Raw genomic sequence first — 57,671 nt, 5'->3', positions numbered from 1 at the left:
CAACATAAGTTACCGGCAGCAAACCTTGCGCATCCTTCAGATCGCTTACTATCAAAGCGTAAACCTGGGCTGGTGTAGAGCGCGGCAGGTAAGCGCTCGCCAGTGGATCGCCGCTGGTTATCGGCACTCCGCCGTAATAATTAACCAGGTAAAAATTCACAAAGGCTCTGAAAAATTTGGCCTCGCCCAACAATTGCGACTTAACTGAAGGTGTTAACGTTGTTGAAGCCGTTATACCATCTATAGCTGCATTGGCTTCCAATAACTCCGAATAAGCGTAAGCCCATAGGTTACCATTCTGCACACTCGCTATTGATATGGCATTATTCTCAATTTCGGTAAGTTCAGGAGTGGCCGTTGGTGTATAATGTAATTCGTCGGAACTGATTCCGCCAAAAACATTAATACTCACCAACATGGCATTAAGCGAGTTAAATATGCCGTAGTTATATAAAGCAATAACCGATGCTGTTGCAGTACCATCGGTACTGTATGCGGCTGATGCCTCAATCTTATTTAAAGGAGCATCAAGCTCAACAAACTTATTACAGGACGATGATAGGATAAGCGTTGGGATACCGAAACAGGTCAATATCAATTTAGATAAGCTATATTTTATTTTCATGTTGCTCTTATTTATTAAAATGTGCAATTAAAACCTAAAACCATTGTACGCAATTGTGGCAAAGCGATAAACTGCCCGGTACCTAAACCTGGCGCAGCACCCGAAACTGCCGTTTCCGGATCATAGGTATATTTTTGCTTGGCCCAGGTATATAGGTTTTCGCCCCGCGCAAATACCGATACATTGTTAAAACCAACCCTTTGTACCCAGATTTTTGGCAACATGTAGTTAAGGTTTACGGTTTTTAATTTAATAAATGAAGCATCGCCCCAGTTAGCATCACTTGAGTTGTAGTTAGAATATGAGGCAGCGCTCACAGTTGTTGCGCCCGGATACAAGGCATTATCGCCTGGGGCCATCCATCGTTCCAATGCACTTGTATTTTGGTTAGTTAAACCGGTACCATAAGGATATGATGATGAGTTGTTGATATATCCCATGCGATGATTGAACAGGAATGATACATCCAGCGTTAAACCCTTATAAGTAAAACTATTGGTTATGCCACCGTAGTATGGGTTTCCTAACGGTGCCGGAATCCTGTCGGCAGCAAAGGTGATGCTTCCATCTCCATTCAGATCCTGATATGTTGGCACACCGGTTACCGGGTTAATACCGGTAAAGTGGTAAAGCAGGATACCGTTTACAGGCTGACCAATAATATAGGTATTAAATAGCTGCGATGGGTTTTCGATACTTGTAATACTGTTCCGCTGAATGGTAAGGTTTACATTTGTTGCCCACTTAAAACTTTTAGATTGAATATTGGTAGTGCTTAATTCAAATTCGAAACCTTGGTTTTTAACAACTGCCGGGAAGTTGGCAGTATAACTACTTATACCCGCTTGCGTTGGTACTATAAGACTTAACAATTGATCGGACGAGCGATTAAGGAAGTAATCCGCCTTTAAATAGATCCTGTCTTTCAGGAAACCCAGTTCAATTGCTGCATCAAGTTTTTTATTGGTTTCCCAATGAAGATCGGGATTAGGAACATTGCTTGGATAGATTACGGATTGCCCCTGGTAGCTGGATGCTGAACCAACGGCATTGTAATATGGATAATACTGGTAGTTGGCTATTTGGTCGTTACCGGTTAAGCCATAACTTGCGCGCAACTTTCCGAAACTTAACCATGAAATATTCTTCATCAAAGCTTCCTGAGTAAATACCCAGGCAGCTCCAACAGCCCAAAAGTTACCAAAACGATGTGACGGACCAAAGCGCGATGAACCATCGCGGCGGAAGGTACCGTTTAACAAATACTTATCTTCCCAGATATAATTAACCCTGCCAAATAAGGCATTGTACTTATAATCAGAATTATTGCTTCCGAAATTAATGATGGATGCCGCATTGTTTATCGAATTTATTAGCGCGTCACTGCTAAAGCCGGTACCTTGCAAATTTATCCCATCTAACACAGTTTCTTGGAAAGTTCCTCCTATTAAAACATTTAAATCTCCCTTTAATACTTTTCGTCGATATTCGGCCTGTGGCTCAACAATATAGTTTGAGTACGTATTGTTGGCATAGCGAAGCGTATTACTCGGCGCGGCTAAATTTACACTTGCCGGGTTTAATGAGGTTAAAGGTGTCGCTAGTGTTTGTTTAAGCCCAGTTAATGTATAACCCAAATTAGCTTTCACAGTTAACCCCTTGGCTACTTGATAATACACATCCATTTTACTAAGCAAATTGGTAGTGGTGTTATTGTTTGGCCTTAAAATATACACCAATGGATTTGTAGAGGTACTTGAATACCAATTAAGAGTACCATCGGCATTGTACAAAGGCATATTAGGCGCCAGGTTGTACAGTGTTGAAAGATCAGTACTTGGCAGGTTATTTTGCATATAACCATAATTCACATTCAAATCTATTCCAAATCGATTATTCTCACTTTTATGGCCGGTATTTAAACGGTTAGAGAAGGTATTGGCACCAAAGTTACCGGGATAAACGGTTCCCTCGTGGCGATAATTTGATGTGAAAAGAAAAGTATTTTGGGGGCTTCCGCCAGATATAGAAAAATCGACGTTCGTGGTATTTGCGGTACCGCCGATAAATTGCTTTTGCCAGTTGGTGTTCGCGTTCTGATCCCAAACCAACAGATCGGGAGCGTTAATGCTTGTAGGAATTACGCCCGAAGCAGCAAAAGCGGTCCTACGTAAGGCCAGGTAATCGGGTGTACTCAGTTCATCGATAAAATGCGCTACTTTGCCAACACCCTGATAAAAGTTTATGGTATACTTGGTTTTACCACCGGTAGCTTTTTTAGTGGTAATAAGCACAACGCCATTAGAGCCTTTGGAGCCATAAATGGCGGTTGCGTCAGCATCTTTAAGCACATCTATACGTTCAATATCATCTGGGTTTATCATCCCGAGCGGGCTTGTCTCGCCACCATTGGCCCCACTTACTCCGTAAGCATTCAAACCATCGGTAGCAGGCGTTGAACCATTGAATAACGTAAATGGAACACCATCAATAATATACAATGGCAAAGTACCGCTACCTATAGAACCAACACCTCTAATCTGCACCCGATAACCCGCACCCGGCAATCCATTGTTTTGTGTTATCTGCACGCCAGGTAACCTGCCCTGCATAGCCGCCAGTGGGTTTGAAACAGGCTGGCTGCCAATATCCTTAGCGGTGATAGAACTTACCGAACCAGTGTTTAACGCACGCGTTGTGGTACCATAACCGATCACCTGCACTTCATCTAAACTACCAACAGCAGATTTCATGGTAACACGCAAGCCTGCTGTAATATTTTTGACAGGGAATTGTTGAAGTTGGTAACCAATAAAACTAATGATCAGGATATCGTTTTCGTTAGGGGACTCTATCCCAAAATGGCCATTAACATCCGTAGCTGTGCTTATGCGCTTCTCGTTTTGAAACCTAATGGTTACCCCTGGCAAAGGGTTATCGTTCTCGTCAACCACCATACCGGTGATCCTTTTTGACTGGACGGCCTCGGTTGCTTTAGTAACAACGATAATATTGTCGCCGAGTAGTTTGTAGGTAAATCCTGAATTTTGTAAAACTTTATCCAGTATCTCTGCCACGGATTGATTGCTTGCAGAAACATCAACCTTACTATTGGCCGGGAAAATATTGTTATTGTAAATAAACTTGTAGGGGCTCTGTTTTTCGATAATATTGATCAGTTTGCTGATAGCTACACCTTTTAGATCGACAGACATTTTCACATCCTGCGAAAGCGCGGTTTTTGCAGATACAGATAGGCAGCTTACAATGATCAGAGTGAAAACTAATTTCATAACGAGAAGGGTTTTATCAATAGGGCATAGGGAAAAAAGTGCACCATTTTTTGTGCTTTTTTGCATAATTTTACATGATTTAAAGTTTAAGATCTGAAGCAGGTTGCAACGCCAATTGATATGCCTGTTTCTTTGCTATTTTAACTCGCCTGGGGAATACGTAGTGTATTCCCCTTTTTTGTGGATAATGATTTAGTAAATACTGATCACAGTATCCTCCTTTCTGTAATTAAAGTTCCCTGATAATTTTAATGCTTCCAATACATGCGTGATCTCGCCGTGGTCAAAAGTTCCGGTAAAGCGCATAGCTTTCAACGTTGGGTTGGTAATTATCACCTTAACACCATACCAACGCTCCATTTGTAGGGCAACATCGGATAAAGGCTCGTCAAAAAATGTTAGTTTGTTCTGCGTCCAATCCGTTTCAACTACCGAATTGGTTTCCACATTCTTCGTGATCTGCCCTATTGAAAAAACGGCCGCGTTCTTTTTTTCATTGATCAGATGTTCCATGGCATAGTTATCTAAGATGAACTTTTTATCAGGTGATAATATGATGGCTTTGCCGGCCTTATTACTTTGAACGCTCTTGTTCAGAGTTATCTCAACAAGGCCTTTTATTAATGATGCTTCGGTTACCCTATCGGCTGGATAAGCCTTTATGTTAAATTCGGTACCAATATCTTTAACGTTAATTTTTTCGGTATGCACCATAAAGGGCTTGGCCTGGTTGTGGGCAATAATAAAGTAGCCCTCTCCGGATAAATAAACCTCGCGCGTTTTAATGTTAAAGCCCTTTAATACCTTTAAGGTACTCCCTCCGTTTAGCGATACCGTTGAACCATCTGATAGTTTGATAGTGCGCCTATGGCCTAAGGGAATATTATAGGCTACGGTTTGAGCCGTAGTTGCAGTTTTTAACCGGTTGGTTTTGAAAAAGAAAAAACCGGTAGCTACCAAAATTGTAGCCGCTATACCGCTAATGATTGTACCAATACGTTGATAGCTTTTTTGATCGAATACAGGTGTTAATACCTCAACACGGTCTACTGCTTTTTTAACAGATAAATCTGCACTTTCAACAACCTGCCTGAATATTTGATGGTCTTGTTTGAAATTTTCCGCCGTAATGTTACCGTTAAGGGTGTAGTATAAAGCACGGGCACTGTTTGCAGCGGGTAGTTTTTCGGGATGCCTTGCCAGCCAATCAGTCCAAAACGTTACCGATGCTTCGTTGGTACCTAAACAATATTCCAGAAAGGAATTATCGCATAAAAAGTCTTCAACACTATGTTTTTGATAGTTCATTTTGCATCATTTTACCTATTGATGCTCGAGTGTTGGATATTTACTATGAAAAAAAGTAAATAGTTAACAATTTATTAACTTTTGCCCAACTTTTATAAAAAATTACTTTAAATATGCGCCAATTGTACTCAAAGAGATTAAAATTAACCCCATTAAATACATAAGATCATTGGCTCCCTCTTTAGAAAGGTCAGATCGCAATTTCTGGAGGGCATCATAAACAATATTGTAGGCTGTACGCTTTGAGATGCCGGCTTTAATTGAGATCTCGTCGTAATCCATATTCTCAAAAAAACGGTACTGCAATAATTCTTTCTGCCGGTCGGTTAGTTTATTTAGACTTTGCTGTAACTTGGCTTTTATTATTGCATCACTTTGCAGACGGGTAATATACTCCTCATAAGGTAACTCTTCCCGGGCTGTAAGCGAAGAAGCGTAATTCTCTTTCGCCTCCCTCAACTTATCCGCCCTTATTTTTTGAAAGATGAGAGTGCGGAGGCAAGTCATCAAATAACTTCGCACATTATCTACCGAAGGTAATCGGTCGCGTTTTCCCCAAAGCGAGAGCAACATTTCAACAATACAATCATTGGCATAATGGCGGTCGGCGGTTAGTTTAACACCGTAGTTGATAAGGCCCAGGTAGTGTTGCGCATACAATTCGTCTAAAGCATCATGGCTGCCCCCTATAAATTCCTGCCATGTTTCTTTAAATCGCTCCGACATACTTCAAATATACCAATTTGGGGAAATATTGGGCATTCCGGAGCAATTGGCCACCTGATTCAGGGATCACTAACAGGCATTTCCGCAACACTTGACCATGCTAATTTCTTGATTGTCAAATTTGATCATGCTAATACCCATCAAAACTCTTTGCTCTAAAGCGCATAACATCGGCAAAATAGCCCGGCGTATTGAATACTGCGTCGCTTTTAATCCTGTTTTTATTCCAAACGATCATAGGCTGAAGAACAAATGGGAAATTAAGTCGATTACTCTTACTATTTCCCACCACGGAGGTAAAATAAGACCGGATGGATGTTAAGAGTTATCTGGTCATAAAGTTTATTTGGAAAGGGTAATACCCAATCGAGGTGTCATGATTTTTTAATTTACTACAGAGATGATAGGAGTCACCGTAATACCGATAGATTAAGTTGGGATATAGTATATAAAATTTCTTCCCGTCATTAAGCTGGCATGTAAATATCAAATCTCTGTCCTCATTTATAATATAGGAAGCCTTGGGACGAAGAAAGTCGGCTATAGCATGTCGAGTTGAATCCGATAAAAGCCCATCCGCAGTACCGCGGCATACATTGATAGAATCCTGAACGGCATTAAGACTTGAGTGAGTAAAGGAAAGCCCATCTTCGGTATAGTAATACCTTTTTTTAAATTTTAAAAGTTAAATACATTCCGATAATTACTATTATAAAGAAGATTATTAACGTATAAAAATTATGGTTCACGCCAAGACATGGTGCGATATAATGTATAATACTTTAGTCGTCATCATTGTTTTTGTTCGGGTTTAACCCTTGTCCAAACCTCGCTGCCAAGGGTTATTATTCCCATGTATGCGCTTATTTTCAAGGTGGAATCGCTTATCGCTATTCTACAGTTGAAGGTCATAGCTCGTTTAGGGTTGTATGAGGTGCCGTTAACGTAAGTTTCGGGAGTTTTGCATACAAAATTTTTAAGTACTTCCAAACCTAATATTTGTCTTGAGCAGAGCGCCGTGGCCGGATTCTTTTTATCGGTTTGGGGTTTGCCCTGGCTGTCAGTAGGGTTTTTGAGCCATACTATTTTACCAAAATATTGGTCGCCGTTTTTGTATATCTCAACCTGTCCGTCCTTATCCTGATTGAGCCATCGACCTAAAATTGCACTTCCTTTTTGCGCGAATGTGGTGTATGATGATGCAATTAGCAATAAAGTTATGATAGATGTTTTCATGCTGTATTTGATATGCCCGTAAGGGAGTTAAGAAGCTTGTGAAACTACGTTCTGTTTAATTTTAGCATTGAGGCGGTTCTGTTGAATACGGTCGAACTCTTTAACATAATCGGGATGCTCAGTGCCCATCACCCTGTCCCAAAAGCGCAGGTATAAGCCGTAGTTGCCTTTAAATTTGCTATGGTGAAGGTTGTGGTGTACCGATGTATTGAATATCTCAAAGAATATGGTTTTGCGCAGCCATAGCGGAGCTACCTCATACCCTAAATGCCCGTAAACATTAATAATGAATGAGCTTAGTATAAATAAACCAATAGCGATGGGATGCATAGGTAATATGGTAACTACAACTAATAAAGCAGCGCCCTCTGTCCAGGCTTCAAAAAAGTGGAACGAGTAAGATGCCCACGGCGATGGGTTGGTTGACTTATGGTGCAGTAAATGAGTATAGTTAAATATTTTAGGGTGGTGCAGCAGACGGTGCATCCAATAAAAATAAGTGTCGTGAATTACTAAAGCCAATGCCACGCTCACTAACAGCCAAATAATGGAATAATCGCTTAATGATGTGTAAACCCGGGTAATATTCTTAACAGGTGTGTACAGTACAGTGAAGCCAATAACGGTTAAAATAGCCGTGGTTTGTACCGAGTACAGTATCTCGCGAATAAAATCTTTTTTAGCGGCTTCGCGGTCTTGTATTTTTGATTGGCTTAGCCAGTTATTTAATAATTTATAACAAACAATGAATGGGATACCTGCCACAACAAAGTAGCGCATGGCTGATAAGCTGAAAAGCTCTATGAATGCTTTGAGTGCCTGTTGCATGATGTTTCACTTAATGGTTTAACAATACAAAAGTAAAATGCATGCGGTGCGAAAAAATTAACAAAGGTTAATTAATGTTTGGGGTGTAATGTTATTCTTTTGCGTATGCGACTTAAGGATACAGGCGTGATGCCCAGCATGGTAGCCAGGTATTTATCGGGCACACGGTTATTGATGTCGGGTTTTTCATTCAGGAGTTTGATGTAGCGCTCTTCGGCTGATAGCAGCACGAAAGTTTCAATACGTTCAATGGCCTGCCCGAGCATATTGAGTAGGAAAGTATGGCGAGATGATGATAGTTTTGTGCTTTTATCAATAATGGCCTGGGCTTTCTGGTAATCTACTTCTATAACTGTGGTATCCTCTAAGGCTTGGTAAATAAAACGCGAAGGTTGTTTGAAAATTACGCTATCCGCGGAAGCTATGAATTGGTTTTCCCAGCGAAGCATCAGGGTTATTTCGTCGCCGTTCTCTTTAAGGTAGTAGGTGCGGATAAGGCCGCTTTTAATATAGGCCAGCTTTTGTGATTCGGAACCCTGGTTGATATAAATTTCGCCCGCTTTGATCGTCCGGTTTTTAGACACATTGAATAACCCAATAATATCGGTAAGGCTAAGTTCCTTAAAAACGGTGAGATAAAAATTGATGTCGTCCTGGTTAAGCATAGCGGTATTGATTCTGCAAATATTGGTAATTAAATGCCGGATAGGTGCGCGTTTGACAGTTCCGGTATTGCGGTTATTACAGTAGTTTAAAATTGATGTTAATTTATTCTATATTAGTACTTACTTTAACTATATGCCCCTGTATAGTACGCTGACGGATAACGAGCTTATCGTCCTATTAAATGAGGGCGATCAATTGGCCTACACTGAGATATACAACAGGTATTGGGCGGTGCTCTACAGCCACTCTCGCCGTATGCTGCGTGACGATGATGAGGCTATGGATATTGTTCAGGATGTTTTTACAATGTTATGGAAAAAGGCATCGGAGTTGAATTTTACCACATCGGTGCAAGCCTATCTTTACTCATCGGTACGAAACCAAACCCTTAATTACATCAACAGGAGCAAACTTAAGAACAATTATCTGGAATCATTAGCCGATTTTTTAGAGCAGGGCGAAAATGTGACCGACGACCAGGTGATATACCGTGAATTTGTTGCGCGTATTGATAAGGAAATATCAAATCTGCCGCCAAAAATGCGCGAGATATTCGAAATGAGCCGAAATATTGGCCTTTCTCATAAAGATATTGCCGAAAAGTTGAATATTACAGATCATACGGTAAAGAAAACCATAAATCGGGCTTTGAAATTACTTCGAAATCAATTTCCTGTATTCTTTACGCTATTTTGATTCTGAAATTTTAATGTTTTGATATTTTTATTGAAACTATTTCCATAAATCAATAAAATGTTAAATTTATTTTAATTTAAATGTCTACCTAAGGCGTTTGAGTTTGTCTTATCATTAAACAAGCATTAATAATTGCTGTATAATGGATAAAAACAAAGCTCAGGCCCTGCTAAATAAATACCTTGAAGGTAAATGCACCGCCCAGGAGAAAAATTTAGTTGAAAGCTGGTACAACAAAGCGGTAGATGAACAGCCCGATCTGGACAGACCCGCCGACTTTGAACAGGCCCGCATAAGAATTCTAAATAACCTTCCGCCAAACATCAGGCAGCAACCTAAACGCCTGTGGTTGCCCTACGCCGCGGCAGCCATGTTACTGGTTACCATTGGTACCGGATTGTTTTTTTATTTATACCAGAATAAAAAAACGCAATCGTACTACGCCAATGACATTAAACCCGGCAGTAACAAAGCCATACTCACCCTGGCTAACGGCAAGCAAATTATATTATCGGATGCCAAAGCCGGTGAACTGGCCGAAGAGGGTAGTACCACTATCAATAAAACTACCGATGGTAAGCTGTTGTATGATGGCTCAAAAGCATCATCTGCTACAGCGAGATCAGAAACCGCTATGAATACCATTACCACGCCACGGGGCGGCCAATACGCGGTTACGCTGGCCGATGGAAGTAAGGTGCTGCTCAATGCGGCATCGTCATTAAAATATCCAGCGGTATTTACAGGTAACACCCGCCAGGTGCAGTTAACCGGCGAAGCTTACTTTGAAGTAGCGCACAACAAAACCAAACCATTTATTGTAAAAACTACCAATGAGCAGGTACAGGTATTGGGTACCCACTTTGATGTGAATGCCTACCCGGATGAAGTAGCGGCGAACACTACCCTGCTTGAGGGTAGTGTGAAAGTTAGCACGGGCGGTTCAACGGCGCTGCTTGTGCCGGGTCAACAGTGTGTGTCGGCTTATGGCGATAATAAGCTACAGGTGCAGGTTGCCGATATTGAGGCCATTATGGCCTGGAAGAACGGCGATTTTGTATTTAAGGAAGAAAGCCTGGTAAGTATTATGCGCAAAGTTTCGCGCTGGTATGATGTGGATGTGGTTTATGATAATACCACTGTGCAGGATGTCAATTTTGGAGGTTGGGTATCAAGGTCAAAAAATATATCGTCGGTACTTAAAATAATGGAATTAACCGGAAAAGTTCACTTTAAAGTAGAGGGAAGGAGGATAACCGTGATGTAAACACCTTTACGCTGAAAATTTACGGGTATCAAAAAAAAGAAGAAGCCGGGCGTAGTGCAAATACATCCCGGCAAAGTCTGGATCACCCATTGAATCATAATTGTTCTATCAACTAATACAACAAACCCAAACTATTCAAATGTATGAAATTTTCAATTGAGCCGCCAGGCTACGTCATAAATTTTCTGCGAGTTATGAAGCTAATTCTTATTTTAATGATAACGGCCATAATGCAGGTGAGCGCAACTACTTACGCTCAAAAAATAACTATTGATCAAAAAAACACCACGCTCGACCAGGTATTCAAACAGATAAGACAACAAAGCGGATACGACTTTTTATTTGACTCGCAACTCATTAAAAAAGCTAAACCGGTGAGCATCAGACTTACCAATGTAAGTGTTGAAGATGCCGTTAAAAAAAGTTTAGAAGGGCAATTTTTAACCTATACCATTAGCGAGCATACCGTTGTTATCAAAGAGAAAGGCTTTATTGAGACCATTAAAGACAAGCTCTTTGCCGACCCTGAGTTTATCACCGTTAGCGGCCGTGTAACAAGCGCCAATAGCGATATATTAAGCGGTGCTGTTGTACTTATCAAGCGTACTAAACAAGGTACCACCACTGATGCTAATGGCTTTTTCATGATCAAAATGGCGAAGCCAACAGATACCATAACCTGCAGCTTTATTGGTTATAAAACACAAATTGTTCCGGTAAATAAAAAGTATTTTTTGGATGTTAAATTAGCCGAGACCACCAACGCGCTCGATGAGGTAGTTGTACAAGCTTACGGGCAAACAACGCAGCGCCTCACTACGGGTAGTATTGGCCGATTAACAGCTAAGGATATTGCAATACAGCCTATTATGGATCCGTTACTTGCCCTTGAAGGCAAGGTTCCCGGTTTGGTAATTACTCCGCAAACCGGATACGAGGGCGGACCGGTAAAGGTTGAAGTACGTGGGCGTAACTCTACGAACACCAATTACACGTCGGACCCGCTGTATATTATTGATGGTGTGCCTTTAATTGTTATGGAGATATCGAAAAGGACCGGCCCTACGGCTTACGGTAACAGCGCGGTATCACATGGTCTGGATCAAACTGATATGTCATTCTCGGGCGGGCAGAACCCATTGTTCAGTATGAACCCGGGTGATATAGAATCAATGGAGGTGTTGAAGGATGCCGATGCTACTGCTATTTATGGTAGCCGGGGTGCAAACGGTGTGATATTGATCACCACTAAAAAAGGTAAAATAGGAGCTACCAAGCTGGATGCTTCAATATCACAAGGTTTACGTTTTGTAACCGGGTACTGGGATATGCTGAATACTCCACAATACCTGAATATGCGCCGTGAAGCCTTTCGTAATGACGGTGTTATCCCTACAGTATCTAACGCGCCAGACCTTACCGTTTGGGATCAGAATGCTAATACCAACTGGCAAAAATATGCCTACGGCGGAATGGGGCACTGGACCAACGCGCAGTCAAGCCTTTCTGGTGGTACCGATCAGTATACTTACCGCTTAGGTGCCGCTTTTAACCGCACTACTGATATTACTACCGTAAGTGGTATCAACCAACGTGCTTCGGTATCGTTCGCGTTCAACAACCATAGCCAAAATAAGCGTTTTAACCTGGGCCTTACTACCAATTATTCGTTCAGCGAAATGAACCAGATAGCCATATCATCTGTCTCTACATTAGCGCCCAATGCTCCTGGCGCGTTTGATAGTAATGGTAACCTCAATTATGCGGGTTGGGGAGCGCAAAGAGGTTTTTTCCCTTTTTCGGCTTTGTTAAAACCATATACCTCTAAGGTAAATTACCTTTCTGCCAATTTAATGTTGAGCTATGCCCTTACAAAAGGGCTTATTATAAAAACGAGTTTAGGATATAATAATTCGTTGAACGATCAAACCTATTTTAGTCCTTACACATCATTAGATCCCACTCCTTTGTCGCCATCGGTGCCAGCAAAGGCATCGGCAACGTTTGGCAATAATAAAACAGGTAACTGGATAATTGAGCCGCAACTTGAATATAGTAAGCTGATAGGTAAAGGTAGCCTGAATGCTTTATTAGGTGGTACGCTGCAAACAACAACATCATCGGGTTTGCTCATACAGGGTACTAATTATTCTACCGATGCTCTTCTTAATACTATTACTGCCGCCGGTAATGTAGCATCAAGCGATTTGTTTGCCCAATATAAATATACCGGTGTGTTTGCACGTTTAGGCTATAACTGGCAAAATAAATATATCATAAACCTGAATGGCCGACGCGACGGTAGCAGTCGCTTTGGGGCAGAGAACCAGTTTGGTAACTTTGGATCGGTAGGTGCAGCCTGGATAGCCAGCGATGAAGATTTTATTAAGAAGGTATTACCTAAAGTAATAAGCTTTGTAAAACTTCGCGGAAGCTACGGTTTAACAGGAAGTGATGCCGTTGGCGAATATTCTTACCTGTCGCGTTATGGTAATCCAACGTATGTTACCTCTGGTACAACGATCATACCAACTACACCTACCTACAACGGTGTTGCATCAATAATACCACTGATATTGCCAAACGACCAGTTTCACTGGCAGGTGAACAAAAAGCTGGAAGGTGCCCTTGATATAAGCTTATTTAATGACAAGGTTAATTTTGAAGCCGCTTACTACCGTAACCGATGCGATAATCAGCTTATTAGCTTTCCTGTTCCGGAAATTACCGGCTTTACATCTGTAGTTGCCAACTCACCGGCCAATGTGCAAAATAGCGGTTATGAGTTTACCGTGAGCGCAAATGTTATTGACAAGAAGGATTTTACGTGGAACTTTGGCTTTAACATCGGCTTTAATAAAAACGTATTGCTATCTTATCCTAACCTAAGCCAATCTCCATTCTTTAAATTATATGTTGTAGGCCAGTCGTTAGATAACCGTTATGTATTGAACTACACCGGTGTTGACCCATTGACCGGGCAATATACTTACGAAGATCATAATCATGATGGTAAAGTGATCACCGACGAATTTGTAGCCTTTGGTACAAAAGATGATGATCGTTACGTAGCTATCAATACAGCGCCTAAATATTCTGGTGGCTTTAATAACCAGTTTACTTATAAAGGCATAACCTTGAATACGGTATTCACTTTCCGTAAACAAATGGGAAATAACGCGTTGACCACTATAGGCGGTACCAATAACGCGTCGGTTTACCAGTACGAGAACCGCTGGCAGTATCCGGGGCAAACGGCATTAATGGCAAGGGTTACCAATACGCCAACAAATTCTGATTATTTGTTAAGCAGTTCTAACGCTATTTGGACCGATGCGAGCTTTATCCGTTTACAAACGGTGGCGCTATCTTATAATTTGCCGGTTAAGTTGATCAGCAGAATAGGGCTCAAAAACCTGAGCATTAGCTTAAATGCCCAGAATATTTTCGTGCTTACCAAATTTAAAGGCATTGATCCCGAATATCAAAGTTTTGGTTCTATGCCACCCGTACGCACTATTGTTTCGGGTTTATCCTGTTCATTTTAATACTTAGATCATATCAATATGAAATTTAATTATAAAAATAGAAGTATGCAACTTGTTGCAGCCCTATGCGCTATAAGCGCGACGTTTAGCAGCGGCTGTAAAAAAATGATAGAAATTGAAGCACCGCATAACAGCATTACTTCAAGTGTGGTGTATGCAACTGATGCATCGGCCGCCTCTGCTATAGCAGGTTTGTATGCCACATTCAATATCTCATCAACTACATCATCGCCAGTTACACCGTCGTTGTATGGCGGTATGTCGTCTGATGAACTGGTAGGGAATATGGGTATTGGTTCGCCATTTGATTACCAGTTTGCTACTAATAAGTTAGTTAAAGAAAACCCTAACGTAGATGCCAACTTATGGGTGCCGCAATATAAAACTATAAACTATGCCAATTCAATAATAGAGGGTGTTGCCGCGTCAACATCAACCTTATTGACCGATAGCGCACGTAAGCAGCTGGTAGGCGAGGCCAAGTTTATGAGGGCTTATTCGCATTTAACATTGACCGGTTTTTTTGGTGACGTACCTATAGTACTAACAACAGATTTTAACCAAACGGCCTTGCTGCCAAGGTCGGCCCAGTCAAAAGTGTATCAACAAGTAGTAACAGACCTGTTAGATGCTCAAACCTTATTGCGTGGCGATTATAATTTGACCAAGAACGAACGTGTGCGTGCCAACAAATGGGCGGCTACGGCATTGCTGGCCCGTACGTACCTGTACCAGCAAAACTGGAAAGATGCCGAAGCACAGGCAACCAGTATTATAAACAATACCAGTCTGTATAGTTCGGTAATACCATTGTCGGATGTTTTTTTAAAGAATAGTAAAGAAGCTATATTTCAACTGATACCCAGCACAGTGCTCTCGCCTTACGGCATACCTGACGAAGCTTCGTTTACGCCTACACTGGCATGGTCGACTCTCTCAACTGCTGATCAGGCCACGTTCCTGATTCCGAGTTTGTACTCGATTTATAGTGCCATTTTTACACCGGCTTACGTTTGCAGGCCTGAATTAGCGGCCGCGTTTGAAACCGGTGACCAGCGTAAAACCGTGTGGACAGCTAATATACCAAGCCCTGCCTCGCCGCCATATAATGGTGTGGTTACATACTATCCTCACAAATACACCCAGCCGTTAACACCTAATTTAGCCCAGTCTGCTATGACCCAATATCAAATGATACTGAGATTGGGAGAGCAATACCTCATCCGCGCCGAAGCCCGCGCCCGGCAAAATAATTTAACCGGTGCCGCTGCCGATATTAACGTTATCAGGGCAAGGGCTGGTTTACTTGCAACCACAGCAACATCACAAACCGATATGTTAGCTGCTGTGGCGCAAGAGCGCCGGGTTGAATTGTTCTCGGAGTGCGGCCATCGTTGGTTTGACCTCAAGCGTACCGGTAAAGCTACCGAAGTATTAAGCGCCATAACCATTAAGCAGCCGTTTGATCCTAACCAGTTATTGTACCCTATCCCGGCAAGAGAAACAACTACCGATCCTAACCTTGGGCAAAACCCGGGTTATTAATTGCGGATTAATCACAAATGTTAAATTACTAAAAATGAAATCATACAATAATGCACACGCGGTTAAAGCGATAGCTATGTTACTGATAGCCGGAACGCTTTTTAGCTGTGGCGGGGGGGCAACAGCGCCCGCCCGTAAAAAAATGCCCGAATTTAATTCCTTTGATGGGATAGAGGGCGGCGCTTACGGCACAACCAGCGGCCGCGAAACACAGGGTAGTTTCGCCTTTGCACCAACTAATGTTGATATGGTGTTTGATGGCAGCCTGAAAGAATTTGTATCAATACCATTGCCTAATGCCGCTAATGATTCGGCAGCTATTAGTTTGGTGAATAGCATTAAACCATTTGCTATGCCAATGATAGCGGCCTGGGCGCGGCAGCAGCGTAACGGTGTAGTGCTTGACCTGAGCAACCACACGAGTGCCAACGTTCATCGTACAGATTATGTAATGCTTAAGCCTAACGAGTATTCAATCCCGGTTATTGTTTTGTGGGACCAGGCATCGGCTTACCGGGTTTCAGCTATCAAAAACATGGTTGAAGATATGCCAGCTTTCCGGTTTAACCGCACATCAGGCGATGATCCCATTAAGGTAAAATAACGGTGTGATCATCGTATCCAAAACTAAAATACAAACAGAAAAAATGCAATTGAAAACTTCATATCTAAAAACGTTTACGCTTGTTCTGTTCTTCGCGCTTTTTTGCGGAACTGCTATGAGCCAAAAAATACCAGCAAAGTTTCCTAAATTACCCATTGTAATTGATACGGCTAAAAAGGATTCCGTAAAAAAAGACTCGGTTAAAAAGATCATTCCCCGCAGTAGCATCAAAGCTTACTCGGCGGTCATTACTAAAGCTTTTAAATCGCAAATGGGGCTATTTGGCGTCCACCAATCGAAAGATATTGTGTACTTTGAGATTCCCGACTCCATCCTTCAGCAGGATATCATGCTTATTAACCGCCTTAACAAAGTAGGCGCGGGCACAGGTATGTACGCCGGCGAGGAATTGGATGAAAAAACCATCCAGTTTGAAAAAGGCAGAGACTCTACCATTCGTATCAAGTATGATCTGGTGGTTAATGAGGCCGATACCGGCAGTAATATTTACAAGGCGGTTATTAGGTCAAGCCAAAACCCAACTGTGCTTAGTTTCCCCATAGTAGCTTTTGGTAAGAACAATAAAAGCTATGTGATAGATGCTACCAAGTACCTCAAAGAAAAGGGAATGGTAAACGCTATTGATCCCGGTACAACGCTTGCTAAAAACGCGAACGTGATCAGCATGAAAGATTTTAATATCGAATCTATCCATGTGTATCCAATCAACGTTGAGGTAAGTATCAGTAAAAACCTGGACCCTAAATCCGGCGGTACCGGTTTAAGCGCTAACCCGTTGAGTATAGAGACACATACATCCTTCATCGCGCTGCCAAAACAACCTTTACAACGCCGTTACTTTGACCCGCGCGTAGGTTATTTTGCCGACTACTATAACGCTTTCGCGGATGATCAGCAAAAGGTAGAGCAACGTAAATTCATCCTCCGCTGGAGACTGGAACCCAAAGATGCCGACATGGAAAAATGGAAGCGCGGCGAACTGGTAGAACCTAAAAAACAAATAGTGATCTACATTGACCCGGCAGCGCCCAAACAATGGCGACCATACCTTATCGCCGGTGTGAACGACTGGCAGAAGGCCTTTGAACAGGCCGGTTTTAAAAACGCTATCATTGGTAAAGAATGGCCGGAGAATGATACTACCATGCACATGGACGATGCACGGTATTCTATGCTTAACTATTTCCCATCAGAAGTGGCTAACGCTTACGGCCCGCAGGTACATGACCCGCGCAGCGGCGAAATCATTCAAACGCATATTGGCTGGTACCACAACGTAATGTCGTTACTGCACGACTGGTATATGATACAGGCATCGGCAACAGACCCCGAAGCGCGCAAGGCTAAATTTGACGATAAGCTGATGGGCGAACTGATACGCTTTGTATCAAGCCATGAAATTGGCCACACGTTGGGCCTGCGCCATAACTTCGGCAGCAGCAGCAAAACACCCGTTGATAGCCTGCGCAGCAAACATTACCTTGATATTCATGGCCATACCGCCAGTATTATGGATTACGCCCGTTTTAACTATGTGGCGCAGCCAGAAGATCATATCCCACAAAACGATTTGTTCCCACGCATTGGAGAATATGACAAATGGGCCATTGAATGGGGATACAAATACTCGGGCGCGGCAAATGCCGATGAGGATAAAAAGATAGTAGGCAAATGGATAGTTGACCGTACCAGCAAGAACCCAAGGTTATGGTTTGGTGATGGCGAAACCAAAAAATTTGACCCTCGCTGCCAGACCGAAGATTTGGGTGACGATGCGGCCAAGGCAAGCACTTACGGTATCAAGAATTTGCAACGTATAATGCCAAACCTGCCTAAATGGACGCATGAAGATGACGGCATAAACGAGAGCCTGGCAAGCATGTATAAAGCTTTGACCAGCCAGTACTTTAGGTATATGGGGCATGTACTTAAATATATAGGCGGCGTTTACGGCGATATTAAGAGTGAAGAACAAGCAGGCCCGGTATACACGCCCGCTACCAAAGCCAAGCAGCAGGAAGCGTTAGCGTTCTTCAACAAGCAATTGTTTGATACCCCTTACTGGTTAATGAACACAGCAGTACTGGATAAGGTTAATGTACCCGGAGAGCCGATCGATCCGCTGTCAAAAGACATCTCCAATTTTATTGAGGATACGCAGGTAAAGGTATTGAATAGCTTGCTTGATGTTAACCGCCTTAACAAACTATTGGAAAGCGAGAAGCAATTTGGTGCAAAAGCTTATCCGGTGAGTGAATACATGATCACGCTGCACAAAGGCATCTGGAAAGAGTTGAAGGCGCCTGGCGTAGTAAAAATTGACAGTTACCGCCGTAACTTGCAAAAATCATATTTCGGCGCGCTGTTGGATATCTTATCATCAAAAGATGCCCAGAACAGCGAGACAGATATATCGTCAATGGTTAAAGCGGATATGTATTTCTTACAGGACGAGGTAAAACAGGCTATCCCGCGTACGCGAGACCCTATGACCTTGTTTCACCTTAAAGATCTGCAGAGCCGCATTAAGAGTGCCATGAACCCTAAAGGGGGAGCTTAACAAATATTTATTGATCTTTTTAAAATTAAGAAAATGAAACAGAAATTGATCTATGCAATTGTGGGCATGCTGCTTATTGGCTGCATCGTTTCCTGCAAAAAAAATGATGATAAGGTTATTCCTTCTTCATCATTAACTATAGTGAACACCGTAGCGGGTGCTACGGCGCTGGTCACAAACTTTGACAGCAACAGTAAACTTACCTTTTATAAAACCGCTCAGCAAATAACAGCATATAATTCAGCCTTGCCATTTACAGAGTTTTCATCGTACATGGGTACCTATCCGTTGGGGATATCATTACTTACCGATACCCTGCATACCATTTATAAAGGAGATATTACCATTGAGCCCGGCAGTATCCACTCTTTGTTTTTAACGGGTACGTTAACCGCTGTGGATACCATTTATACTACCGATAAGATCCCCAACCTTTTACCTGTGGATAGTTTAGCCGATGTAAGGTTTGTGAACGCGTCAAAAGGGAGCTTGCCTATAAGCGTGAATATCAAGAATCAAGCTACACCTTTTATACCCAGTTTACCATACAAAGGGGTTTCGGCATTTGCAGATTACTCATTTAAAAAAGTGGTACCGGCAATAACCAGTTATATTTTTGAGATCCGCGATGTGGCCACCAATAAAGTATTGGTTACCTATACATTGAATGCAAGTACGGTAAGGCTTGGTAAAAGTATAAGCGTGGCGTTACGGGGGCTACCCGGCGGTACTGGGGTAAATGTGCAGGCGGCTAGTATAGTCAATCATTATTAAGCTATAGCTGGATAATAAGATAACGGTACTTGAGCATTTTGAAGCATTTGAAAAAAGCTTTTAAGGCTGCTTAACAAGCATTATGCTGTTTTCTTTTTATACAGGTTAGGCAAGCGATTGGGTTATGACTACAATCTTATTAAAACGGAAGTGGGCTTATGAAGAAAAAGCAGTTGCGGCAAGCGGCTCCATGCTTCCGACACCAACCTCGCTTTCCGGCAAACCGCATTTGCCGTTTGCCGGAAAGCTGAATATTAGCCCTCAATCACCATAGCCGCAAAGATAGCCCACGCCGGGATAAAGCGTCAAGGATATACGAAGCGGGCCGAATTGTTCGCTTTCGGCGGCCGGCCCGCCCTTGACATTTTACCCGGCTAAGCGCTTTGGTTGCTTACATGATGATTAAGGAACAGTGTGTTATTGTCTTAATCGATATGCAAGAGATTAGGCCACCGGCATTGCAATAAAGAAAGTTGTGCCCTTACCTTCGTCGCTTTCAAGCCAGATTCGCCCATGGTTGGCTTTAACAAAATCTTTGGTAAGCAGCAAACCCAAGCCGCTGCCTTTTTCTTGCCGGGTGCCAAAACTAACCTGGAGATTACTCGTCAGGAAAACCGCTTGCTGCGTCTTTGAAATGCCAACACCGCTGTCTTTAACAGCAAAAATGGTTTCGTTATTGCTGAGTGGTAAAGTGGCTTTCACTTCAATACTACCGCCCTCGTAACTAAACTTAATGGCGTTGGATATCAGGTTGCGTATAACAAATTCGAAGTGGTCTGGGTCCGCATGGAGCAACAGGCCATCAGGGATTTCCATGTGTAGGCTAATATTTTTTTGGCTCGCCTGTTGGGACAAGAAACTAATGCAACGTTCGACGACTGGGGCTGGATTAAAATCTGAGGGGTTTACCTGAATACCTTGCAATTGGGATTTCCCCCATTCAAACAGTGATTGTAGCAGTTCAAGCGAAGCTTTGGTCTGTTTGCGAAGTTCGGCGATCATGCCTTTCATTTCGTCAGGTGTAAAACTCTCGGTCTCCATCAGTTCAAAAAGCTGCGCAGCGCTGCCTGCAGGCCCTTTCAGGTCATGGCCTATCACGGAAAATAAAGTATCTTTAACACGGTTGGAATTTATCAGTTCTTCATTAATATTATTTAGTTTATTGTTCAGGCGTTTAACCTTGCTCAGGTAACGCCAAAGCAGCGTCAGTAGCAACAGGATGATCAGCAGGGTTACCAGTCCAAGGTTCAGGCTTATTTTTTCGACCCGGTTGAGCTGCTGCAGACTCCCCACCTTTTCCTGGGATCTTTCCAGTACATAACTGCTGTCCAAAGCGGCCACATCCTTGGCGGTATCAGCCTGAAGCAGGCTGTCGAGCAAGTGATGCTGATCGTCGAGAGCGGTCATAGCCTCCCCGTAGTTTTTTTGCTGCTGGTAAACGCCAGCCAGCGCTTCAAAGATCCGGGCTTCCAGCTTGGGCTCGTGCAGGTTCCTGGCAATATACAATGCCTGTTTCAGGTCCCTAATGCTGGTGCCCGCATCTTGCTTTTTGAGAATGCCGGCAATCTGGATCAGGGCCTCAGCCTGTTCATCCGGCTGGCGGTATTTTTTGGCCTCGGCCAGCGCTTGCTTAAACAGTGCCAGTGCCTTCAGCGGATCGTGATCTTGGGCAAAGATCTTGCCTTCGGCATTGAGCAGGTGAACTTCGGTATCCCTTGCATCCTGAATCTCACTCTTACGGATACCTTCCTGCAGGTAGTGCAACGCGTTTTTGCTGTCACCTTTTTTTTTATAAAGGTTCCCGATATTTTCCAGCAATACAAAATAGGCCTCGGGTCTTTGTTTGCGGTATTCATATTGAGCCAGCGCGCGCAGGTAATTGCTCAGCGCTTTTTCGTATTCGCCTTTTTCTTCAAAGCTGCGGCCTATGTCTTCATAAGTCTCGGCCAAAGCGCTGCTATCGCGGTCGTATTTCAATGCCTGGCTAAAGTTTTGCGGGTTACCGTCCAGCAAGCCAAGCTGGTCATAAGTATGAGCAATGCCTGCAGCATTATGCAGGCGGCGGTACATCCCTAAGGCTTCATTATAAAAGCTCCGGGCGAGTTCGGTATGGTGGTGTAATGCATTGATATGGCCCAATTGTACAAGCAGCGCAGCCAAGCCCTCGCGATCATTCTGCTGCTCAGCCAGTTTTATTCCCTCATTGGCATAATGAACCGCAGAATCGGGCTGGGTTTGTGCATAATACTGGCTAACGGCTATATATTTTTTTACTTTCTCCGTTTCCGGCGCCGTTTTCAGTCCGGCCAATATAGCCGCTGGTTGTTGGGCTAGTGTAGGGAGGGTTAGTAGACAAAATAGAACAAGCAGGTAACGCATATTAAAGGGTTTAAAAAGGTTTTTACGTAAGTAATCCCGATAAGTTTCCGACTTATTATTTAACGGTGACTGAGCGGTGGTTGTTTACGGAAATCTGTGAAAATGGAGTGCCAAGCATTTCCGGGCAACACTGCAAGGCTATTTTCCTGCCGCTCAGTTTCCTTGGCCTTTTCGGATATTTGTTTAAAGGGTTCCTTATGCTAGATTGGCAAGTATTTACATTTGTTTTCCTGTTTACACATCAAAACATTAAACTAAACCGGTTTAGAAATCAAATTCTACACTTTTATCAAATTTCCATCATAAGTTTTTCTTCTTTGAAAAAACATTAGCAATCAAGCCTTCTGATAAACAGATTATCAATAAAACTTTCAATAAAAAATCATTTTATTAATCACACTTCGCTAAATTTGATAGGATGCCTGTTAATAGCTGTTGAAATTACCACTAAATCGGTTTAATATTGTTTACTTATTGACCAAACCCAATGTAAACCAACCATGAAAAAAGTTATTCTTGTTCTTGTATTAAGCTGTTGTATACAGGCGTTATTTGCGCAGCGTAAGTTCGTCCACCCGGGTGTATTGCATACCCAAAAAGATTTTGATCACCTTAAAGAGATCGTACAAAAAAAAACAAGCCCTGCTTACGATTCTTATTTGCTGTTAAAAGGCAACCTGCGGGCATCTGCCGATTACAAAATGTTTGGGCCATTTAAAGTAATATCCCGCGATGGTGAATTTGCCTATACCAAAACCAAAATGGAGACTGATTTTAGCGCGGCCTACCTTAACTCTATTATGTGGATGGTAACTAAAGATGCGGCCCACGCTAAAAAAGCTATACAAATATTGGTTGCTTACGCCGATACTTTAACACTTATACCCGAAACCAATGATGCTCCCCTATTGGCCGGGCTTGAGGGCTTTAAAATTGTTTACGCCGCCGAGGTACTTAAATATACTTATAAAGATATTACCGCCCAGCAAATTGATAAGATCACTAAATTAATAACCGGGTTATTTTTGCCGGTATTAGATAAATTTTATGCCGCCAAGCCATATACCAATGGCAACTGGGGCGGTATTGCTACTAAAACGTACATGGCCGCAGCCATATATCTTAATAACGAAACCATGTACAAAAAGGCTGTTGATTTTTACTACAATGGTAACGATAACGGCAACATTAAAAACTACATTAGTGGCACCACCGGTCAGATACAGGAAAGTGGCCGCGACCAGGGCCATTCGCAGTTAGGTTTGGGTGCTTTGGCTACTGTTTGTGAAGAAGCCTGGAAACAAGGCGACGATCTGTATTCGGCATTGGATAACCGTTTGCTAAAAGGTTACGAGTACGTGGCCCGCTATAATTTGGGCGATGATAACGTACCTTTTAATACCTGGACAGATATATCTGGCAGATATTGCACCTGGACCACCATATCAACCATTGGCCGCGGTAAGTTTATCCCGGTATACCAATTAGTATACCATCACTATGTTAACCGCAAAGGCTTAAAAATGCCTTACGTTGAAAAAGTGATCGAAAAAATATCGCCCGAAAACTTTGATCGTGATCAGCCGGCTTTTGGTACATTTTTGTTTGCAACAGACGCCAGATAACAGATAGCTCAAAATCGTAATTTACTATGACACGCTATCCCCAAAAAGCCGCTATATTTGCGGCTTGTTAATTTGTTATGGCTAAAATTTCTATCAACCTGGCAACAGGCTCCTTACAAAAAGAAGAGATCATAGTAGGTATCGACTTAGGTACTACCAATTCGCTGGTGGCTTTTATTGATCCGGATAAAAACCCGAAGGTGATAAACGATATAGGCAAAGGTGTTTTAGTGCCCTCTATAGTTCACTTTGGCCCTGCCGGGGAAATTACAGTTGGTAACGAAGCCAAAAACTTTTTATTAACCGACCCGCAGAATACCATTTTTTCGGTAAAGCGCCTTTTGGGCCGTTCATACAATGATATTGAGAACCATAAAGATTTTTTTAGCTACAAGGTTATTGACGATAACAGCGAAAGTTTAGTCAAGATCAAAGTTGGCGATAAATTTTATACCCCTATTGAGCTTTCGGGCCTGATATTGAAAGAGTTAAAAGAACGTGCAGAACATGCCTTGAAAACACCTGTTAACCGCGCCGTAGTTACTGTGCCTGCTTATTTTAACGATTCGCAGCGCCAGGCCACACGCGATGCCGGTAAACTGGCCGGACTGGATGTATTGCGCATTGTGAACGAACCAACCGCAGCCAGTTTAGCCTATGGTATCGGGCTCGACCCAACTGAAACTAAAACTATAGCCGTTTATGATTTAGGCGGCGGTACTTTTGACGTATCCATTTTACAAATACAGAACGGCATTTTTGAAGTATTGGCCACCAACGGCGATACTTTTTTAGGTGGTGATGATTTTGACCGCGCCATTTTAGATTACTGGATAACTCAAAACAAACTCGACCGCGCCGCATTGCTTAGCAACCGCGAGCTTTTACAGGAATTGAGATTAAAGGCAGAAGAAGCTAAAATATCATTCAGTCACCAAAATATATTTAATGAGAAGGTTGGCGAGATATGGTGTACCATTGACAAGCAAACCTTCGAATCGCTCATTCTGCCAAAGGTTGAATTGACTATTGCCAGCTGTAAAAATGCATTGAAAGATGCCAACATCAGCATCAACCAAATTGATGAGGTGGTTATGGTAGGTGGCTCAACCCGTACCGGCCTGGTTAAAAAAATGGTATCGGAGTTTTTTGGCCGCAAACTGCACGATGAGGTTAACCCGGACGAAGTAGTTGCCTTAGGCGCCGCCATACAAGCCGATGTGTTGGCCGGTAACCGCAGCGATATTTTATTGCTGGATGTTACTCCCCTATCCTTAGGTATCGAAACGATGGGTGGTTTGATGGATGTGATCATCCCGAGAAACTCAAAGATCCCGACTAAGGCTGGCCGCCAATATACTACATCGATAGATGGCCAGGTAAATATGAAGATAGCCGTTTACCAGGGCGAGCGCGACTTAATAAAAGAGAACCGCAAACTGGCCGAGTTTGATTTAAAAGGTATCCCCGCCATGCCCGCGGGTTTCCCTAAGGTTGATATTAACTTTTTGCTTAACGCTGATGGTATTTTAAAGATACAAGCCATTGAGCTACGCAGTGGTGTTAAACAAGAGGTTGAAGTTAAACCAGCCTATGGCATTACTGATGATTTGGTTGAGCAAATGCTATTAGACAGCATTACCCACGCCAAAGACGATGTTGCCCAACGCATGCTGATAGAAGCCCGTACCGAAGGTGAACAAATGATTTATCAGGTTGAGCGCTTTATTGAAAAGAACGGCACATTTTTAAGTGTAAGCGAAGTTAGTAATACCGCCAAACTGGTTACTCTGCTTAAAGAAAGCCTTACCAAAGGTGATAAAGATACCATACATAAAGCTATTGACGAACTGAACGAATTTACCAGCCCCTTTGCCGAGCGCTTAATGGACCATGCTATTGGTACCGCTATGCGGGGGAAGACTGTGGAGTAAATTACTGGCCAAGCATCTTACAAGCCCTATCTTTTTTCCGCGTAATCTCAGTTGTATCAGTTAAGGGCCTTAAAATGGTATAAGGATAATTATAATCCAATACCTCAATAGTATAAGGCTTGCCGCTGCATTTTAAAGTATCAATACCATAGCCTATATACTTGCCCGGCTCAAACACGCGGCTGTGTAAACTATCAATAACAAGCAGGTTGTTGAGATATTTTTCGGCAAATTTATTAAACATAGTTACTATACCAGATTGCGGTACCCTGATGTGGATATTACGTTCAAAAAAGCTAACCGGCTTTAATTTAGGGCTATTAGCAACACCATAAATCAGCACAATATTACCCCTAAAACCCGCTGGTATATGTAAAATAACCTTACGGCTCATTTTGTAGCTCGAAAAGGAGACGAAAACAATAAGGACGATCTCGCAGATCAGTTGCAGCCAAAACCTCGGCCTGAAAACTATCCTTAAAACAAAGTACACCCCCAGGCACAAAACGCCGCAGCACATCAGCAACAAGCCCGCCAGTGGCCCAAGGTTGGAATCCCATTTATAAAAAATATAAAAAAGTCCGAAGATGATCACGCCGATAGACGAGATAAACAGGGGGGTTATCTTCAGTTTCATAACTAATTGGTTAAAATAAAGTTACAAAACTTTTTAGATTAGCAAACTTGCAGCTATTGTTTAGCGTTTTAAACTGAAAGCAAGCATTTGGTCCACATCATTGTGCAACGTGGTTTGCAATTCATCATCAATAATAAAACCAAATTTGTTTAATAAGGCTATCGATCTTACATTATCTGCCGATGGGAAGGCCGTAATGGCTCGAGCATTCATTTGCTCAAAACCGTATTGAATAACGCAGGTTACAGCTTCGGCCATTAAACCTTTGCCCTGGTAGGCGGGCATTAGTTCGTAGCCAAGTTCAATAGTATCATTTATTTTATCAAAATTCCAAAAACAAATGGTTCCGATGAGCGGGTTATTATCCCCGGCAAGAGTAAGCACCCAATACATAGATTGATGTGCCTCCATAAATGTTTTTATTTTATTGATAAAGGCAACCGCATCGGCAATATCGGTTGACGGATCCCTGTCAAGATAAAGATTAATTTCTGGATCAGAGCGTAACTGATGCAGCTCAATAGCATATTCGGGTACAAGCCGCCTCAGAACAAGGCGCTCAGTATTTAAAACCGGGAAGGTTGAGATTTCCAAATTCAACATAACGTATCGGCTAATATACAATAAAAGGCCCCCTTGCGGGAGCCTTTTCTGATTACTTTAAAGCCTCTATAGCTTCCTGATCTTTTAGTTGTGCAATATTGTTGTTATTTTCATACTCGGTAGTTTGACCTGCAAAGTATTCCAATATGCCGGTAATGGCATCCATATTGTCGGATACGCGTTGATGCATATCTGGGAGATCTTTATCTAAACGCTTATCACCAAGGTCAATATTATCTACTTCAATTTTACCTAACTTTTGTATCAGCGCTTGCTGACTTAGTTTTAAATCGTTCAACTCATGAACTATCTTTTCCATCAGTTCAAATTTTCTTATCTTATCCATAATCGTTTTTTAGTTAAGGGCAGGCTTATCATTAGCCAGATACTTATATAAAGCAACAACAAGGCCAAATGTTTCAAAAAGGAAATAAGGCTAAATTCCCATTGCATAAAAAACACCGTAAGCCTTAGCCCACGGTGTTAAATCCAAATAAAAACTATTAATTTATTCTCTGGTTATTGTGGTTTTAGTAACCGGCTTTTTACCTGTTGCTTTACGTACGGTGGTGGTAGTTGTTGTTTTTTTGGCCGCTGTTGTAACTACAGGTTTGGTTACCACCACAGGAGTTTTTGTTGTAACTGTTGTAGTAGTAGTTACGGGCTTCGGCTCGGCCGGTGGTGGTGTCGGTGTGTTTATAGTTACGTTTGCCGGTGGATTAACTACAACCGGCCTGGTACTATTAGCATTTACACCTGCTGTTGCTGCCGTGCCACTACCTTTAATTTTTGTTTTGGTGGTGGTATAACCCTTAGGGTGGGTTTTAACCTTCTTTTTTATTTCAACATGATTGGTATCTGTTGTTTGGGCTGTAACACTTTGAAAGCTTAAGGCTAAAAATGCCATTCCGAGAACTAAACTGATCTTTTTCATAATTCGTTTTGGTTTAATTTTAATATTAACTGTAACATACTTGCTACGCTTATGTTTTGATTTATCTATCATTCAAAAAACGAACTCTATAAACTATTTAGTTGGTAGATAAATCACACTGATTTGTTTAGCCATTAGTTATTGATCTGACTATTGTATCCCATCTAAAAATCTAATGGCGCAATCCAAATAATTTGTTGTATGTTGATTCGTTGTTTGGTAGTGATCACTATTTGATATGAAACGAGCACCCATTTTAATATTACTTTTTCTTATTTGCCTTAGGGGATACACGCAAAAAGTGGGTGTTGTTTTTAGTGGTGGTGGTGCTAAGGGGGTTGCCCACATTGGTGTTTTAAAGGCGCTGGAAGAAAATCATATCCCGATAGATTACATTGTTGGTACATCAATGGGTGGTGTGGTTGGTGGGATGTATGCTGCCGGCTATTCGCCACAGCAGATAGAACGTATCGCGTTAAGCAGTAGCTTTCAGGACTGGGTGACGGGGAAGTATGATAGCGACTACAGGTACTTTTTTCAGAAAAAATCGGAGAATCCATCATCGTTTACTTTGAAGCTGGAGATAGATACGGGTTTCCAGGCCAAATTCAGATCAACACTTGTTGGTGATGTACCTTTGAATTTCGCGCTCATTGAGCTTTATACCCAAGCATCTGTTAATGCGCATAACGACTTTAACAAGCTGTTTGTGCCTTATAGATGCATGGTTTCGGATGTATTTTCGCAGAAGGCCATTAAGGTTGATCATGGTAGTTTAGCCGAGGCCGTGCGTGGGACTATCACTGTTCCGCTGGTTTACAGGCCAATTAAGGTTGATGGGCGGTATGTTTTTGATGGTGGCTTGTATGATAACTTCCCCATTGATGTGATGCAAAAGGATTTCAAGCCTGATTATATTATTGGTACCAATGTATCGTCAAAAACGTTTACAGATTATCCTAAGGATGATGAGAAACTGATGGGGCGGTCGTTGTATTATATGTTCCTTTCCAAGTCGGATAGTACAAGCATTGGTAAAAATGGCATTTACATTCAGCCGGATGTGCATGAGTATACCAGCACCAATTTTGCGCCGGTGGCACAAATGATCAAAGCTGGATATGATGCTACTATTGCCGATATGCCGAAGATAAAGGCCGCTGTGGAACGCAGGGTTGACCCGGCAGAATTGACAGCCCGCCGGGAGGCTTTTCATCAAACAGAGGGGCCAATCATGTTTAATAACATTGTTGTAAATGGTGTTAATTACCAGCAAAAGAGATACATAGAACGCATTTTTCGTAAGGATGACAATAAGCCTGTTAGCTTAACTGATATTAAGGAAGGCTATTACCGGCTGGTTACCAATGATAATTTTGAAACCATATATCCACACATCATTTATAATCCGGAGAGTGATACCTATGATTTTGGAGTGGATGTAAAATCGAGCAAAAACTTTAGGCTGGATATTGGCGGCATGGTTTCGAGCAGACCGATCAGCACTGCTTATTTGGGTTTGCAGTATGATTATGTTAACCGCAACTCGTATACGGCTGCTTTGAATTTATACTCCGGCAGATTTTATGAATCGGCGCAGGGAACTTTACGGTCTGATTTCCCGACAAGGTTACCTTTTTACGTAGAAGGTGAATTTACTTATAACTACTGGAATTACTTTAACGATAATCAAATATCTGTTGAACGCACCAACCCGGTTTACGTAGCCCAATCGGACCGTAAAATTATGCTAAAAATGGGGATACCTATTCCGAATAATGGCAAACTGGAATTACAAGGTGGTTATGTGAATACGGGTGACGAGTATAGCCCTAATGGCACTTACCAGAGTGGCGATACTTTGGACGTAAGTAAATTCAGGGCTTTTAAGGCATCTATCTCGATAGAGAAAAACTCGCTGAACCGGAAGCAGTATGCAAGCAAGGGAAACCATTATTATTTAGGTTTGCAATATTTTAACGGGCGCGAATATTATGAAGATGGTAATGTACTGCACAATGTTCCGGGTTATCACCCTATCGGTAAATTTAATACGGTTAGGGAATGGTTTACGGCTAAGATCAGTCAGGAGAATTACTTTTATGCTAAGAAGCACCTAAGTTTAGGATATTTGATGGAAGGCGTGCTGAGTAATAAGCCCTTGTTCCGCACTTATGAAGAATCGATATTGAGTTCGCCGGCATTTTATCCCTTGCAGGATTCGCGCACGCTGATATTGACAAACTTTAGGGCACCAAGTTATGCTGCCGGGGGATTAAAAAGTGTGGTAAGCGCCGCTAAAAATTTAGAATGGCGCAGCGAAGCCTATTTATTTGTACCATTGCATGGTATTAAACGCGATAATTTGGAAGATGCCAGTTATACCGATATACTTGGGGTACGTAAACTGGCGGCAAGCACGGGTTTTGTATACCAAACGTTTTTGGGCCCGGTTGGTTTAAGTTTTAATTATTATGACGATGACCAAAAGCGCTATGGTGTGATGTTTCATGCCGGATTTTTAATTTTTAATAAACGAGCTTTAGAATGAGCAGAATTATAAAAGTATTGTTCCCCTTGTTATTATGCATCAGTTGCGCCTTCGCGGATAAGATGACCATTAACAACTTTGTGCTGAAGGATAACCCCTTTGGTACGAATGAGGTTGCCATTGTAGTGGTTGATACCGCGGGCGTTACGCAAGAAAAGATTAATGGTGATTTTTTGTTTACGATAAACGGTTTCCAGGAAACATTAAAATTTGAGAATGGTACAGCTTTTTATCACCACAAACTCACCAAATCGAGCTTTATTTTTGTGAAGCATGAGAATGAACAGGGATCGCACTCTACACTGTTTTACGTTTACAAAAGCGACTCAAAGTTAACGCCTATCCATGTAAGCTGGGTGGTGCTGGTGGCTATACCTGTAATTTTAATACTATTAGGCTACATGTTTAAGCGCTTTATAATTATAGCGGCTGTAATATTTTGTGTGTTTATTTACTTTAATCACAGTAGTGGTTTGGGGATACCTACGTTTTTTGAAACAGTGATTGATGGCCTGAAGCATATGTTTTAAATCCATGTAAGATGGAATAGGTAAGATGGAAGAGGGGCGATGTAAAATGGACGACGTATGTATTCTTTCATAATTAGAAAACACATCTTCCATCTTACCTATTACATCTTACCTCAAAATCACATCTTCCATCTTACCTATTCCATCTTCCATCCTTAGAACGGCAATCCTATACCAAAATTGAGTTGCATAAAGCTGTAGTTATCGCCGTAGGTGTTTCTGTAATTCTCTTTGAAGCTCCCTGCTCTAAATAATTCGTTGGCGTGTTTGGTGAGCACCCATTGTTCGCTGCCTTCAAACTGGGGGTCTTTTAGCTTAAAGGCGGCATCTAAGCGGAATACAAAGAAGCTAAGATCAAACCTTAAACCAGTACCTATCCCTATTGCAGTTGATTGGAATATCTTACTAAAATCAAACGCGCCGTTAATGTTTTGGTTATTGTTGTAGCGCCATATGTTTCCAAAATCGGTAAATACAGCCCCGTTTAGTTTTGAACCAAAAAAGTTACTGATGATGGAATACCTGTATTCAATGTTACCTACAATTTTGATCTCGCCAAACTGATCGAGGTATTTTAAACTGTTGCGTAGTTTATCGGCAGCTTCGCCGGTACCGTAAGTTGACCTGCTAAACAAACCAGGACCCAATGTACGCGGCAACCAAGCGCGAATATCATTAGCTCCGCCAACATAAAAATTCTTTTCAAATATCATCTGGCTGCTGTTCCCGTAAGGTAAACCAATACCGGGATTGATTCTAAAAACTAATATTCGCTCGCCCTCAATATGCTTATACACCCTAAAATCGGTTTCCAATTTTACGTACTGCGCAAACGTTTGTCCGAATATGGTGCGTTGGCCCAGTGAATCGCGCGGGGTATTTAACAACGAACTCAAAAGGTATAAGGTATTACCTCCAACATCAATTGTACCACGGAAATAGTTAAAGTTGCTTAGCGTATATAGTTTATTTGAATTAAACTGGTAAGTGTACTGGCTACCTGATGTAAAAATTTTGCGGCCTATCAAATACACATACGAATACCGGTTACTGGCTTCTAACTGAGCTTTTGCATTAGCATCGATAACCCCCTCGGAATATTCAATGTTAATTGGTGTTAGCGTATGCAGTTTTTGAGTTGTTTCGGCCCAGTCATAGGTTAACGAGTTGATAAAACTTTTGCGCGATACCAATCCTTTTTGAAAGAATAGCTGGAAGGTTGACGAAAAAGTAGTATGCGGCACACCATATTTACCCAGGGTAGGGAAATTAAATGGCGAAATGATACGGGGATAAATGAGGCTTACACCCAACCTTGCATCCTGGTTTTGAATGGCGCTTGTACCTAAGTTACTATCGGAGTTATCAAACAATACGCTCCAGTTTAACTTTACCTGCAAAATTTCGGCTCCCTTAAACAGGTTACGATCGGTAAAGGTATTACCTACGTTAAAGCCGTATCGGCCATCGTTAAAAATAAATTCGCCCTCTATCCTATCTGTCATGTGTTTGAGGGGAACGATCTCTATTTTACTGTTAAGGCGGTTTGTGCTATCGGGAGTTTTGGTGTAGGATGGGTTTGGCACATTCCGGAATACGTTTAACTCGGATAACCGGGATGTGGTTAAATTTTGGCTTTCAACATCGTACATATCACCTTTGTGCTGAAATATGTAGTTGGTAACAGCCAGAGGCTTAAATTTATGCGAGTAGTCAACAAACCTGAACTGAGAGTCAACCTGAATTGTATCGGTAGGGTTGTTTCTGCCGAGCCGGCCACTACTTTTATAAATGGTGATTAACGTATTGTTGATATGGAATTGTGAATGCTCTTTTTTACCGGGCGGATTATCGATGATCATTTTAACATCGGCAATGCTGCTGCTAAAACTGCTGTCGGGTTCAAAAGTAATATACTGGCGAGAAAAGTCGTAATAACCATTATGCCTCATCAATTGGTATATCTGATCGCGATCATAGTTCAAACTATCCTGATCAAATGGCTTTCCTGGTTGTATGTGGCTAAATTTTAAACGGTTGGCCCTGTAAATAGCACGTAGCTTTTCATCCTGAATGCTATCCTGAACTTTGCGGATATGAAACAGAGGGCCTTCGTTAGCGATAAAAATCAATTCGGCTTTTTGTTTCTTAACAACAACCTCATTAGTAACTTTAGCTTTAAGATAGCCCTTAAGCCGCAAAAAGCGCTCGATCTGGAGGCGCGAAAACTCAACCAGACTACTATCTAATATACGCGGCGCCTCGCCAATATCGCGCTTACCATGGTTGCTAAACGTGTAGTAAAATTGTAGATTAAGCCAATTGTTAGGTTGCTGCTCTTTATCTACATAGTTTACGGCCGCTAAAGTATATTGCTTATCAATACCTTTGAGCGTAATTTTACGTACTATGGTTTGGTCTTTTCTAATGCCGCGTGTTACGCCACATCCCGAAGCCAAAAAAAGAATAATAATACTTAAAATTGTAAAGCCGTAATTTATTAACCGGGTATATGCTTTCAAAGTCTCAAATCAGTTTTTTAAAATCTCTGCAACAAAAAAAGATCAGGAAAACGCATGGTGTTTTTTTAGTGGAAGGTAGTAAATCAATAGCAGAGTTTATTAACTCGGACTATATTATTGAAACCCTTTACCACACACCATCATTCGATCCAAAATTGCTGAATTTATCACGGAAAGTAAATTCCGAACAAGCATCAGCAACCGACCTCGCCAAATTTAGTAGTTTAACCACACCGCAGGAAGTAATTGCGCTAATAAAAATTCCGGCTTGGCCCACATTGCTAACACAAAAACTGCAACAAGGTTTTTCAATTGTTTTAGATGGCATACAAGATCCGGGAAATTTAGGGACGATAATTAGAACAGCCGATTGGTTCGGCATCAAAAACATTATTTGCTCGGATGATACGGTTGATGCTTATAACCCCAAAGTGGTACAGGCTACAATGGGTTCGCTGTCGCGGATACATGTGCATTATGTTGACTTACAAAACCTACTTAAAACTACTGATTTACCCATATTTGGCGCTTTATTAGATGGCGACAACATTTATACTACCAACTTTGGAGAACATGGTTTAGTGGTAATGGGTAACGAAGGAAACGGCATACGGCCCGAGATACAAGAGCTGATACAGAGGCCGGTAACCATCCCATTAATAGGTAAAGCGGAATCGTTAAACGTGGCAATTGCAACGGCGGTTTTTTGTTCGGAAATAAGCCGCGTTAAGTATGTGCAAAAATGATTGAAATAAAAATTGTAATGGAGTAAATAATTACTATTTTTGCAGTCCAAATAAGGTCGGGTGGCCGAGTGGCTAGGCAGAGGTCTGCAAAACCTCGTACAGCGGTTCGAATCCGCTCTCGACCTCATTATTGTAAAACATTAAAAAACTAAGACAATGGGTGTTACACGTTTAAAAAGAAAAGATAGAAAAAACAAGACTGTGTCTCGTTTAGAAGTTCAGCATTTAAAAATCGCTACTAACCTTGAGTTGGGTAGCCGTTCTAAAGAATCTCCAAAAAGCCAGATCGTTAAAAACAACGCGATCTTAGATCAGCTTTCAAAATAATCAAGGAGCCTTTTAAGGTTTTACAAAATCCTGTTGGTTTATACCGACAGGATTTTTTTGTTGATACGGCTTATCAAACCCGGGCCTTCATAAATGAAACCGGTATAAAGCTGAACAAGAGATGCACCCGCGTTTAACTTTTCAATAGCCTCATCAGCTGAATGAATACCCCCCACCCCTATTATCGGGAATGATCGGTTTGACTTTTGGGATAAATACCTGATCACTTCTGTTGATCGCTGTGTTAATGGCTTGCCACTTAACCCACCCATTTCAGCTTTATGTTCCGATGTTAAACCTTCGCGGCTAATGGTTGTGTTGGTTGCTATTACTCCGGCAATGCCAGTTTCTTGTACTATCTCAACAATATCATTCAATTGATCATCGGTTAAATCGGGAGCAATTTTTAACAAGATCGGTCTGCTGATATTGTTTTTTGAATTGCGTTGTTGTAAGGTATTCAAAATATGCTTGAGTGGTTCCTTCTCTTGCAGGGCACGCAGGTTTGGTGTGTTAGGCGAGCTTACATTCACCACAAAATAATCAACTACATCAAAAAGCCTGTCAAAGCATTTGATATAATCGCTAACGGCGTCTTCGTTGGGTGTAACTTTGTTTTTACCGATGTTGCCACCAATAATTAAGCCTGCATCGTTATGTTTGGATTCGCGATAAGCTTTAATGCGTTCGGCTACAACATCAACACCCTGATTGTTAAACCCCATGCGATTGATCAAAGCGGCATCTGCCGGCAGGCGAAACATTCGGGGCTTATCATTACCTGGCTGTGGTAATGGTGTTACCGTACCTACTTCAACAAATCCGAAGCCGAGGTTAGCCATTTCGCCTATCATTTCGGCATTTTTGTCAAAGCCCGCCGCAAGGCCAACGGGGTTTTTAAATTTAAGTCCGAAGACTTCCTTTTCCAATTTAGGATCATTAAAGCTCCAGATCGAGCTGCTTAAGGCCGCTCCTCCCGGGAAACGGTTAAAGCGTTTTAAATTGCGAACAACAAAGTAATGAACGTTTTCGGGGTCGAACTGGAACAGCAGGGGCTTAAGGAGCGAATACATAGCGCGAATTTAGTAGTTTTTAGTGAATGAAGTTTTGCCTTTCGGCTAAAGAAAGTATCTTAGTTTCAAAAAATACAATATGCCCGGTTTCCCGTTAAACTCCCGTCGTAAATTTATAACAAACTCTGCAATGGCCGCAGTAGTAGGTTTGGCATTGCCCGATATTGTTTCGGCAGCCACACTTGCCGCCGGACCGAAAAAAATATCTTTAGATAAAAACGATGTGATCCTTTTTCAGGGAGATTCGATCACTGAATGGGGCAGAACAATTGGCGATACAAATATTAATACCTATAACTCATTAGGCAGCAGCTACCCATTTGCTACGGCCAGCAGTTTATTGGCACAGTACCCGGCCAAAAACTTAAAGTTTTATAACCGTGGCATCAGTGGTAATAAAGTACCACAATTAGCCGACAGATGGGATGCGGATTGTTTAGCACTTAAACCAAATGTATTAAGCATACTGGTAGGTGTTAACGACCATTGGCATAAGTTAAATGGGCAATACGCCGGCACAATTGATGATTACCGGAATGGCTATAAAGCGTTATTAGAGCGTACCAAGCAAGCTTTACCAAATGTAAAACTGGTTATTGGCGAACCATTTGCCTTTACAGGGATTAAATATGTTAACCAAAGCTGGTACCCCAAGTTTAACGAGTTTAGGTTGGTTGCCCGCGAAATGGCCGATTCTTTTCACGCTACGTTTATACCTTACCAAAGCATTTTTGATGATGCCTTAAAACTGGCCCCCGCTGTTTACTGGAGTATAGATGGTGTACACCCAACCGTTGCCGGTGCCGGATTAATGGCACGATCATGGCTTGAAATTGTAAAGGGATAATTATTAGTTTTGCAATTCATCAGACCAAATGGAATACAGAAATTTTCAAAATGTTAAAATTGCCGAGGTTGGTTTAGGAACATGGCAATTAGGCAGCGCCGATTGGGGTAATGTTGACGAGGAAGCCGCTTTTAAAATACTGAAAGCCTATACCGAGAACGGTGGCAACTTTATTGACACCGCCGATGTTTACGGCACGGGCGTAAGCGAAAAAACCATAGGCAAGTTTCTGAAAACCGAAAGCGCTGAAATTTATGTAGCGACCAAGCTTGGTCGCCGTGGCGATAATGGCAATGGCTGGCCCCAGAATTTCACTTACGATGCGATGAAAAAGCAGATTGAAGACTCATTGGAGCATCTTCAACTACCCCAGCTATTTTTAGAGCAATTGCACTGCATCCCAACAGAGGAGATGCGTGCCGGTAAAGTGTTCGATAATCTGCGCAAGCTAAAACAGGAAGGACTAATAGCTCATTTTGGCGCAAGTGTGGAAACATCAGAAGAAGCGCTGATGTGTTTGGAGCAGGAAGGTTTGGCTTCGTTACAGATCATCTTTAACCTATTCAGGCAGCATGTGGCTGATGAAGTATTCGTGAAAGCAAAGGAAAAGAACGTGGCCATTATTGCGCGTGTACCTTTAGCAAGCGGATTGCTATCCGGAAAGTTTGAGGATAAAACCAAATTCGCACATAACGATCATCGTAACTTTAATGCTAATGGCGAAGCATTTAACGCCGGCGAAACCTTTTCGGGAATAGATTTTAAAGAAGGCGTGCGTTTGGCCAACAAAATTAAAGGCATGTTACCAGATAGCCGGATGCCGCAATGGGCCATCCGCTGGATATTAGACCATCCGGAAGTTACAACCGTGATACCCGGCGCAAGCCGCGTTACCCAGGTTTATGCTAACATTGAGGCATCTGACTTGAAGAATCTTTCGCCAGAGATCCATCAGGAGCTGCGTAAGCTTTATGATGATGAAATTCATGCTCAGATAAGAGGGCATTATTGATCGATACTAACTAACAGATAAATCTGTAATCAAAACTAAGTTAACTTACTAAATAACTTAGTTCAAATACTACTGCTTATATTTGTGTAAGCAGTTCATGGAAACCCAAGCCAATAACATTCATCGTAAAATAATCCATATTGATATGGATGCCTTTTACGCGTCGGTTGAGCAGCGGGATAACGAAGATTATCGCGGCAAGCCTATCGTTGTTGGCGGCCCACCCGAAGGCCGGGGCGGTGTAGTGGCTACGGCAAGTTACGAGGCGCGTAAGTTTGGTATACGCTCGGCCATGCCATCTAAAAAGGCGTTACAGCTTTGTCCGCATGCCATATTTGTACGGCCACGTTTTGCCGCTTACAAAGAAGTATCGCAACACATCCGCGAGATATTTAGCCGCTATACCGATCTGATCGAGCCGCTTTCGCTGGATGAGGCCTATTTGGATGTTACTGAGGATAAGCTCAACATTGGCTCGGCCATCGAGATAGCCAAACAAATTAAACAGGCCATTAAGGATGAATTGAACCTTACCGCTTCGGCAGGTGTATCGGTAAACAAGTTTGTGGCTAAAATCGCTTCGGATATGAACAAGCCCGACGGCTTAAAATTCATCGGACCATCGGGCATTGAATCCTTTATGGAGATCTTACCTGTTGAAAAGTTCTTCGGTGTAGGCAAAGTAACTGCCGAAAAAATGAAGAAGATGGGACTGCATACCGGCGCCGATCTCAAAAAACTATCCGAAGATGAAATGCACCGGCATTTTGGCAAGGCTGGCCGCTTTTACTTTAAGATAATCCGCGGGATTGATAACCGCGAAGTACAACCCCATCGCGAAACCAAATCATCAGGAGCCGAAGATACCTTCACGTACGATTTAACCACCCTGGATGAAATGTATGCCGAACTGGATAAAATAGCCATTACGGTAGCTAACCGCTTGCAACGTTATGAGTTAAAAGGCCGCACCGTTACGCTCAAAGTAAAATACAGCGATTTTAAACAGATCACCCGCAACCAATCATTCCCCTCTCCCATTTGCGATCTGGAAAGCATCTCGGCTACAGCCAAACAATTAATGGCTACCAGTTTTGAGGATGGGCAAAAAATAAGGCTGTTGGGTATATCGCTATCCAACTTTGGCGATGCAGTTACGCGCCAAAAACAGGAGAAGGATACCGGGCAACTGGAGTTATTTGATTAACACTAATTCGTCCTTATTGCCTCTACCGGGTCAAGTTTAGAAGCAAAATAAGCCGGTATTATTCCGGATAAAATGCCTATAACTACAGAAATAGAAAAGCCTTTTATAATATTGCTTAAATAAAGCACTATTTTGATATCAGCTATTGCTTTTACCGCGAAAGTACCCAGATATACCATTCCTATCCCAATTGCGCCCCCCATTAAACATAGCAAAACAGCCTCAATTAAAAACTGGAACATAATAAAATACCCCTTAGCACCAAGCGACATTTGGATACCTATAATATTGGTTCGCTCTTTTACCGAAACAAACATAATATTGGCAATACCAAAACCACCAACTATTACAGAAAAGCCACCAATAATAAGTCCCGCTAAGTGGATGATATCAAACAACGAATCAATTTGGTTTGATATCAATGTTGATTTATTTAAGGCGAAGTTATCATCGGTACCCGGGCTCAAGCGGCGGATAGATCGCATAACGCCCATTAACTCACTTTCTACCGCTTCGCTGGCAATACCGTCTTTACCACGTACAACAATCTGAGGGTTATACTTTTCATTTTGTACATCAATCATGTTGCGGGCAAAATTCATGGGAATGGTTATTTGTTTATCCGGCGATACATCAAGCATATCCTCTCCCTCTTTTGCATAAACGCCTACAATAGTAACCGAGCGGCCTAAAACCTTAATCTGTTTACCAAGGGCAATGGCGGGTTCATTAAACAATCCTTCGGCTACATCATTGCCCACTAAGGCAACGGGCGCACCCGTTCTCGATTCTATATCGGTAAAGTAACGGCCTTCCTGGTAATCGTGCGCCCATGTTTTATCATACTCGGCCGATACTACATTCACATCAACATTATTAACCACATTGCTCAGGTACTTGAGTGTACGATTATTCAGCGTGATCTCGTATGATATACCTTGGGCCGTTTGTACACGTTTCTGCAATTCGTTATAATCACGAATTTTAGGTACTGGCCTTTGTATATATTTCCACCACGGATAATCGTTACCAAATGTCCAAGGCCATTTTTGCACAAAAATACTATTGGTACCCAACTTGTTAACACTGGTTTGCAAATTATCGCGCAAGGTATCAACCGCCGAAAACACGGCTATAATGGTAAAAATACCTATAGTAATGCCCAGTAGCGATAATACTGTACGCAATTTATTTTGCCTGAGCGCGTCAAAAGCAAAAATGAAACTTTCGCGAAGTAGCTTTAAAAATATCATACTACCAATTTAGACAACAGATATGCAATTGAGTTACAGCAAATGCGAAATATTTATTTGAGTTAAATTGAGAAATATAAGATTTGAGTCAGCATTACAAGGGGGGTATTGTAAGATTTTATTAATCTATTTTCCATTATCTAAATCCACAACTAAGTCTTGATTCTTGCATCTTGATTCCTGACTCTTCTTCAAGGGGCGTATTGTAAGATTTTATTAATCCATTTCCATTATCTAAATCCACAACTAAGTCTTGATTCTTGCATCTTAATTCCTGACTCTTCTTCAAGGGGGGATATTGTAAGATTTAAATTGATCATTTTATTTATTCTGGTCTTCAATTACTATTCTCTACAATGTACGAAATTCCGGGCATATTCACAACAAAAAAAGCCCCTCTGTAAACAGAAGGGCTTCCATATTCGGGAAAAATCGATCCGATTAATATTTGTAACTCTTAGTAACTGTAGTAGTTGTGGTTGATTTTGGTTTAACATAAACCACCTTTGGCTTACGTGGGTGAGCACGGCGGTAAGCTTGTCTTTTACGCAGGGCCGATCTATCTTTAGCATCACCAATAACATAACCGGCACCAGCGCCTAAACCCGCACCTATTAAAGCGCCACCAACATTATGGCCAATTAAACCACCAGCTACGGCACCGCCTGCTCCACCAATAATAGCACCTTTGGCCCTACCGCTCATTTTGCGGTGCGTTGTAGTTGTTTGCGCATCCGCTACATTGCTGCCTGCTATAACAAAAGTTAAAAACAGGGTTACACTCATCATATACTTTTTCATCGTTCTTTTATTTTAGTCTTAATATTAAGCTGTTCAACCTAATATATAGGGATATGCAAAAGGCCTGCCACATCTTAAACCTGCTATTATTATGGCCTAATCATTCAATTACGATACATATATTAACTCTCAATTAAATCCAAATCAATACGGTGTATATAAAACAGAGCATTGTTTAGCAATTACCATTTTAAATTGAGGGGTTAATCTGCGCAAGCTAAATGACATTGTACAGATGTTATTACTGAACAATTTGCCAAGCTTTAATGTTTGATATCAAAACCAAATTCATTTTATATGAGTATTACCACATTTCAAAAAACATTCGCCATCGGGAACGATCTTACCGTTAACCGCCTGGGTTATGGTGCCATGCGCATTACAGGCGAGGGTATTTGGGGCCCGCCAAAAGATAAAGCCGAAGCTATCCGTGTTTTAAAACGCGCGGTTGAGCTTGGCGTGAACTTTATTGACACTGCCGATAGCTACGGACCATATGTATCCGAAGAGCTAATTGCCGAAGCATTACATCCCTACAAAAATGGACTGGTAATAGCTACCAAAGGTGGGTTATTACGCACCGGACCTAACGAATGGCCCATTGATGCCAGCCCTAAACATTTACAGGAAGCTTTAGAAGGAAGCCTGAAGCGTTTAAAGGTTGAGCAGATAGATTTATACCAGTTGCACCGTATCGATCCTAATGTGGAAGTGGGAGAAACCTTCGCGTTTTTGCAAAAAGCACAGCAAGAAGGCAAAATCAAACACATTGGCTTATCCGAAGTTCATGTTGCCGATATTAAGCAGGCGCAAGAATTTTTCAAAGTAGTATCGGTACAAAACATGTACAGCGTTGATAACCGCAAATGGGAAACCGAATTACAATATTGTAAGGATAACGATATTGCCTTTATACCCTGGTTCCCGCTTAATGCAGGTAATGTAAAGGGCTTAGAAGCTATTCAGGCTGTAGCCGACAGGCATGGCGCTACAACACACCAGGTTGCCGTACACTGGCTTTTACAACATGCGCCAAACATATTGTTGATCCCCGGTACATCCAGTGTGGCCCATTTGGAAGAAAATATGAAGGCTGCCGAGCTGGTACTAACGGTTGCCGATTTGGACGAGTTAGATAGAATAGCCGGATAAAGTTGATGATTAAATCAAGAAAAGCTATAAACAAAGAGAGCCAGGCAAATTGCCTGGCTCTCTTTGTTATTTTAATATGACAGATTACTGATTCCTGCTCAATATACCGGCAAATTTTGCTTCGTAATCTTTTAACTGCGCGGCGTATTTATTGCTCAACGAGATTTGGTTGTGCTGTTTGGCTATGTTCATCATCGAGTTGATCAACGATACACCGTATTGAATTTCTTGTACATTCAAGCCGTCTTTATTGCCTTCTAACAACACGTAGTCGTAATTTAACTGATCGGTAACATAATCGTTAATACTTGCCATCATTTTATTGGCATTGGCAATATCATTCACTTCGTATAAGGTTTGAGCCAGATAGTTTTTACGTAAGGCCACTGTAATATCCGGATAAATATCAGGCATCACCTCCAGGTATTTATGTATAGTGTTAGCTGCCAGATCCTTGCGACCTTCGATCATCAGGTTTTGCGACAGGTTAACAAACATGGATAATATAACCGGGTAAAACATATTGGTAGACTCATGATCCAAGTAGGTAGCATTCTTCATGTTACCCCATTTAAGCTTCGTCATCACGTTATTATACATTACCATGGTGTTGGTTTTATCCACATCACGGGCGGCGGTATCAACTTTATAAGGCATTAAATGATAAGTGAAGCCTTCTTTGTATAAATATTGCTGCATGCCTATCATGTTATCGTTGCCAACAGTAATGGCAAAATAAATTGGGCGCTTCCAGTTGTTATGAGCCAGTATATCAAGCATGGCTAAGTTATCCTTAGTTACATAGTTTGATGTGTATTTCCACTCCATAGCAGGCGCTATCTTATCTTTCTGATCTGCCGGGATAACACCATTTTTAATAACATCATCCGGGTTAATGGTTAGCTTAAAGTTTTTGGTTGGCAGGTAGTTTAAACTCTCTCCGCTTTGGTATTCAACTTTAGCGCGGCTATCGTCAGATGTTATGAAATCAAAAACATCCTTCAACTCAACCGAGCCCGGTAGTTTAGAATCGTTGTAATAGATCACATCCCGTACACCCAGAGCAAATTTTTCATCGGGCATGGTAATAGGCAACGGTTCAGATTCGTTCATCTTGTGCTTCATACCACGGATATACCAATCGGTACCCAGCAAGCTTAGGTTAACGATACGCACATCCGGGCGAATGCCTTCAACTTCCTGGTCGTACCATAACGAATAGGTATCATTATCACCATAGGTGAACAAAATAGCATTTGGCGCGCAACTCATTAAATAGTTGTAAGCCATATCATGCGGTGTCCATTTGGTTGATCTGTCGTGACCTTTCCACTCTTTGCTCGCCATTAAAACCGGCGCGGCTAACAAGCAAACACCTGTAGCGATAACGCCCGATAGTTGTGGGTTTTTAACAACTTTACGTAACAGATCGGCAATGGCTATAACACCCAGCCCTATCCATATCGCAAACGCGTAGAACGAACTTACGTACGAATAATCGCGCTCACGGGGCTGCAATGGCGGCTGGTTAACGTATAAAATAATGGCTAATCCTGTAAAGAAGAATAACAGGGCAACTACCAGCGCATAACGCCTGTTGCGGCTAACATGGTATGCAAAACCAAACAAGCCAATAATAAGTGGCAAACCATATAAAGGCGCGTAGTTTTTGTTTTGCAAGATGGATTTTGGCAAGTGCTTACCGCTATCAAATAAACCGGTTGTCCAGTTACCATCAATTGAGGCGCTGTTGCTTTGACCATCCATATCGTTGTAGCGGCCAACATAATTCCATAAAAAGTACCTAACATACATCTGGTATATTTGCCAGCTGAATAAGAATTTAACATTTTCGACCATTCCGGCTTGTTGACCATCGCCCATTTGTAACCACTGACGGTAAAATTGCGGGTGATCACCTTCCTGATCGTAAATACGAGGCATCAATGTATTGCGTTCGTACGGAATAGAATATTTTGTGCTGGCAACCTCGTATTGGGTTTTACCCTTACGGTAGATAGGGCTGCCATTATTTTTTAATTCGGCAGCTTCTTCACCACTGATATCAGCTTGTTTTGAGTCGAAGTATTGTCCATAAACCAAAGGCCTGTCGCCGTATTGATCACGGTTCAAATAACTTAATAACGAGAATGCGTTATTAGGATCGGTATTGTTCAGGTTAGGGTCGGCAGTAGCGCGGATCGGGATGTAAGCGAAAGAGCTATATCCTAAATAAATAAACGCCACACAAATGAAGGCCAGGTTTAGTTTAGGCATACCTTTACGGATGCTGTAAATGATACCATAAACAATAGCCCCTATCAGGATAACAAAGAAAGCAACAGAACCTGTACCAAAGCCCATTTTCAACGTATTCACAAAGAACAGATCAAAATAAGCAGAGAATTTAACTGTATATTGAATAATACCGAATTGTACAAAAAGCAATAAGGCAACACCTTTTAAAATAGCATAAATGGTGTTTTTGCCATCAATAACCTTTCCACGGCGTAAGTAATAAACCAATGCAATAGCTGGTATAGTTACCAAATTCAATAAGTGGATACCAATTGAAAGCCCCATTACATAAGCTATAAATACGATCCATTTATCGGCACCGGGCTCATCAGCATGAGCATCCCATTTCAAAGCTCCCCAAAATACAACGGCGGTACACAAAGTTGAAGTTGACCATACAATGGTTTCCACAGCCGAGAACCAAAAAGTATCCGAAAAAGCAAAAGCCAACGCGCCAACCAAACCTGCACCCATAATTAATATGGTACGTGGTTGCCCGTCAACATCGTTAGTTTTAGCGGTTAGCCTTTTAGCCAGCGCTGTAATTGTCCAAAAAAGGAACATTACGGTTGCAGAGCTCGTCATGGCGGTACCAAAATTGGTGTAAAATGGCACTTTAGCATTATTGCCCATAGATAGCAGCGAAAACGCTTTTTCTATCATGGCGAACAACGGGTAACCCGGTTGGTGTGATACCTGCAACCTAAAGGCGCAGGAAATAAACTCGCCACAATCCCAAAAACTTACGGATGGCTCTAAGGTTAAAGTGTAGGTAACTGCCGCTATAACAAAGCAAAGCCAGCCCAATAGATTATTTAGTCTGTTGTATTGCATAGCTTTTTCAGGAAATAGAAAATATCATGTGAAGGTTTATAAAGGTACAATTATTGTTGTGCCGGTGGCGTAGGGTGCGTTTGGTTAACAGGCGTATAATCAGGCAAGTCCGAAGCGTGTTGCGCGGCAGGCGGCGTTACCGGCGGAGCCTGGTAAACAGGTGGCGCTGGTGGCGGCGGAGGTGTTTGACTTACCGGCGGCTGGGTATCAGTACTGGTGCCATCGGTAGCGTTTTTAAACTCTTTTATACCCTGACCAAGGCCACGAGCCAGTTCGGGCAATTTTTTTCCACCAAATAAAACCAAAGCAGCTACCAGTATTAAGGTAATATCGCCGGGGCTCAGAAATAATAATGTTGAACTTAACATATCAATAAAATTAAAAAGAATTAATAACAATAAACCATGTCCGCAAAAAACGAAGCGTTATAATTATTCACAAAGATATGGCTAAAAAATAAAGTATCCGAATTTGAATAAAATTAGCCATCAAAGGTTTATAAACGGTACATTGTTATATAACGGCAAATATAGTAAGCGTGTTGTATTTGACAGGATAAAAATTACGGTTTAACAGATTTTAACAAGTATGTATGTGCAGATGAGAGGGTGTGCAAATGTGCAGATGATGATTGGCTTGGTTGCTTCAAGCAGTGTAGTGGAAAACCTAAATGTTTATTTCTCATAAGATATAACCATTTGTTAAATTTGCTAAACTATGAATGAGGAAAATACAAACGCTGATTACTATTATAAATTGGGAATATTTTTTTTGATAATAGAACAAAAAAAATCCTTGTACTTGGCCCTGATAACCGATACGTTTTGAACTATGCCAATAGATGGGTCTTATTTTATTGTAGGATTTATTTTTGTAGTTTTTATTTTTAAAATGCTTTATACTTTTGGGGTGTTACGTGATTAAAATAACTATGTATATTCTCGCTAATGCAAGTCTTCATTGGCTTACCATCAGGTATTATCCGCTGAAACACTTGGATCAAGATAATGCACTCCATAATTAATAAGGGCTTCGGCAAAATCCCACTTTTTCATGGCGCACATATCTGCCGCCTGGCTTAAGGACAATTTACCGGCTTCATAAAGTTTCGCGGCGAAAAAACGTACAGTTTCATTGTGCTCTTGCTCAAACGCATCCGGGAGTTGTATCATAATCATCATATAAAGATAAGTAATCACAAATTAAATACATTGGCTAAACCCGTTCTGTAGCCGAAGTTTTCCCCTTACCCCTCTTCAATGTCAACACCGTAATCTCCGGCCAGATACCTAACCTTCCCGAAAAGGCAAGGAAGCCAAAACCGCGGTTAACATACAGGTAGCGGTTATTACGGCTGGCTAAACCAGCCCAATCTAAATAGCGGTATTTTACAGGGCTCCACCTAAAACCGGAAACCTCTACACCAAACTGCGCGCCATGGGTATGTCCCGCTAAGGTTAAATGGATGTGATTGGGGTTGTTCATCACCTTTTCTTCCCAATGAGTTGGATCATGCGAAAGCAGTATTTTGAATGCTTTGGGATCAACGCCACGCATGGCTTTGTGCAAGTCGCCTATCTGGATGAATCCCTTCCCCCAGTTTTGTACACCTATGAGGGATATTTTTTGGCCGTCTTTTACAATGTCTACGTTTTCGTCAAGCATCAGCTTGTAGCCTAATGTTGTATGGTGTTCTTTCAGCTTTTCCAGGTTAGCTTCTTTTTCTTCTTCGCTGTTCCAGCTGATGTAATCGCCATAATCGTGATTGCCTAAAATAGAGAATTGGCCATAGGGCGCTTTCAATTGGGCAAAGCGATGAATGTAAGGTTCAATTTCCCAGGCGGCATTGTTAACCAGATCGCCGGTAAAAACAAAAAGGTCGCTCTTTTGGGCTTTCGCCAGATCAATTCCTTTTTGTACGGCCTGCGCGTTATCAAAACTACCGGAGTGTATATCGGATAACTGTGTAATGGTAAACCCATCAAAAGATTCGGGCAGATCATCAAAATAAATGGTTTCGCGGTGTACTTTGTAATCGTACTTACCTTTAAACATAGCATACATAAATCCGGCAAACGGAATGGCGGCAACCAATATTGCAGCTTCGCTGATAAAGCGGCGGCGATCCGGAAAGTAGGGTACGCTTCTTTGCCCGTCGGATTTTGTGATGTTGCTGGCTATCCCATAAATAAACCGGCCCAGGTCGCCAAGAGACAATACCACCACAAAAAACAACTTGGTTATAAAGAACGTGAGAAATATACTGAGCATCCACTCGTGAAAAGGTGTCATGCCGCGGGCGGTTTTAAAACTGCCTAATCCCAATACAAACACTACCGTTACGCTTACCGAGATCAATAAGTATCCCCAGGTAATGATCCGCTTTAGCGGGACAGATCTCCATTGACCGGAGAAGGTTCGCAATCCGTAAAAAACGTACCAGTCCATTAGCAGGCTTAGTGCCGCTATAATTAAAATAAACCTGAGAATGCTACTGCCGTGCATCTATAAAAGTCAATTAACTGAACAGTAGCTAATATAGTATTTATTACCATAACCAATAATCACTACTTTTCTACTTCCCAATAAATGGTATCATAAAATAGCTTGTTCTGTACGGCAAGTGCTTTTCGCTTGTTTTCCAGAATTTCAATTATTTCACCTTCCGGGATATCGACCTCAATTGTAAAATAGGCGATAATGTTACCCGTTTGGATGTTTTTGAAATGATAATGTTTTTTGTTGTCTTCCATGATATGTTTCGGCTTTAAAAATACTTGTTTACGACAACCTGCTAACAGATGCTTTATCCATTAACTACTTCCCCACCATTAATATGGATCACCTGGCCCGTTATGTACGACGAATCATCAGATGCCAGAAATACATAGGCAGGTGCGATCTCGGACGGTTGACCAGCGCGTTCCATAGCGGTTTCTTCGCCAAAGTGTTTGATCTTATCAATATCGAACGTTGATACGATCAGTGGTGTCCAAACCGGGCCGGGGGCTACGGCATTAACCCGGATATTCTTTTTAGCCAGATTTGTAGCGAGTGAACGCGTAAAGGTTGTAATAGCACCCTTGGTTGACGAATAATCTATCAGGTTGGGTGATGAGCGGTAAGCTGTTACCGATGTTGTGTTGATAATGGTATCCCCCTCGCGCATGTGCTCCAATGCCGCTTTAGCAAAATAGAAATAGGCAAAAATATTGGTTCGAAAAGTATCTTCCAATTGCGCCTCACTAATATCTTTCAGATCTTTTTGAGGTATCTGCATCCCGGCATTGTTAACCATAATATTGAGTTTGCCCAACCCGTTCACCGTTTGCTGAACGGCCAGTTTGCAAAAAGCGCTATCTTTTACATCGCCCGCTATCAATAAACAACGTTTACCTTCCTTTTCTACCAGTTTTTTAGTTTCCAATGCATCTACATTCTCTTCCAGGTAAACTATGGCTACATCGGCGCCCTCTTTGGCATATAATATACTAACCGCACGACCGATGCCGCTATCACCACCAGTAATGAGGGCAACTTTACCGTTTAACTTTCCGGCTGCTTTATAATTAGCATTAACATACTCGGGTTTGGGCTGCATGGTGGCCTCAACGCCGGGTTGGTGATTTTGCTTTTTTGCTGTTTTTTCAATCGTACTTTGTTCCATGATGTGATAGCTTAACTATTTATTACAACATTTAACTACCAGTTATGTTCCGATAAATCGCATTTTTTACACACCCAAATTCTTAAATATCTCTTGCAGCGAAAACGTTGCGCCACAAACATGCTCGTCTGCCGCGCCATAATATATGGTAATGGTATCGCCATCAACAATGTGGCCGTTGGTAAATACTACATGTCCAAAAAACCCGGTTAACTCATATGCTTCGGTTGGCACCATGATAGGGTCAACGCTGCGCGCGATGACTATCGAAGGATCCATCAGATCCAATAAAACAGCGCCTAAACAATAGCGATGTTCCGCAGTAGCGCCGTGGTAAATTTCGAGCCAGCCCTTTTCGGTTTTAATGGGTGCTGCCCCGGCGCCAACGCGGGCGCTGTCCCAACTGCCGGTACGGGTTTTTATAATGCATTTATGATTACCCCAATGCACACCATCCGGCGATTGCGCCAGCCAGATAAAGTTGCCGCCAATATCCACACTGCTTGGGCGGTGCAGGCAGTAAAACAGGCCGTTTATCTTCTCCTCAAAAATGGCGCAGTCTTTATCATGCGGCGGGAGTATCATCCCTGCCGATTCAAAAGTTTTCCAATCGGTAGTGGTGCGCATGCCTACGCCTACCCCACTGGCCGATACGCCTGTAAAGGTTAAATAATATTTACCTTCCAGGTGCGTAACCCGGCAATCTTCAATGCCGAAGGTTTGCAAAGGGCCGGCTCCGTATAAATAGCTGTATCCTTCGGGTTCGTGAAACTTTATGCCATCATCGCTGCAAAGCAAACGCAGGTGCGATAGCGTTGTTAAGTAATCTACACCTTTATATCTAACCACGCGGGCATCGGTAGCAATCAGGTCGGCATCGTCTAAAGGTATTTCCATAATTTCGGTTTTGCCATCTTCGGTTAATATAGGGAAGGATACGATCACTTCGCTTTGTTCGGGCCGCTCGGCAACTCGTACCAATAGCCATATTTTATTATCAAACCTGAATACACCCGGATTGAGCAGACAGGCTATCTTCAAACCCTCCAAACTTGGAACAAGGCTTTTTGGCGACAATAGTGGGTTCTCCGGAAAACGGCGGGCTATATCTGTCATAACATACTATAATATACTATAGTATGAACATGCGGGTGTTGCAATAGGTTTTGAATTATTTACGGGACTACAAAATTTCCATAAATTACTGTGCGTTTGGGATAAGGAATATAATACCAAGAAATGTCATTTCGATAGAGCAAGGGCAGGAATGAGCGTTGCGCGAAAGAGAAATCTTCTGCGATTGGGAAGATAAAAATGCATTGTGCAGAAGATTTCTCCTCACCCCAATGCTTTTCCCCATCGCTGTTCGTCGAAATGACATCAAAATTGATAATATTGCGATAAAAATGAAACGATTAGCGATAAACTTTGATAATTATTAATTTAAATCATTAAAAAACACCATATTTTGACGCTTTTTACATTTTTTTCATAAAAAAATAAGAAAATTGATAAACATTTTAGGATTTATTTAAATTAATTGTACATTTAGACATGTTTAGCAGATTATTCAAGTCTACTTTATTTATTCTACTCGCTTTTGCACTCGGCGCGCATAGCTCGCCGGTAGATTTGCACCATGTAGTGTATGTAAACCATGCTGTTAAACATAATAACAATACCACAACAATATCAAAAGGCAGCGGCCAAAACAATTTCACCGGTTTATTTGCCGGCGAAAATAGCGGAGCCCATCTCACATCACAAAACTACCGGCTTACGCATGTTACCAGAGATGTCGTATTTTTTACCCAGGTTATTTTTGCAAGCTTAAATTGCTCGAAATATATTTCACGGAGCAGCGAGGTCAGCTTTTCGCGATTCCGAAAACTGGTTCTCTTTCCCTTCCATGCCTTTTGGTAATCTTCTGTAAGTACATTTTAAAATTTTGTTAGCACCTGCTTTGCTGTTTGTATAACGGCAATATGGCTTGTAACAATCAATCAACGCGTGTTTGGGATTAATCAACCCATACAAAGCATGCCACATTTATGTATTTATCAAATCAAACCTTACAGAAAATTCTGATCATGAAAAAATTCCTGCCTTTCTCAATACTCATTATTGTAATCATTCTCGCACTGGCTTTCCCAGGTACTAAAGTGGCCCCGGCCGCAGCAACACCTTACGACAAAGCCGACGTAGCCTGGATACTGATATCAACCGCCCTTGTATTATTAATGACACCCGGCCTGGCCTTCTTTTACGGCGGTATGGTGCGTAAAAAGAACGTGATATCAACCATGTTGCAAAGCTTTATTTGTATGGGTTTGATCACCATCATCTGGGTGATTTTTGGTTTTAGCCTCGCATTTGGAGAAGACGTAGGCGGCGCGGGTATCATTGGAAACCCAGCCTCTTTTTTCATGATGCAGAATACCCTGGGCGTACCGTGGGGAACCATCCCGGTTATTTTATTTGCCATGTTCCAGTTAAAGTTCGCGGTTATTACACCGGCGTTAATTACCGGAGCTTTTGCCGAGCGGATCCGTTTTAACTCATACCTGATATTTATCACCCTGTTCATCGTGATCATTTACGCGCCGTTGGCACATGCTACATGGCACCCAAGCGGTTATTTCTTTAAACTGGGCGTGCTTGATTTTGCAGGTGGTACCGTTGTACACATGAGCGCGGGCTGGGCAGCTTTGGCATCGGCCTTATACCTTAAAAAACGTAACGAAGTTGCAGAGGCTCATACCCCGGCACGCATTAGCTACATCATTTTAGGTACAGGTTTGCTATGGTTTGGTTGGTTTGGTTTTAATGCAGGTTCGGCTTTAGGCGCTAATGAATTAGCCGCTACCGCTTTGGCTACTACCACTACCGCATCGGCCGCTGCCGCTATCTCGTGGATCTTTTTTGATATCATCCGCGGTAAAAAACCATCGGCTGTGGGCGCTTGTATTGGCGCTGTTGTAGGCTTGGTTGCTGTTACTCCTGCTGCCGGTTTCATTACCGTATCGAGCTCGTTAATAGTAGGTATAGTAGCCGCTGTTGCCAGTAACCTGATGGTGATTTGGAGAAGCAAAACCAGCATTGATGATACTTTAGACGTGTTCCCTTGCCATGGTGTAGGTGGTATGGTTGGTATGCTTTTAACCGGCGTGTTTGCTACCAAGAGTGTAAACAGCGCAGGTGCCGAAGGTTTGATATATGGCGAAAGCAGCTTATTTGTGAAACACCTGATAGCTTTGGTTATTGTATCGGTGTTCGCATTTTTTGGTTCGTTATTGTTATTGAAGATTACTGATTTGATCAGTCCGCTACGTGTGACTGCCGAAGAAGAAGTGTTAGGCTTAGATATCAGCCAGCACGATGAAGAGCTCTGATCTGTAAAACGATCGGTTGTTTAGTTTAATTTAGTGAGAACACCGTGCTCCCGAGGCACGGTGTTTATTCTCCAACATATAAAGCCGCACGGATGGGTATTATGCCCGGCTCATCCGTTACCTATGTAGGTATATGGTATGGGTATTAACCTGTTGACCTGTGGTTGATGGGTTTTTTTGTGGGGTAAACTCTAATAACCACAATAATCAGAATAACATACAGGGGAAATAGTAAGAAATTTTTGAGAGTTTCTGTGAAATTCTTCACTTATTGGATTAAGACTCAATAAGTGAAGCGAAATAGAAAACGTCATCAAAAATTTACTTTATCAGTAACTTCATTCAATCGCTTTCTTTATATAATGACTACCTATCCAAAAGCTTTTCTTTTTTTCAAAAGTACCTAAATGTGTTTCCATTAAATCACTAGCATTAATTGCTTTTGGTCTAATATGACCAATTAGTCCAGCGGAAATTTTTATAAAATGCTCAAAATCATTAGATAGTATTTTTGATTTGGTATCTTCCCAAATAACACTCATGGATATGATATCATTCCATGGCATGTTCCAAAACTTAACTTTGTTTAAATAAAATTCATTATCATCACCTCTCTTGAAAACAACAAAGAAAAATTTATTTGATAAAATATCATACAATTCTGAATCTTCCCAGTTCTCATCAACTATCTCTTTGTACTTTATTTGAGGGAACGACATACTTTCTTTAATATTCCCGCTTTTTTCTACCCTTATGGTTTTTAACTGAATATCGGCTTTTTCGAATTCTTCAATTACATCACCGTCGACATTTAATATTGCTTTCGATAGGTCGTAGTACTTACTCTTACCAATACTTCTCTTTAAGCCAAATTTGTGATTTAATTGAGATTCTGAATATCCATAAAATGGCTCAAACCGTTTTATTACAAGTTGCTCGATTGTTTCACCAGGTTGAAATTCATCTATTGTTTTAATAATCGGACTTAATATTCCACTAGGGTCGAGCTTTGAGTGCTTCACTAACGGATCTCTTTCACCAGCACCTAACACTTTTTTATAATCCTCTGTTTGATCGAAGAGTTCAAAATCGTTAGCTAAAGTTTTTTGAATTATAATATTCAAATATTTTGCTTTTAATGAATAGGCTCTCTGTTTAGCCAGGATATCAGAATTAGGTTGAACTCTTACTGTTTCTTTATTTGCGCCCTTTGTACAGGCTCCTAAATAAAAGGTGTCACCTTCTGATAGTTCATGGGCAAGCCCATCTCTGATTTTTGACCTTATTTTTTCCCAATCATCTTTAATGATTTTAAGATCTACAGCTGGAAAACGGAATAGTCTAATTAATTTAAAAACTAAATCAACGTCTAATTCCGATTTTTCATGTAAATAAAACATGAGTAATAAAAGCCTATTCTTCTCCCAAAAACTACTTTCTACAAACTCTTTATCATATTCTTCCTCGTAATTGATGATATTGAATACCAACCGTTCTTTAGCTTTTAGAAATTTTGCTTTGTCTGATATGACTGGCGTTGTCTTTAATTCGAGGCCCGCTTCAGGAAAATCCGGTCCAGCAGTGCTATTGGGCTTATATAAAAAATAAAACTCCTCTATTGCTTGTCCGAGACTACCTTTACCTTTTATTACTTTAAGTAACTTTTCATGATCAATATCTATATCTCTAAGTCTTATGTTTAATAACCTTAGAGCATACGCTTCTATTGAATAAGGGTCAGTTTTATCATATGGTAGTTCGCTCATGTTTTTCTATATAAGACATCAACTGTTGACCAACTACTTCTATAACTCCAACAACCAGCGCATTACCCATGAAGAATGCTCTTTTTACATTTGATGGACCTTTCGTGTGATTATCAGGAAACATATTCAATCTCTCCAGTTCAACCGGTGTCAATCTGCGAAGTTTATTACTTAGTGTTTCTATAACATGTTTAAAACGAGAAGGACTTGTGCCTCCTTCTCCAGTAATAATGGTTCTCGATGGTTGGTCTAGGGGGTCAGGAAATATCATACCACCCTCACTATAGCGATATTCAAAACCCGAAGCTTTATTTATCCTAATCTCATTCTTGGCCCCTTTTAATTTATTCCATTGAGGCAGTGATTTTTCATCAATGTAAAATTCATTATCAATCAATTTATCCTCTAATAAAATATCCCCAACAGTAATTCTAGGACCCGTATATTTAGGAATTGATTTGTAAGTGAAAACATTCCTATTTATCATAACCCCAGCATTTTCAAATAAACTCACCTCACCATCCGGTAAATTAAAATGCTCTGATATCTCTACTAAATCACCTTGTATCTCAAAAGATTTATTTTTTAACACACCATCAGACACAGGGAATGACTGTGCGAATATTCCAAATTCTTTTAACCAATTTGCTTTATTGCTAGTCTCCACCATATCATCGTGTATTTCCGTACTTTGATGATAAGCCATTATAAAGGTTCGTCTTCTTCTTTGTGGAAAACCATATTCTGCCGCATTAATCACTCTCCATTCAACAGAATATCCAAGATCAGACAATGATGCAAGGATAATTGCAAAATCTCTCCCCCTTTGCTTAACAGGCGACTTTAGCAATCGATCAACATTTTCTAAAAAAACATATGATACCGGTTTACCATTTGCTAATTTATCTTTAAGTATTCGGTGTATCTCCCACCAAAGTACTCCTTTTTTGCCTGTAAGGCCTCCTGATTGACTTAAAGTTCTCGCTACTGAGTAATCTTGACAAGGAAAACCACCAACCAACATATCATGGTCAGGAATCTTTTCTGTGGATACTTTAGCTATATCGAAATTACTGTGTCCATCAGACCCAAAACGATATTCATATACCATAGAAGCATCTTGAGTTTTGGTTGATGGCTCCCACTGGTTACTCCATACGACCTTATAGTTACTTTCCAATACTTCCTTATATCCACTTGTGGCTGACATTCCCTTCCATCCCTCTAATCCCAATCTAAAACCGCCTACTCCAGCGAATAATTCGACTACTTTAATTTCTTTGCTCATTAAAATAAATATCCCGCTAATTTAAAAAACAGAATTGATAGGATCAAGTCCCTTGTGTACTACTTGCCCAATGTTGAAAACTATATTTTCCAAACTACGCTTTAACTCACATTCCCAAACAGTTATAACTCTCCAACCCAACTTAACTAATTCATCTTTTTTCTTTTCGTCACGGGTCACATTCTTATCAAATTTATTGGCCCAAAAATCAGTATTATGCTTAGGTAAGGGATTAGCACAAATTGGACACCGATGCCAAAAGCATCCCATAACAAAAATTGCTAATTTTTTTCCAGGGAAAGCTATATCCGGTCTGCCTGGAACCTTCTTCCAATTTAATCTATAACCTTTTATATTACTATTCCATAAAGCCCTACGTAATGTAATCTCCGGCTTAGTATTCTTAGCCTTATTAGCACTCATAACCTTAGACACATTGGCATGTTTAGGCACGGGTGATCTTTTATCTCTCACATATTCTTTCACATTTTAAATAAAACAAATATTCAGCCAAATTCCTTGTGTTTAAGCTATATCAATTCCTTTAACCCATTTTCAATCTTCTCAATTACTTGTAAATAATTCTCATTCAATTCAGCATCTTCAACAGTTTCAAATTCGCTATTTAAAAGTGATAAGGCACTTAGTAATGCATCTTGTAAAATTTCTTTGTTCATCATATGTGCTAATTAGATGCTCAATATTACGCGCAATTTCTGTCATTTTCGTATCTTTGTATATAGCATTGCGCGAAGCAAAATGCTACCAAAATAAAAAATTAAAACACCCATAAATACCCATGTGGGTTGCTCACCAGTTTGTATGGTGATTTGCTTTTTGAAGATTGCCTGAAATTACGATTTTGATAATTGGCTCCTGAAAAGTGAACAAAAAACACCCATATATACCCATAATTTGTTATTGCGGTTATTCGTTTTTTGAGAGAATGGCAATGTTGATAAAAGAGCAAGGAGCAAAGATTAAGGATTCTGCTTTGTGGAAACACCCATATATACCCATAATTTATTATTGCGGTTATTGGGATGAATGGCAATATTGAAAGTGGCTCTGTATAGTTCGCGATTGCTTCGTACCTCGCAATGACAGGTGGAGAAACACCCATAAATACCCATAATTTGTTATTGTGGTTATTGGGATGACGGTGATGGCCTTTGCGCTCCGCCCTTCGACTGACGCTCAGGATGACACCCGGCGCGCTTTGTGGAAACACGCATAAATACCCATAATTTGTTATTGCGGTTATTGAGCAAACGGGTTGACAAATTTTGAAGTCGATATGCAGCAATCCAAAAATCATTTGCACATTCGCAAATCAAAACACATTTGCATAGCTAACCCATGTCCAACTTCATCCTCATTGCCATTTGTATTATCGCCGGGATGCTTTTCCGCCGGAGCAAGGCTTTGCCTGCGGATACGCACCGGGGCATAAACGCATGGATAATTTATTTGGCGCTGCCTGCCGTGAGCTTTAAGTATTTGCCGCATATGGTGTGGAGCCATAATTTACTGGCGCCCGTGCTGGCGCCTATATTGGTTTGGCTGGGTGGCTGGTGCTTTGTTAAGCTGTACAAAAGGGCAAGCCCTATTGATTTACCCACCCAGGGCGGCCTGCGCCTCAGCAGCGGACTGGCCAATACATCCTTCGTAGGTTTCCCGCTCGTAGCCGCCTACTTTGGCGAAGAGCACATTAGTACAGCCATTATTTGTGATCAGGTTACTTTCTTCCTGCTCTCCACAATTGGGGTTGTGGTGGCTATTAAGGCTTCGCAAAAGCAAGCGTTAAGCCTGGGTGTGGTAGCTAAAAGAGTTTTGCGTTTCCCGCCCTTTTTGGGCTGTGTGGCGGCGCTAACTATCCCGCACCTGGTTAATATTAGTCCGCTCGATCCTGTCTTTGATAAGCTGGCCGCAACGGTGGCTCCGCTGGCGCTGTTCAGCATTGGTTTGCAGCTGCGTTTTGATGGCTGGAAACAAGAAGTGAAGCCTATTTTGAGTACCCTCATTTACAAGTTGATACTGGCCCCGGCATTGGTGATGGCGGTATTCGCGCTGCTGCATTTTAAGGGCATCATATCGCAAGTCAGCATTTTTGAGGCAGCTATGCCTACCCTGCTTACATCTGGCGTTGTAGCCGATGAATATGGCTTAAACCCGAGACTGAGTAACCTGATTATTGGTATCGGCATCATCCTTTCGCTGCTAACTACGGCAGTTTGGTATGGGATTATTTTGCTGATGTAGATACCCCTCCCTACCCCCTCCCGTTGGGAGGGAATCGCGCAAGGCCACCGCTTTTTAGCGCGAAGAGAACAGACCCAAACAAAAAACGTCCGTTCTGTTAAAGAACGGACGTTAAAAGTCTAAATACTAAAGTATTAATTAGTGTGCTTTTACAGGTTCATCAAAACCTTCGTCAACCTTTACTTTTTTACCGCTAAACAGGTTTGCGAACCAGGCTTTCATGTGTACGCGGATAATATACATACATGGTACCAGTATCAAGGTAATGATGGTTGCGAAACCTAATCCAAATATCATGGTCCAGGCTAATGGCCCCCAGAAGGCAACGTTATCG

Annotated in this window: 49 protein-coding genes and 1 tRNA gene (1 of these 50 running past the window's edge); 22 read left to right on the top strand and 28 right to left on the bottom strand. The window is 41.6% G+C overall.

Features of this window, described 5'->3' with window-relative positions; translation table 11 throughout:
• From ABIN91_RS22230 to ABIN91_RS22200, 7 genes are all read right to left on the bottom strand, one after another.
• A protein-coding gene (locus tag ABIN91_RS22230; RefSeq protein WP_348053819.1) for a RagB/SusD family nutrient uptake outer membrane protein crosses the window boundary here: on the bottom strand, window positions 1–625 show its 5' end (the start). The gene continues 785 nt to the left of window position 1, outside the view; 625 of the gene's 1,410 nt are visible here — the first part of the coding sequence; the start codon lies at window positions 623–625; its stop codon lies off the left edge, out of view.
• A 14-nt stretch (window positions 626–639) separates the two neighbouring features.
• Window positions 640–3,918: a SusC/RagA family TonB-linked outer membrane protein gene (locus tag ABIN91_RS22225; protein WP_348053818.1), complete on the bottom strand. Its 3,279-nt coding sequence runs from the start codon at window positions 3,916–3,918 to the stop codon at window positions 640–642.
• A 192-nt stretch (window positions 3,919–4,110) separates the two neighbouring features.
• Window positions 4,111–5,226 (bottom strand): FecR domain-containing protein, encoded by a 1,116-nt coding sequence (locus tag ABIN91_RS22220; protein WP_348053817.1) that lies wholly within the window; start codon window positions 5,224–5,226, stop codon window positions 4,111–4,113.
• 102 nt (window positions 5,227–5,328) lie between these two features.
• Window positions 5,329–5,952 carry a sigma-70 family RNA polymerase sigma factor gene (locus tag ABIN91_RS22215; RefSeq protein WP_348053816.1) on the bottom strand — a complete coding sequence of 208 codons (624 nt, stop codon included), beginning with the start codon at window positions 5,950–5,952 and terminating at the stop codon, window positions 5,329–5,331.
• Window positions 5,953–6,744: 792 nt separating this feature from the next.
• Window positions 6,745–7,188, bottom strand: a complete 444-nt coding sequence (locus ABIN91_RS22210) for a DUF2147 domain-containing protein (protein WP_348053815.1) — start codon at window positions 7,186–7,188, stop codon at window positions 6,745–6,747.
• Between the two features lie 27 nt (window positions 7,189–7,215).
• Entirely contained in the window at window positions 7,216–8,016 is an 801-nt protein-coding gene (locus tag ABIN91_RS22205; RefSeq protein WP_348053814.1) for a sterol desaturase family protein, read from the bottom strand.
• Between the two features lie 71 nt (window positions 8,017–8,087).
• Window positions 8,088–8,681 (bottom strand): Crp/Fnr family transcriptional regulator, encoded by a 594-nt coding sequence (locus ABIN91_RS22200; protein ID WP_348053813.1) that lies wholly within the window; start codon window positions 8,679–8,681, stop codon window positions 8,088–8,090.
• 133 nt (window positions 8,682–8,814) lie between these two features.
• Between ABIN91_RS22200 and ABIN91_RS22195 the strand changes: the two genes are divergently transcribed.
• From ABIN91_RS22195 to ABIN91_RS22160, 8 genes are all read left to right on the top strand, one after another.
• Window positions 8,815–9,378, top strand: coding sequence for an RNA polymerase sigma-70 factor (locus ABIN91_RS22195; RefSeq protein WP_348053812.1), 564 nt, complete (start codon window positions 8,815–8,817; stop codon window positions 9,376–9,378).
• Window positions 9,379–9,520: 142 nt separating this feature from the next.
• Window positions 9,521–10,645 carry a FecR domain-containing protein gene (locus ABIN91_RS22190; RefSeq protein WP_348053811.1) on the top strand — a complete coding sequence of 375 codons (1,125 nt, stop codon included), beginning with the start codon at window positions 9,521–9,523 and terminating at the stop codon, window positions 10,643–10,645.
• A 215-nt stretch (window positions 10,646–10,860) separates the two neighbouring features.
• Window positions 10,861–14,193 carry a SusC/RagA family TonB-linked outer membrane protein gene (locus ABIN91_RS22185; RefSeq protein ID WP_348053810.1) on the top strand — a complete coding sequence of 1,111 codons (3,333 nt, stop codon included), beginning with the start codon at window positions 10,861–10,863 and terminating at the stop codon, window positions 14,191–14,193.
• A gap of 45 nt (window positions 14,194–14,238) precedes the next feature.
• The gene (locus tag ABIN91_RS22180) at window positions 14,239–15,738 is read left to right on the top strand and encodes a RagB/SusD family nutrient uptake outer membrane protein (RefSeq protein WP_348053809.1); all 1,500 of its coding nucleotides are present in this window, start codon (window positions 14,239–14,241) and stop codon (window positions 15,736–15,738) included.
• Between the two features lie 34 nt (window positions 15,739–15,772).
• Window positions 15,773–16,342: a hypothetical protein gene (locus ABIN91_RS22175; protein ID WP_348053808.1), complete on the top strand. Its 570-nt coding sequence runs from the start codon at window positions 15,773–15,775 to the stop codon at window positions 16,340–16,342.
• A gap of 49 nt (window positions 16,343–16,391) precedes the next feature.
• Window positions 16,392–18,923 carry a zinc-dependent metalloprotease gene (locus ABIN91_RS22170; protein WP_348053807.1) on the top strand — a complete coding sequence of 844 codons (2,532 nt, stop codon included), beginning with the start codon at window positions 16,392–16,394 and terminating at the stop codon, window positions 18,921–18,923.
• A gap of 33 nt (window positions 18,924–18,956) precedes the next feature.
• Window positions 18,957–19,697 carry a hypothetical protein gene (locus ABIN91_RS22165; protein ID WP_348053806.1) on the top strand — a complete coding sequence of 247 codons (741 nt, stop codon included), beginning with the start codon at window positions 18,957–18,959 and terminating at the stop codon, window positions 19,695–19,697.
• Between the two features lie 124 nt (window positions 19,698–19,821).
• Complete coding sequence (locus tag ABIN91_RS22160; protein ID WP_348053805.1) at window positions 19,822–19,971, top strand: hypothetical protein; 150 nt, start codon at window positions 19,822–19,824, stop codon at window positions 19,969–19,971.
• 170 nt (window positions 19,972–20,141) lie between these two features.
• Here the strand turns inward: ABIN91_RS22160 and ABIN91_RS22155 are convergent, their stop codons facing one another.
• Complete coding sequence (locus ABIN91_RS22155) at window positions 20,142–22,076, bottom strand: ATP-binding protein (protein WP_348053804.1); 1,935 nt, start codon at window positions 22,074–22,076, stop codon at window positions 20,142–20,144.
• Between the two features lie 500 nt (window positions 22,077–22,576).
• On the opposite strand from ABIN91_RS22155, the gene ABIN91_RS22150 reads away from it, so the two are divergent.
• Window positions 22,577–23,701, top strand: a complete 1,125-nt coding sequence (locus ABIN91_RS22150) for an alginate lyase family protein (protein ID WP_348053803.1) — start codon at window positions 22,577–22,579, stop codon at window positions 23,699–23,701.
• Window positions 23,702–23,778: 77 nt separating this feature from the next.
• The gene (gene hscA, locus ABIN91_RS22145) at window positions 23,779–25,635 is read left to right on the top strand and encodes a Fe-S protein assembly chaperone HscA (RefSeq protein ID WP_348053802.1); all 1,857 of its coding nucleotides are present in this window, start codon (window positions 23,779–23,781) and stop codon (window positions 25,633–25,635) included.
• Between the two features lies 1 nt (window position 25,636).
• Here hscA and ABIN91_RS22140 read toward each other — a convergent pair whose 3' ends face one another.
• From ABIN91_RS22140 to ABIN91_RS22125, 4 genes are all read right to left on the bottom strand, one after another.
• Window positions 25,637–26,272 (bottom strand): hypothetical protein, encoded by a 636-nt coding sequence (locus ABIN91_RS22140; RefSeq protein WP_348053801.1) that lies wholly within the window; start codon window positions 26,270–26,272, stop codon window positions 25,637–25,639.
• A 60-nt stretch (window positions 26,273–26,332) separates the two neighbouring features.
• Entirely contained in the window at window positions 26,333–26,875 is a 543-nt protein-coding gene (locus ABIN91_RS22135; RefSeq protein ID WP_348053800.1) for a GNAT family N-acetyltransferase, read from the bottom strand.
• A 52-nt stretch (window positions 26,876–26,927) separates the two neighbouring features.
• Window positions 26,928–27,221, bottom strand: coding sequence for a hypothetical protein (locus ABIN91_RS22130; RefSeq protein WP_348053799.1), 294 nt, complete (start codon window positions 27,219–27,221; stop codon window positions 26,928–26,930).
• Window positions 27,222–27,383: 162 nt separating this feature from the next.
• Window positions 27,384–27,809, bottom strand: coding sequence for a hypothetical protein (locus ABIN91_RS22125; protein ID WP_348053798.1), 426 nt, complete (start codon window positions 27,807–27,809; stop codon window positions 27,384–27,386).
• 238 nt (window positions 27,810–28,047) lie between these two features.
• Here ABIN91_RS22125 and ABIN91_RS22120 point away from each other — a divergent pair, with 238 nt between their 5' ends.
• Window positions 28,048–30,360, top strand: coding sequence for a patatin-like phospholipase family protein (locus ABIN91_RS22120; protein ID WP_348053797.1), 2,313 nt, complete (start codon window positions 28,048–28,050; stop codon window positions 30,358–30,360).
• The gene (locus tag ABIN91_RS22115) at window positions 30,357–30,890 is read left to right on the top strand and encodes a hypothetical protein (protein ID WP_348053796.1); all 534 of its coding nucleotides are present in this window, start codon (window positions 30,357–30,359) and stop codon (window positions 30,888–30,890) included. Before ABIN91_RS22120 ends, ABIN91_RS22115 begins: the two co-directional genes overlap by 4 nt.
• 155 nt (window positions 30,891–31,045) lie before the next feature.
• Here the strand turns inward: ABIN91_RS22115 and ABIN91_RS22110 are convergent, their stop codons facing one another.
• The gene (locus ABIN91_RS22110) at window positions 31,046–33,412 is read right to left on the bottom strand and encodes a BamA/TamA family outer membrane protein (protein WP_348053795.1); all 2,367 of its coding nucleotides are present in this window, start codon (window positions 33,410–33,412) and stop codon (window positions 31,046–31,048) included.
• On the opposite strand from ABIN91_RS22110, the gene ABIN91_RS22105 reads away from it, so the two are divergent.
• The 3 genes from ABIN91_RS22105 to ABIN91_RS22095 all read left to right on the top strand — a co-directional run bounded on the left by ABIN91_RS22105 (window position 33,403) and on the right by ABIN91_RS22095 (window position 34,485).
• Window positions 33,403–34,158: an RNA methyltransferase gene (locus ABIN91_RS22105; protein WP_348053794.1), complete on the top strand. Its 756-nt coding sequence runs from the start codon at window positions 33,403–33,405 to the stop codon at window positions 34,156–34,158. The genes ABIN91_RS22110 and ABIN91_RS22105 overlap by 10 nt on opposite strands.
• 54 nt (window positions 34,159–34,212) lie before the next feature.
• Window positions 34,213–34,283, top strand: a tRNA-Cys gene (locus tag ABIN91_RS22100).
• A 31-nt stretch (window positions 34,284–34,314) separates the two neighbouring features.
• Window positions 34,315–34,485 (top strand): spore protein, encoded by a 171-nt coding sequence (locus ABIN91_RS22095; RefSeq protein WP_348053793.1) that lies wholly within the window; start codon window positions 34,315–34,317, stop codon window positions 34,483–34,485.
• Window positions 34,486–34,523: 38 nt separating this feature from the next.
• Here ABIN91_RS22095 and ABIN91_RS22090 read toward each other — a convergent pair whose 3' ends face one another.
• Complete coding sequence (locus ABIN91_RS22090) at window positions 34,524–35,558, bottom strand: quinone-dependent dihydroorotate dehydrogenase (RefSeq protein ID WP_348053792.1); 1,035 nt, start codon at window positions 35,556–35,558, stop codon at window positions 34,524–34,526.
• A 130-nt stretch (window positions 35,559–35,688) separates the two neighbouring features.
• On the opposite strand from ABIN91_RS22090, the gene ABIN91_RS22085 reads away from it, so the two are divergent.
• The 3 genes from ABIN91_RS22085 (at window position 35,689) to dinB (ending at window position 38,624) form a co-directional block, all read left to right on the top strand.
• Window positions 35,689–36,405, top strand: a complete 717-nt coding sequence (locus tag ABIN91_RS22085) for an SGNH/GDSL hydrolase family protein (RefSeq protein WP_348053791.1) — start codon at window positions 35,689–35,691, stop codon at window positions 36,403–36,405.
• Between the two features lie 28 nt (window positions 36,406–36,433).
• Window positions 36,434–37,417: an aldo/keto reductase gene (locus ABIN91_RS22080; protein ID WP_348053790.1), complete on the top strand. Its 984-nt coding sequence runs from the start codon at window positions 36,434–36,436 to the stop codon at window positions 37,415–37,417.
• A 97-nt stretch (window positions 37,418–37,514) separates the two neighbouring features.
• A complete protein-coding gene (gene dinB, locus ABIN91_RS22075; RefSeq protein ID WP_348053789.1) occupies window positions 37,515–38,624 on the top strand; it encodes a DNA polymerase IV in 1,110 nt (369 codons plus the stop codon).
• Window positions 38,625–38,626: 2 nt separating this feature from the next.
• Here dinB and ABIN91_RS22070 read toward each other — a convergent pair whose 3' ends face one another.
• Together ABIN91_RS22070 and ABIN91_RS22065 are read right to left on the bottom strand one after the other, a co-directional pair.
• Complete coding sequence (locus tag ABIN91_RS22070; RefSeq protein WP_348053788.1) at window positions 38,627–39,877, bottom strand: ABC transporter permease; 1,251 nt, start codon at window positions 39,875–39,877, stop codon at window positions 38,627–38,629.
• A 441-nt stretch (window positions 39,878–40,318) separates the two neighbouring features.
• The gene (locus ABIN91_RS22065; protein WP_348053787.1) at window positions 40,319–40,678 is read right to left on the bottom strand and encodes a glycine zipper domain-containing protein; all 360 of its coding nucleotides are present in this window, start codon (window positions 40,676–40,678) and stop codon (window positions 40,319–40,321) included.
• Window positions 40,679–40,975: 297 nt separating this feature from the next.
• Here ABIN91_RS22065 and ABIN91_RS22060 point away from each other — a divergent pair, with 297 nt between their 5' ends.
• Window positions 40,976–41,830 (top strand): aldo/keto reductase, encoded by an 855-nt coding sequence (locus ABIN91_RS22060; protein WP_348053786.1) that lies wholly within the window; start codon window positions 40,976–40,978, stop codon window positions 41,828–41,830.
• A gap of 84 nt (window positions 41,831–41,914) precedes the next feature.
• Here ABIN91_RS22060 and ABIN91_RS22055 read toward each other — a convergent pair whose 3' ends face one another.
• From ABIN91_RS22055 to ABIN91_RS22025, 7 genes are all read right to left on the bottom strand, one after another.
• The gene (locus tag ABIN91_RS22055; RefSeq protein ID WP_348053785.1) at window positions 41,915–44,962 is read right to left on the bottom strand and encodes a DUF2723 domain-containing protein; all 3,048 of its coding nucleotides are present in this window, start codon (window positions 44,960–44,962) and stop codon (window positions 41,915–41,917) included.
• Between the two features lie 50 nt (window positions 44,963–45,012).
• A complete protein-coding gene (tatA, locus tag ABIN91_RS22050) occupies window positions 45,013–45,330 on the bottom strand; it encodes a twin-arginine translocase TatA/TatE family subunit (protein WP_348053784.1) in 318 nt (105 codons plus the stop codon).
• Window positions 45,331–45,933: 603 nt separating this feature from the next.
• A complete protein-coding gene (locus ABIN91_RS22045; protein ID WP_348053783.1) occupies window positions 45,934–46,134 on the bottom strand; it encodes a UPF0175 family protein in 201 nt (66 codons plus the stop codon).
• A gap of 43 nt (window positions 46,135–46,177) precedes the next feature.
• Window positions 46,178–47,410 (bottom strand): metallophosphoesterase, encoded by a 1,233-nt coding sequence (locus ABIN91_RS22040; protein WP_348053782.1) that lies wholly within the window; start codon window positions 47,408–47,410, stop codon window positions 46,178–46,180.
• Window positions 47,411–47,529: 119 nt separating this feature from the next.
• Window positions 47,530–47,715, bottom strand: a complete 186-nt coding sequence (locus ABIN91_RS22035) for a hypothetical protein (protein WP_348053781.1) — start codon at window positions 47,713–47,715, stop codon at window positions 47,530–47,532.
• Between the two features lie 53 nt (window positions 47,716–47,768).
• Window positions 47,769–48,629, bottom strand: coding sequence for an SDR family oxidoreductase (locus ABIN91_RS22030; protein WP_348053780.1), 861 nt, complete (start codon window positions 48,627–48,629; stop codon window positions 47,769–47,771).
• Window positions 48,630–48,695: 66 nt separating this feature from the next.
• The gene (locus tag ABIN91_RS22025; RefSeq protein WP_348053779.1) at window positions 48,696–49,745 is read right to left on the bottom strand and encodes a glycoside hydrolase family 130 protein; all 1,050 of its coding nucleotides are present in this window, start codon (window positions 49,743–49,745) and stop codon (window positions 48,696–48,698) included.
• 438 nt (window positions 49,746–50,183) lie between these two features.
• Between ABIN91_RS22025 and ABIN91_RS22020 the strand changes: the two genes are divergently transcribed.
• Entirely contained in the window at window positions 50,184–50,552 is a 369-nt protein-coding gene (locus tag ABIN91_RS22020; protein ID WP_348053778.1) for a hypothetical protein, read from the top strand.
• 167 nt (window positions 50,553–50,719) lie between these two features.
• A complete protein-coding gene (locus ABIN91_RS22015; RefSeq protein WP_348053777.1) occupies window positions 50,720–52,021 on the top strand; it encodes an ammonium transporter in 1,302 nt (433 codons plus the stop codon).
• Between the two features lie 338 nt (window positions 52,022–52,359).
• Here ABIN91_RS22015 and ABIN91_RS22010 read toward each other — a convergent pair whose 3' ends face one another.
• Genes ABIN91_RS22010 through ABIN91_RS21995 form a run of 4 tightly spaced genes read right to left on the bottom strand, consistent with a single transcriptional unit; the run spans window position 52,360 to window position 55,755 of the window.
• Window positions 52,360–53,787 (bottom strand): MutH/Sau3AI family endonuclease, encoded by a 1,428-nt coding sequence (locus ABIN91_RS22010; RefSeq protein WP_348053776.1) that lies wholly within the window; start codon window positions 53,785–53,787, stop codon window positions 52,360–52,362.
• Window positions 53,768–55,075, bottom strand: coding sequence for a DNA (cytosine-5-)-methyltransferase (gene dcm / locus ABIN91_RS22005; RefSeq protein WP_348053775.1), 1,308 nt, complete (start codon window positions 55,073–55,075; stop codon window positions 53,768–53,770). The genes ABIN91_RS22010 and dcm overlap by 20 nt, the downstream gene beginning before the upstream one ends.
• A gap of 21 nt (window positions 55,076–55,096) precedes the next feature.
• Window positions 55,097–55,561 carry a very short patch repair endonuclease gene (locus ABIN91_RS22000; protein WP_348053774.1) on the bottom strand — a complete coding sequence of 155 codons (465 nt, stop codon included), beginning with the start codon at window positions 55,559–55,561 and terminating at the stop codon, window positions 55,097–55,099.
• Between the two features lie 44 nt (window positions 55,562–55,605).
• Window positions 55,606–55,755, bottom strand: coding sequence for a hypothetical protein (locus tag ABIN91_RS21995; RefSeq protein ID WP_348053773.1), 150 nt, complete (start codon window positions 55,753–55,755; stop codon window positions 55,606–55,608).
• 679 nt (window positions 55,756–56,434) lie between these two features.
• Here ABIN91_RS21995 and ABIN91_RS21990 point away from each other — a divergent pair.
• Window positions 56,435–57,337, top strand: coding sequence for an AEC family transporter (locus tag ABIN91_RS21990; RefSeq protein WP_348053772.1), 903 nt, complete (start codon window positions 56,435–56,437; stop codon window positions 57,335–57,337).
• Window positions 57,338–57,475: 138 nt separating this feature from the next.
• Here ABIN91_RS21990 and ABIN91_RS21985 read toward each other — a convergent pair.
• Window positions 57,476–57,671: hypothetical protein (locus tag ABIN91_RS21985; protein ID WP_348053771.1), on the bottom strand; the 196-nt coding region annotated here is incomplete at its 5' end.

Source organism: Mucilaginibacter sp. (assembly GCF_039921305.1).
In the GTDB taxonomy this organism is placed as follows: domain Bacteria; phylum Bacteroidota; class Bacteroidia; order Sphingobacteriales; family Sphingobacteriaceae; genus Mucilaginibacter.
This window is presented reverse-complemented; position numbering and strand designations above follow the sequence as displayed.

Bases quoted from the DNA above. Each gene is read 5' to 3' on its own strand.
- ABIN91_RS22205 (WP_348053814.1), bottom strand. From the start codon at position 8,016: ATGCAACAGGCACTCAAAGCATTCATAGAGCTTTTCAGCTTATCAGCC.
- ABIN91_RS22135 (WP_348053800.1), bottom strand. From the start codon at position 26,875: ATGTTGAATTTGGAAATCTCAACCTTCCCGGTTTTAAATACTGAGCGC.
- ABIN91_RS22200 (WP_348053813.1), bottom strand. From the start codon at position 8,681: ATGCTTAACCAGGACGACATCAATTTTTATCTCACCGTTTTTAAGGAA.
- ABIN91_RS22115 (WP_348053796.1), top strand. From the start codon at position 30,357: ATGAGCAGAATTATAAAAGTATTGTTCCCCTTGTTATTATGCATCAGT.
- ABIN91_RS22160 (WP_348053805.1), top strand. From the start codon at position 19,822: ATGACTACAATCTTATTAAAACGGAAGTGGGCTTATGAAGAAAAAGCA.
- ABIN91_RS22040 (WP_348053782.1), bottom strand. From the start codon at position 47,410: ATGGACTGGTACGTTTTTTACGGATTGCGAACCTTCTCCGGTCAATGG.
- ABIN91_RS22065 (WP_348053787.1), bottom strand. From the start codon at position 40,678: ATGAAAAAGTATATGATGAGTGTAACCCTGTTTTTAACTTTTGTTATA.
- ABIN91_RS22095 (WP_348053793.1), top strand. From the start codon at position 34,315: ATGGGTGTTACACGTTTAAAAAGAAAAGATAGAAAAAACAAGACTGTG.
- ABIN91_RS22035 (WP_348053781.1), bottom strand. From the start codon at position 47,715: ATGGAAGACAACAAAAAACATTATCATTTCAAAAACATCCAAACGGGT.
- ABIN91_RS22220 (WP_348053817.1), bottom strand. From the start codon at position 5,226: ATGAACTATCAAAAACATAGTGTTGAAGACTTTTTATGCGATAATTCC.
- ABIN91_RS22030 (WP_348053780.1), bottom strand. From the start codon at position 48,629: ATGGAACAAAGTACGATTGAAAAAACAGCAAAAAAGCAAAATCACCAA.
- ABIN91_RS22080 (WP_348053790.1), top strand. From the start codon at position 36,434: ATGGAATACAGAAATTTTCAAAATGTTAAAATTGCCGAGGTTGGTTTA.
- ABIN91_RS21995 (WP_348053773.1), bottom strand. From the start codon at position 55,755: ATGATGAACAAAGAAATTTTACAAGATGCATTACTAAGTGCCTTATCA.
- dcm (WP_348053775.1), bottom strand. From the start codon at position 55,075: ATGAGCAAAGAAATTAAAGTAGTCGAATTATTCGCTGGAGTAGGCGGT.
- ABIN91_RS22215 (WP_348053816.1), bottom strand. From the start codon at position 5,952: ATGTCGGAGCGATTTAAAGAAACATGGCAGGAATTTATAGGGGGCAGC.
- ABIN91_RS22060 (WP_348053786.1), top strand. From the start codon at position 40,976: ATGAGTATTACCACATTTCAAAAAACATTCGCCATCGGGAACGATCTT.
- dinB (WP_348053789.1), top strand. From the start codon at position 37,515: ATGGAAACCCAAGCCAATAACATTCATCGTAAAATAATCCATATTGAT.
- ABIN91_RS22045 (WP_348053783.1), bottom strand. From the start codon at position 46,134: ATGATACAACTCCCGGATGCGTTTGAGCAAGAGCACAATGAAACTGTA.
- ABIN91_RS22015 (WP_348053777.1), top strand. From the start codon at position 50,720: ATGAAAAAATTCCTGCCTTTCTCAATACTCATTATTGTAATCATTCTC.
- hscA (WP_348053802.1), top strand. From the start codon at position 23,779: ATGGCTAAAATTTCTATCAACCTGGCAACAGGCTCCTTACAAAAAGAA.
- ABIN91_RS22020 (WP_348053778.1), top strand. From the start codon at position 50,184: ATGTTTAGCAGATTATTCAAGTCTACTTTATTTATTCTACTCGCTTTT.
- ABIN91_RS22175 (WP_348053808.1), top strand. From the start codon at position 15,773: ATGAAATCATACAATAATGCACACGCGGTTAAAGCGATAGCTATGTTA.
- ABIN91_RS22225 (WP_348053818.1), bottom strand. From the start codon at position 3,918: ATGAAATTAGTTTTCACTCTGATCATTGTAAGCTGCCTATCTGTATCT.
- ABIN91_RS22070 (WP_348053788.1), bottom strand. From the start codon at position 39,877: ATGATATTTTTAAAGCTACTTCGCGAAAGTTTCATTTTTGCTTTTGAC.
- ABIN91_RS22125 (WP_348053798.1), bottom strand. From the start codon at position 27,809: ATGAAAAAGATCAGTTTAGTTCTCGGAATGGCATTTTTAGCCTTAAGC.
- ABIN91_RS22010 (WP_348053776.1), bottom strand. From the start codon at position 53,787: ATGAGCGAACTACCATATGATAAAACTGACCCTTATTCAATAGAAGCG.
- ABIN91_RS22140 (WP_348053801.1), bottom strand. From the start codon at position 26,272: ATGAAACTGAAGATAACCCCCCTGTTTATCTCGTCTATCGGCGTGATC.
- ABIN91_RS22210 (WP_348053815.1), bottom strand. From the start codon at position 7,188: ATGAAAACATCTATCATAACTTTATTGCTAATTGCATCATCATACACC.
- ABIN91_RS21990 (WP_348053772.1), top strand. From the start codon at position 56,435: ATGTCCAACTTCATCCTCATTGCCATTTGTATTATCGCCGGGATGCTT.
- ABIN91_RS22025 (WP_348053779.1), bottom strand. From the start codon at position 49,745: ATGACAGATATAGCCCGCCGTTTTCCGGAGAACCCACTATTGTCGCCA.
- ABIN91_RS22055 (WP_348053785.1), bottom strand. From the start codon at position 44,962: ATGCAATACAACAGACTAAATAATCTATTGGGCTGGCTTTGCTTTGTT.
- ABIN91_RS22195 (WP_348053812.1), top strand. From the start codon at position 8,815: ATGCCCCTGTATAGTACGCTGACGGATAACGAGCTTATCGTCCTATTA.
- ABIN91_RS22090 (WP_348053792.1), bottom strand. From the start codon at position 35,558: ATGTATTCGCTCCTTAAGCCCCTGCTGTTCCAGTTCGACCCCGAAAAC.
- ABIN91_RS22120 (WP_348053797.1), top strand. From the start codon at position 28,048: ATGAAACGAGCACCCATTTTAATATTACTTTTTCTTATTTGCCTTAGG.
- ABIN91_RS22180 (WP_348053809.1), top strand. From the start codon at position 14,239: ATGCAACTTGTTGCAGCCCTATGCGCTATAAGCGCGACGTTTAGCAGC.
- ABIN91_RS22130 (WP_348053799.1), bottom strand. From the start codon at position 27,221: ATGGATAAGATAAGAAAATTTGAACTGATGGAAAAGATAGTTCATGAG.
- ABIN91_RS22185 (WP_348053810.1), top strand. From the start codon at position 10,861: ATGATAACGGCCATAATGCAGGTGAGCGCAACTACTTACGCTCAAAAA.
- ABIN91_RS22155 (WP_348053804.1), bottom strand. From the start codon at position 22,076: ATGCGTTACCTGCTTGTTCTATTTTGTCTACTAACCCTCCCTACACTA.
- ABIN91_RS22085 (WP_348053791.1), top strand. From the start codon at position 35,689: ATGGCCGCAGTAGTAGGTTTGGCATTGCCCGATATTGTTTCGGCAGCC.
- tatA (WP_348053784.1), bottom strand. From the start codon at position 45,330: ATGTTAAGTTCAACATTATTATTTCTGAGCCCCGGCGATATTACCTTA.
- ABIN91_RS22190 (WP_348053811.1), top strand. From the start codon at position 9,521: ATGGATAAAAACAAAGCTCAGGCCCTGCTAAATAAATACCTTGAAGGT.
- ABIN91_RS22150 (WP_348053803.1), top strand. From the start codon at position 22,577: ATGAAAAAAGTTATTCTTGTTCTTGTATTAAGCTGTTGTATACAGGCG.
- ABIN91_RS22105 (WP_348053794.1), top strand. From the start codon at position 33,403: ATGCTTTCAAAGTCTCAAATCAGTTTTTTAAAATCTCTGCAACAAAAA.
- ABIN91_RS22165 (WP_348053806.1), top strand. From the start codon at position 18,957: ATGAAACAGAAATTGATCTATGCAATTGTGGGCATGCTGCTTATTGGC.